The sequence below is a fragment of the Stenotrophomonas oahuensis genome (assembly GCF_031834595.1).
GTDB lineage: Bacteria > Pseudomonadota > Gammaproteobacteria > Xanthomonadales > Xanthomonadaceae > Stenotrophomonas > Stenotrophomonas oahuensis.
Window position 1 is genome coordinate 4,149,391 of record NZ_CP115541.1, and the last position, 57,671, is coordinate 4,207,061.

Below are 57,671 nucleotides of genomic sequence, written 5' to 3' on the forward strand. Positions count from 1 at the left end.
GCAGGACGGCGTGGCGCAGAGCGCGCGTGCCGTCGGCGAAGCGCTGCAGCCGCTGATGGCGCAGACCCTGGCGGGGCTGAGCGAGCAGAGCACGCAGCTGCAGCACAGCGTGCGCGATGCGGTGCAGGCGCAGCTGGGCGCACTCAGCAGCGGTTTCGAACAGAGCCAGACCCACACCCGCGAGACCTGGAGCAGCGCCCTTCGCGACCAGCAGCAGGCCCATGCCCAGCTCGCCGGCGACCTGCGCAGCACGCTGGAAGGCTTCAGCACTGCCCAGGGCGAGCACAGCCGCCAGCTTCTCGACGCGGTGGCCGCGCGCCTGGACGACACCGCCGCGCAGTGGAACAACGCGCAGCAGGTCCAGCAGCAGACCCATGCCGCGCTGATCGAACAACTGCGCGAGGCACTGCACACCACACAGTCCGAGCAGAACGCTCACGCCACCGCGCTGGTGGATGCCCTGGCCGCGCACATGCAGTCCAGCGCCGACACCTCGGCACAGGCGTGGCGTGACACCCTGGCCAGCCAGCAGAGCGTCAACGCCGAACTGGCCGAGCGCAACCAGCAGGCCCTGGTCAGCGCCACCGCCAGCTTCGACAGCCACGCCCGCGCCCTGGTGGATGGCCTGCAATCGGCCCACACCGGCCTGCAGGACACCCTGGAAGCGCGCGATGCGCAGCGTCTGGACACCTGGCGCGACGCATTCGCCCGCCTGTCCGAACAGCTGGGCCAGCAGTGGGAAACCAATGGTGCGCAGGTCGCGGCCAGCCAGCAGGCGGTCTGCGAGACGCTGGCCAGCACCGCGCACCAGATAGGCACCCAGGCGCAGGATCACGCGCGCGAAACCATTGCCGAGATCTCGCGTCTGGTGACCCTGGCATCGGAAGCACCGAAGGCCGCCGCCGACGTGGTCGCCGAACTGCGCCAGAAGCTGTCCGACAGCATGGTCCGCGACACCGCCATGCTGGAAGAACGCACGCGCCTGCTGGGCACGCTGGAAACCCTGCTGGACGCGGTCAATCACGCCAGCACCGAACAGCGCACCGCCGTGGACGCGCTGGTCAGCACCTCGGCCGAGCTGCTGGAACGCGTCGGCACCCGCTTTGGCGAACAGATCAGCAGCGAAGCCGGCAAGCTGGAGCACGCGGCGGCGCAGGTCAGCGGCAGCGTGGTCGAAGTGGCCAGCCTGGCCGAAGCCTTCGGCAGCGCCATGCACAGCTTCGGCAGCGCCAGCACGGGGCTGGGCGAACAGCTGCAGCAGGTGGCCGGCGCGCTCGACGCATCGATGACGCGCAGTGATGAGCAGCTGGCCTACTACGTCGCCCAGGCACGTGAAGTGGTCGACCTGAGCGTGCTGTCGCAGCAGCAGATCATTGAAGAACTGCAGCAGCTGGCCGGACGTTGCCGCAACGCCGGGGCCGCCACCGCATGAGCGAGGAGATCGAACTCGACGGCGAAACCAGCACCCCGGTGTGGGCCGCGTTCGGCGACCTGATGTCGGTGCTGCTCGGCGCGTTCGTGCTGATTCTGGTCGGCGTGGTCGCGATCCAGCTGGAGCTTTCGCAGCGTTTGGACCAGGAAGTGGCCCAGCGCGAGGCCGAAGCCAAGCGCCGCCAGACCCTGGAGCAGGCCCTGGCCGGTCCGCTGGCGGCGGGCCGGGTCACGTTGGTGGATGGCCGCATCGGCATCCGCGGCAGCGTGCTGTTCGCACTGAACTCCGACCAGCTGCAGCCGGAAGGCCGCGAGCTGCTGAAGAGCCTGGCCGCGCCACTGGCCGGTTACCTGGCCTCGCGCGAGGAAATCCTGATGGTCAGCGGCTTTACTGACGACCAGCCGGTGCGCGATACCAACCGCCAGTTCGCCGATAACTGGGAACTGTCCGCGCAGCGCTCGCTGACCGTGACCCGTGCGCTGATCACCGAAGGGGTGCCGGCAGGCTCGGTGTTTGCGGCTGCCTTTGGTGCCGAACAGCCGGTGGACAGCAACAGCAGCGAAGAAGGCCGCTCGCGCAATCGCCGCGTGGAAATGGCCCCGATTCCGCGTCCCAAGGCAACCGACGCCGCGGACCACGGCACCGATGGCCGCTGACGGCCACGCCACGCCAGCGCAGTTGCAGCGCTGGCGCACGCAGGGACACGACCGTATCGACCCGGTGCATTTCGCGTTCCTCGAAGCGTTGCAGCAGCGTGCCCACGCCCACGACGGCGCGCTGCGGCGGGTGCTGGATGCCCGCATGCAGGTGCTGCTGGACGCCTATGCGGCACGCATTGAATCGCAGCCCGCGACGGCTGACGCAACGGCGCGACCGGCCGTTACCCTGAGCGACCTGCCCGCGCCGCGCAACGCCGACTACCCGCAGCTGCCGGCATTGGCCGAATTCCGTTCGATGTGGGCCAGCCTGCGCACCGAAAGCCAGGTTCGCCAGACCCTGGCCCAGGAAGCCCCCAGCGACAGCGGGCCGCTGAATTCCAGCATGCTGGTGCACCGCACGCTGGGCTGGATGGGCGAGGTATCACCCGGTTACCTGCAGCATTTCCTCGCGTACGTGGACAACCTCGCCTGGCTGGACACGCTGCAGCAGCGCGGCACCCTGCCCAGCCGCGACAGCGCCGCGCCGGGCGCGAAACCGCGCCGCCGTACCGCGCGCTAGCCGCGCAGGGTCGCGCCGCCGTCCACGTAAAGGTCGCTCATGGCGATGTGGCCGGCCTGGTCGGACAGCAGGAACATCACCGCCTGCGCCACGTCTTCGGGGTTGGCCAGCTTGCCCAGTGGAATACCCGCCTTGAAGGTCTCCGGCGTGCCGGCAATGACGCGCTGCGCGCCCTGATCATCCGCCCACATGCCGGTCTGCATCGGCGTCAGCGTCGACCCCGGCGCCACGATGTTGCAGCGGATGCCATGCGGTGCCAGTTCCAGTCCCAGGCAGCGGGTGAACATGGTGGCAGCCGCCTTGGAGGCCGCATAGGCCGCCATGCCATGGCGCGGCACGCCGGCCGCATTCGAGCTGACCGTGACGATGGCCCCACGCCGCCGTGGCGTCATCACCCGCGCCAGCGCCCGCCCCAGGTGGAACACGCCATCGGTGTTGACCGCGAACACGCTGCGCCACTGCGCATCGCTGATGCCGGTCACTTCACCCACCTGCAGCACACCGGCCACGTTGACCCCGAAGCCAATGGGGCCGAGCTCGGCCTCCACAGCGTGCACGCGCGCATCGACGGCCGCGGCGTCGCTGACATCCAGCGCATGCAGGTGCAGACGTGGATGGGCCGTCCGCACCGGCGCTTCACGATCGGTCGCCACCACCACCGCACCGCTGTCCAGCAGCAGCTGCACCAGTGCCGCGCCAATGCCGCCTGCCGCACCGGTCACCAGCGTCACGGTGCCGTCGAATCCGGTCAGTTTCATGCCGTGGAATCCTTGTCTGAATCGAAATCGGAAAGATGCCGTGACAACCACGGAGCCAGCTGGGCCACCGCATCGCGTCCGGTCAGTTCGCTGTGCAGGAAGGGCAGCGGCATCGACGCCACGCGTGCCGCGTGCGCCTGCCACAGCGACGACTGCAGCTGCGGACGCTGCACATGGTCACGTGCCGCACGTACATGCGTGAGGGCTCCATCGAAGCGACGATGATGATGCTCGCGGATCAGCCGGTTCGTGCCGGTCACCGCGCGCACCACGCCGTCGAGCACCGCGTCCGGCAGATGGCCAAGCGCACTGTCACCGCGACGCAGGAAGTTCACGATGCGCTCGCGACTGTCCAGCTCCGGATGACCGTCCGGGTCGTAACCGGCAATCGCCAGCAGCGCCCGCAATGCGGCCACCGGGTCGGGTTCGGGCTCTGCCCGCCAGCATTCGCTGGGATAGGCATCCAGCAGAACCAGTGCCCCCACCGCGCGGCCGTGCGTGTGCAGATGCACCGCAATGGCCTGGGCGATGATGCCGCCGACCGACCAGCCAAGCAGATGCACCGGCCCTTCCGGCTGTCGTTCGACGATGCGCGCGGCGTACTGCGCCGCCAGCGCCTCAATGCTGTGCGGCAGTGGCGCGGCGGGATCAAGCGCCGGTGACTGCAGGCCGAAAACCGCGCGTGCGGGCTGAAGCGCATTGGCCAGCTCGCGATAGTTCCAGGCGATGCCGCCGGCCGGATGGATCACGAACAGCGGTGCCGTGTCCGTATCGCCCTGGGCCAGGGTGATCAGCGGCCCCAGACCGTGATTGGTCTCGACCGCCGGCGCATCCAGACGCGCGGCCAGCGCAGCCACCGTGGGGTGCTCGAAAACACTGCCGAGACCCGGGTCCTGCGCCCAGTGCTGCTGGATCTCCAGCAGCAGCCGCACCGCACTCAGCGAATCACCGCCCAGCGCGAAGAAGTCCGCATCGGCATCCACCGGGGCGGACAACGCCAGCACCTGCGCGAACAACCGCGCCAGCACCCGTTCGCTTTCCGTGGCCGGGGCACGCCCTGCCACCGCCTGCATCGGCGGTGCAGGCAGCGCATCACGATCCAGCTTCCCATTCGCGGTGACAGGCCAGTGGTCAACGCTCAAGAAGGCCGACGGCACCATGTAATCCGGCAGGTGCTGCACCGCGTGCTGACGCAGTGTCGTTGCGTCCACCGATGTGCCGGAGACATAGGCCACCAGCATCGTCTCGCGCAGCAATACCGCCACCCGGTCTACCGCCGGAACCGCACGCAGCGCGGCCTCGATTTCTCCCAGCTCGATACGCAGGCCGCGCAGCTTCACCTGGTGGTCGCTGCGCCCCAGGTACTCCACGGCACCGTCGCGACGCCAGCGCGCCCGGTCGCCGGTCCGGTACATCCGCGCACCGGGCACATGCGGGTCGGCGATGAAGCGTTCGGCGGTCAGGTCATCGCGCCCCAGGTAACCGCGGGCCAGCTGCACCCCGCCCAGATACAGGTCCCCGGGCACGCCGTCGGGCACCGCGTGCAGCTGCGCATCCAGCACATACAGGCGCGTGTTCCAGACCGGGTAGCCGATCGGTACCGGCTGCGAAGTGTCCTCGGCACCGGCCGGCCACCAGCTCACATCCACGGCCGCCTCGGTGGGGCCATACAGGTTGTGCAGCTGGGCCTGCATGCGCGCATGGAAACGATCACGCAGCGCCGCGTCCAGCGCTTCGCCACTGGTGAACACCTGACGCAGCGTCAGCCCTTGGGATTCCGGTACCGCCAGAAACGCGTCCAGCATCGACGGCACGAAATGCACCGTGCTGATCCGGGCGGTGCGGATCAGCTGCGCCAGCGCCTGCGGGTCGCGATGGACATCCGGGGCTGCGATCACGAGCGTGCCGCCACTGATCAGCGGCAGGAAGAATTCCCACACCGACACATCGAAGGTCGCCGGCGTCTTCTGCAGCACGCGCTCGGCGGCTCCGAAGCCGTAGTGATGTCGCATCCACTGCAGACGGTTGACGATGGCGCGGTGCTCCACCAGCACGCCCTTGGGTTCACCGGTGGAGCCGGAGGTGAAGATCACATAGGCCGCATCATCAGGCTGCGCGCTGTCATCCAGCACGTCCGACGCCTGCTCCGACCAGTCCGCGGGCGTCAACACCGGCAGGCCGCCGAAGCGCGCTGCGTGTTCTGACTCGGCAAGCACGCAGACCGGCCGGCCGATCTCCAGCACCCGACGCAGCCGCGCATCTGGATGCGCCAGATCCAACGGCAGGTAAGCCGCACCCGCACGCAGCACCGCCACCAATGCCACCAGCAACGACAGCGAACGCGGCAGCGCCACCACCACGCGGCTCTCACGCGCCACACCGCACGCGCGCAGTTGCAGCGCCAGCGCCCGGCTGCGTGCCTCCAGCGCCGCATAGCTGAGCGATTCGCCCTCGAACTCCAGCGCGATGGCGTCCGGCGTGGCGTGCATCTGCGCCAGCAACAACGCCGTCAGCGAAACATCTTCGACCGGATACGCGGTCGCGTTGACCGCATGCAGCCAGTGCTGCTCCTCGTCCGGTGTGGCCAGCGGGATGTCCCCCATGCAGCCACCCTCGCCCAGCACGCGCAGCGCCTGTGCCACGAAATGCGGTAGGCGCGCGGCGTGCGCCGCCATCGCGGTGCGGTCGAACAGGGCCGGGTTCGCTTCGATCTCCAGTTGGAGGCTGTTCACAGCATCACCACGGAAGCCGAAGGTGACCTCGTCCACCGGCCCGGTGCCCAGAATCTCCAACGTCGCCGTGGACCCCTGCCACGGCAACGGCCGATAGAACGGCTGCACGTTCACCAGCGGGCCGTGCAGGCGATGCTGACGACCAACCCAGCCCAGGTCGCGACGCAGCTGCTCTCCCCGGTAGCGGCCATGTCGACGTCCACGCACCAGGTCACGCACGGTCTCGCGCAGGTACGCCTCCACGCTGTCCTCATCGCGTGCGCGCGTGCGCACCGGCAACACGTTCATCACCATGGTCGGCACCCGCGCCGAGGCGCTGCCCAGCCGCCCCATGCTCGGCACGCCCAGCACCGCTTCGTCCTGTGCGGTCATGCGCTGGCAGTAGGCCGCCACCAGTGCGGTCAGCAGGTCCGGCCACGGCTGGCCGATCTGCGCGGCAGCGGTGTGCAGTGCGGTGCACAGGGTCGCCGGCACCGGCCAGACGCCGCGCAACGCATCTGCTGCTGGCGGGGACGCGCTGCCAGCCTCGGCCGGTACCGCACCAGACATGTAGCTGTGCCACCACGCCGCATCGGCGCTGCGACGCTCGCTGCTGCGGTAGGTGATGTCCTCGTCCAGTACCGGTTCCCACGGCTGAAGAGCCGCCTGTGCCGCTTCCCCGGCATACAGCGCGCAGAGCCGCTCCCCCAGCAGCGCCATGCCGTAGCCGTCGGTGGCCAGATGATGCACCCGCAGGTACCAGACGTGCCGTTGCGGCCCGAGCACGAACAGGCGCTGCTGGGCGATGCGGTCACGCTGTGGGTCCACCGGGCTCAGCCGGTCGTGGTCCATGGCGTCGCGTGCTGCCTGCGCCGGATCCGCTGCGCTGGACAGGTCGATGACCTGCAGTCGCGGCACGTGCGCAGGGTCCAACCACTGCTCCGGCAGGCCATCGGCGCTCTCGGCAAAGCGCAGCGCCAGCGCACTGGCTTCCATGGCCATCTGGTCCGCTGCGGACACGAAACGGCCGATATCCAACGCACCGTCGAACCACACTGCGTGGGCGGTATTGAACGCGGCCGGTGCCGTCGCCAGTCGCTGCGCGTACCACAGACCGGTCTGTGCCTCGCTCAAGGCATACCGGCGCAGCACCTCCTCGGCTGCAGCGACCGCATGCCCGCTCATGCCGGGGTGAGGCCCTGCAGGCGCTGCACCACGTTCCACCACGCGCGCAGCGTGGTGTGTTCGGCCAGATGACCGAACTCAAGCGGAATGCCGGTGTTACCCCAGGCCAGCACCAGTCCCAGCACGCGCATGGAATCCAGTCCCAGGTCCATCAGATGCTCATCGTCGCCCACCACATCGGGCGTTTCGCCGAGCATGCCAGCAATGTCGGCGCGCATGCGCTCGAGCGTGAGCGGCGTGGTGTCGGTGGTCATGCCAGCTGCTCCAGCAGGGTATCGGTAGTCAACGGCACGCCGGTGGTGCGGGCGATCCAGTGCAGCGCCAGGTCGTGGTCGGCGCGCGAGAAATCCGCCACCGCATCGGCGGCAATGAACGCTTCGATATCCCGTTGGAACGCTTCGCTCACCGTGGCGGTACAGCCGATGTGCGCATACACCCCGGTCACCAGCAGCTGGTCGCGGCCACGTGCCCGCATCATCGTTTCCAGGTTGCTGCGCTGGAACGCGCTGTAGCGGTGCTTCACCAGCACGTGGTCGCCGGCCGCAGGAGCCAGCGCGTCGATGATGGTTTCGTGCTCGGCAATGGCCTGCATGCCAGGACCCCACAGGTCAGCCTGCAGCCCACGGTCGCGACGGTCCTGGTTGCCGCGCTGCGCGGTGTAGAACACCGGAATGCCGCGCTGGCGGCAGTGCTGCAGCAGGCGTGCGATGTTGGCAATGGCCGGGGCCAGCGGGCTGGCATCGGCGGCGAACGCGGCCAGGAAATACTGCTGCATGTCATGCACCAGCAGTGCAGCGCGGTCGGCCTGCAGTGTCCACGGTCCGCGAGGCGCAGGCAGTTCTGCTGCAACGGGCAGCGGATAGGGAGCAATCTTCGGCAGCGCCATCAGCGCGGTTCTCCAGTCTGTTGCAGATGATGGTCGCGCAGCTGCGCACGCAGCTCGCGACGACTGATCTTGCCGACGGCGGTGGTGCCGAACGCCGGCACGAACACCACCTGGTCGGGCACCTTGAACGCGGCAACGCCCCGCCCGCGTACCCACGCCTTGAGCTGGGCGGCAGTGGGCGCTTCCCCTTGGGCAATCACGAAGGCACAGCTGCGTTCACCCAGATACGGGTCCGGAATCGACACCACCGCCGCATCGAACACAGCACTGTGGGCGAGCAGATGGTCCTCGATTTCCTCGGCGGAAATCTTCTCGCCGGCCCGGTTGATGTGGTCGCCAGCACGCCCCTGCACCACCAGATAGCCACCCGGCAACTGCTGCACGCGGTCGCCGGTGCGGTAGAAGCCGTCTTCGGTGAACGAGCGCGCATTCGCACCGGGGTCGTTGTGATAGGCCCCGATGGTGTATGGCCCGCGCGTGAGCAGATGCCCCACTTCGCCCGGCGCCACCGGGTGGCCGTGGTCGTCCAGCACAAGCACTTCGTCGTCCGGCGAGATCGGCCGACCCTGCGTGCCCAGCACGATGTCTTCGGCATCATGCAGCCGGGTGTAGTTGACCAGCCCCTCCGCCATCCCGAACACCTGCTGCAGCTGGCAGCCCAGGCCATCCACAACGCGACGCGCGGCTTCCGGTACCAGCTTGGCCCCGCCGACCTGCATCACCTTCAGGCTGGACAGGTCGTGTGCACTGGTCGGGGCCGCCTGCGCCCACAGCAGCGCCAGCGGCGGCACCAGCCCCACGCAGGTCACCTGCTCGCGCGCGATAAGCGGGAACGCCACGTCCGGACCCGGCCCCGCGCTCAGCACGACCCGCGCGCCGGCATACAGCGCGCCAAGGAAACCGGGCGAACTCATCGGGAAGTTGTGTGCGGCCGGCAGCGCAACCATGTACACCGTGCTGCGGTTGATCGCGCAGATCTCGTTGCTGGCCCGCACCGAATACAGATAGTCGTCGTGGGTGCGCGGAATCAGCTTGGACAGGCCGGTGCTGCCACCGGACAGCTGCAGGAATGCCACCGACTGCGGGTCCGGGTCGGGCGGCAGCGTGGCCGTGTCGCCATCCAGCGATGCCACACTCGTGAATTCCTCACCGTCACCGCTGATCAGCACGTGCTGCAGCGCAGGACGTGCCGCCTGCAGTTCACGCGCCAGTGTGCGGTAGTCGAAGCCTTCGTACTGCGCACTGGCGATGTAGGCGTTGGCCTGGGCCTTGTCCAGCACATGGCTCACTTCGGTGAAGCGATGCGCTGGCAGCGCATACACCGGAATCAGGCCGGCGCGGAAAAGCCCGAACACCACCGCAATGAAATCGGCCGTGTTGCCCAGCTGCACCACCACCCGGTCGCCCGGGCGCAGCCCCCGCGCCAGCAGACCGGCCCCGATACGCCCGGCGTACTGCCAGAGTTGCGCGTAGGTCAGCCGGACCTCACCGCCGATCACCGCAAGGTCATCGGGGTGGGCCTCGGCGCGCGCGCGCAGCAGGCCCGGCAGGGTTTCGCCCCGCCAGTAGCCGGCCGCGCGATAGCGCGCGACGCGGGCCGCTGGCCAGGTCTGCGCCAATGGCAGGCGCGCATGCGCGTCGTTGGAGTGCATCATCATGAAACGTTTTCCGTTGAAGCCGCATGGCCGACGCCCAGGGCGCTCAGCATTGCGGTGAATTTCGCTGCCGTTTCGGCAACTTCGAACTCAGGCTGCGAGCCGGTCACAATGCCCGCGCCCGCGAACACCTGCGCCTGCGCGCCCTGCACGCGTGCGCAGCGGATTGCCACATACCATTCGCCATCACCGTCAGCATCCATCCAACCCACTGCGCCGGCGTAGAAACCACGTGGATTCGGCTCCAGCCGGCGAATGCTGTACATCGCGTCGTCGCGTGGCGTGCCACACACCGCCGGAGTGGGATGCAGTGCCGCCACCAGCGCGGCCACCGGTGTGGTCGGGTCGCGCAGGGTCGCTTCAATACGCGTGCCCAGATGCCACATGCTGGCGGTGGAATGCAGTTCCGGTGCCTTGGGCGCGCGGATGTCGCTGCACCACGGCGTGAGCGCTTCAACAATGGCCTCGACCACGTAGCGGTGCTCGTCATGGTCCTTGGCGGAGCCCAGCAGCGCTTCGGCCGCCGCCGCATCTTCGACCGGATCAGCACTGCGACGCGCTGAACCGGCCAGCGGATGCGAGCACACGCGTAGCCCCTGCCGCGACACCAGCAGCTCCGGGCTGGCCCCCACCAGCCACGCCGGCGGCCGGCGCGGGTCGCCCGGCAGCGCCGCGACGAACGGAGCCACCCCGGCATCCTGGCCCAGCCGCAACGCCAGGGCATGCGGGTCGATCGGCGCGGTGGCATTCACGTGCAGGCTGCGTGCCAGCACTACTTTTCGCAGCGGCGTATAGGGATTGTTCAACGTGTCCAGCGCGTGTTCCACGGCGCGGGCATACGCGTCGGGTGCCGGCTCGCTGCGGATGTCGCCGACAAACGCCGGCGTGCTGTGGCCGCCTGACGGTAATGCGTTCATCAACGAAACCGGTTGATACAGCACATCCCACCCGGTTGGATCGAACGGCAGCGCGCCTACCAGCAGCGGCAGCCCGGCGGGCGCGGCATTGAAGAAGGCGTTCACCCGCTCGTGCAAGGTCGCGGTGCCACCTGCCGGCAGCATGGCTTGGCAGCCGCGGGCGTCCAGCGTGCGCGTACCGGTGCGCAGCAGGAATCCTGGTGCCGCCTCGTCCAGTGCAATACCGCCGAACATGTCTTCGTTTGCGCTGGAGAAGTACTGGGCCTCGCTCATGGCGCGCGCCTCGCATGCAGTGCCGCAGCGACGGACAGCGTCAGCAACAGCACGCCGACCAACAGGTAAGGTAACGAAGGGATCACCCGATACAGCAGTGTCCCCACCATCGGCCCGATCACCATGCCGAACCCCTGCACGGAGGCCACCGCACCGGCGGCGGCCCCCTGCTCGTGCGCGTCCACCGAATCAGCGGCCAGTGCCTGGAACGACGGAAACACGAAGCCCATCCCAAAAGCGGCCAACGCGTAGGTCGCCAGCAGCTGCCACGGCGCCTGTACCAGGGCCACCGATGCGAAGCCGATGCCGGAAATCAGCGCGCCCACGGCGATCCAGCGCCGCGGCGGCACGCCTTTGAGTTTCATCACCCCGATCTGCGCCAGGATCAAGCCCACCCCGACCGCGGTCAGCGCCAGCCCGGCCATGCGCGCGCCGTCGGCCGGGCTCAGCCGCAGCCGATCGATGGCGAAGAAGCCGACCGTCACCTGCGCGATGGTTACCGAGATCATCGCCAGGAACACCGCCAGCACCGGCAAGCGCAGCCGAGCGTCGTGCCAGGCCAGCGTGCTGCGTGGCCGGTCGGCGGCGGCCGCTGGCGCGGGTGCTGAAGGCAGCCCCCAGGCCACAGCACCCAATGCCAGCAGCGGCAGCAGCGCGGCCACATACAAGGTCAGCGACAGGTTCTGGTACGCCACCCATCCGGCCGCGGCCGGGCCGATCACCATGCCCAGCGCGTTGGCACTGCCCAGCTTGGCCATCACCCCGGCGCGTTCACCCGGCGGGGCCGCGTCGGCGACCAGTGCAGCAGCAGTTGGCGGCACGGCAGCATAGAACAGGCCCACCAGGGCGCGCGTGCCCACCAGCGCCAGCACCGAGAACCAGACCGCCGGCGGCGACCGCAGCGCGGTGTCTACGAACACCGCCATCACGATATAGATCAGGGCGTAGGCCAGCAGCGCGATCAGCAGCACCCGCTTGCGCCCGATGCGGTCGCTGAGACCGCCCCAGCGCCGGGCTGACAGCATCCATAACACCCCCGCCGCAGTCACCGACAAGCCGGCATGCCACTCGGACAACCCCAGCAGGCGCACCACCGGGCCCACCACCGCCACGAACGACATCATCGCCATCGTGCCCGCCAGGGCGGCGAACACCAGCGCAGGCAAGCCGGGAACAGAGGGAGTTGAGCGCATCACACACCACAAGCGAACAATTCGCAAATGATAACAGCTCTCATTTGTCGTCACACCCCAATCTTCCACACATTGACGTCGATCAACCCCTGACAACGCCCGGGGCGGTAGGCTGGACCCACTCCTCCCCCAAGGATGCTGCATGCACTCCACTCCCCTGCCCCCGCAACTGGGCGACGCCCACGCCATCGACCTGCAGATCATCAGCCTGATGGGCGAACTCTGGAGCGGCGAAGTCCGCGAAGTCAGCCTGCCCGGCGCGGAAGGCCGCTTCGGTGTAATGGCCCGCCACGCGCCGCTGCTGAGCACCCTGCGCGAAGGCATGGTTTCGGTGTTCCCCGCCGGCAGCGAACCGCCGCTGCATGTGTATGTCTCTGGCGGCTACGTCGAAGTACAGCCCGGCAAGGTGATCGTGCTGGCCGACCTGGCCCTGCGCGGCGAGGACCTGGACAAGGCCCGTGCCGATGCTGCCCGCGAGGCGGCCAGTTCGCCGATGGCACAGGACTTCACCGATGACGGCTACGCCAAGCTGCACGCCGAACTGATGCTGCAGCGGCTGCAGAACCTGCGCCAGTTACCCCCACGCTGATCCGGGCCCCGCGCCCTCTGGAACCCCCGCCATGCTCGCCTCCCTCAAGGCCCTGTTCCGCTACTTCAACAGCGTTGTACCGTTCCGCCTCGTCCCGGCGCTGATCACCACCGCCGTGCTGGTCACCCTGTTGCTGCTGCCCTGCCCGGAGGGCCTGACGCCCAAGGCGTGGGGGCTGGTGGCGATCTTTCTCACCACCATCGTGGCGATCATCCTGAAGGTGATGCCGATCGGGGTGATGGCGATGATGGCCATCGTCATCGTCTCCCTATCGCAGGTCACCTCCACCTCGTCCAAAGGAGCCATCATCGAAGCGCTGAGCAGCTTCGCCAGCCCGCTGATCTGGCTGATCGTGGTCGCCATTCTGATCTCACGCGGCTTGAAGAAGACCGGGCTGGGCAGCCGCATCGGCCTGATGTTCATCGCCCTGCTCGGCAAGCGCACCGTGGGCATCGGTTACGGGCTGACGGTCTGTGAACTGGTGCTGGCCCCGTTCACGCCCAGCAATACGGCGCGCGGCGGCGGCATCGTGCACCCGATCATGCGCTCGATCGCCAATGCCTTCGAGTCGGACCCGGCCAAGGGCACCCAGGGCAAGGTCGGCACCTATCTGGCGCTGGTGAACTACCACGCCAACCCGATCACCTCCGCAATGTTCCTCACCGCCACCGCACCCAACCCGCTGGTGGTGGACTTCGTGGCCAAGGCGACCAACCAGCAGTTCCACCTGAGCTGGACCACCTGGGCGCTGTGCATGCTGTTGCCTGGCCTGGTCTGCCTGCTGCTGATGCCGCTGGTGGTGTACCTGTTGTCGCCGCCGGAACTGAAGCACACCCCGAACGCTGTGGATTTCGCCAAGGGTGAGCTGCAGCAGATGGGCCCGCTCAGCGGCAAGGAGAAGGTGATGATGGGCACCTTCGGTCTGCTGCTGGTGCTGTGGGCCAACATTCCGGCGATGATCTTCGGGCCCGCATTTACCCTCGACCCCACCGTGGTCGCATTCCTGGGCCTGTTCCTGCTGATCATCACCGGCACCATCGACTGGGATGACGTGCTGTCGGAAAAGAGCGCCTGGGACACGCTGATCTGGTTCGGGGCCCTGGTGATGATGGCCGAGCAGCTGAACAAGCTCGGCGTGATCACCTGGTTCTCGGAGGGTATGAAGAACGCCATCGTCGCCAGTGGCATGGGCTGGCAGGCCATTGCCGCCGTGCTGGTGCTGGCCTTCGTGTTCTCGCATTACCTGTTCGCCAGCACCACCGCGCACATCAGCGCCATGCTGCTGGCCTTCCTGGGCGTGGGCGCACTGCTGATTCCGCCGGATTACGTGATTCCCTTCATGCTGATGATGACCGCCGGCTCGGCGATCATGATGACGCTCACCCACTACGCCACCGGCACCTCGCCGATCATCTTCGGCAGCGGCTACGTCACCCTCGGCACGTGGTGGCGCGTGGGCTTCGTGATGTGCGTGTTCGAGTTGCTGGTGTTCGCGACCGTGGGCGTCGCGTGGTGGAAGGTCCTCGGTCATTGGTGAGATGTACCGACCAACGGTCGGTACCTACCGGATGACACGGTACGTGCCGACCGATTGACGTGGCAGGTGCCGACCGTTGGTCGGCACACCGACGCATCGGGGTGCGGCAACCGGTCACGTTGCCACACCCTCAACACTACATATGATGTTGACGATGAGACGCGTCCACACTATGTTGTGTTTATCGGCTCCCCGCTTCCGCCAGGTCCGGTTCTCTCCGCATGGCACCTGGAAGCCCGCCTCTGGTCACCGCCCCGCTGCGGCCGTGACCTTCCGCCCCCGCCGGGGCCCGCCTCCATGACCGCCGTTTGGACACTCAACGGTTGAAACCTGACGTATCGACCAACGGTCGATACCCACCAGCATGGAACTGCGATGAACAACGAATTCAACACCCTGCCCGCCGACGTCGTGCCGGCAGTGGAACCAAGCACCGTGGCCGGCGAAGCCCCGCTGTGGATCACCAAGGAAGGCGGCAACCGCCGCATGCCGTTCGAGCCAGCGCGCCTGGAGCGCAGCCTGCGCGCGGTGCATGCCGAGTTCCCGGCGCTGGACCTGGCCGACTATCTGCGCGCCGTGCTCGCCCTGATCACCCGCCGCGCCCAGCTCAGCGCCGATGACCTGGTCGACCTGCTGGTGCGCGAGGCCGAATCCCGCATCGACCTGGTTGCGCCGGACTGGGAGCACTTCGCCGCGCGCCTGTACCTGCGCCGCCTGTACAAGCGCGCCAGCAAGAACCGCTTCTATGACGCCACCCTGCGTTACGGCTCCTACGTGGGGCTGCAGGAAAGCCTGGCCGACCGCAATGTGTATTCCATCGACATCCTCAAGGCCTACTCCAAGGAAGAACTGGAAGAAGCCGGGCGCATGATCGACCCGGAACGCGACAAGCTGTTCGCCTACAACGGCCTGTACCTGCTGGCCACGCGCTACCTCGCCACCGACCACTCACGCGGCGTGTTCGAGCTGCCTCAAGAGCGCTGGCTGACCATCGCGCTGTACCTGATGCAGCACGAGCACCTGCACGGCGAGCGCTCGCGCCGCCGGCGCATGCTGCTGGTGCGCGAGGCATACTGGGCACTGTCCAACCTGTACATGACCGTGGCCACACCGACCCTGGCCAACGCCGGCAAGACCGGTGGGCAGCTGTCGTCCTGCTTCATCGACACCGTCGATGACAGCCTGCAGGGCATCTACGACTCCAACACCGACATCGCCCGCGTGTCCAAGCACGGCGGTGGCGTGGGTGCCTACCTGGGCTATGTGCGCTCGGCCGGTGCGCCGATTCGGGGCGTTGCCAACTCGTCCGGCGGCGTGGTGCCGTGGATCAAACAGCTCAACAACACGGCGGTCAGCGTCGATCAGCTGGGCCAGCGCAAGGGCGCGATTGCGGTCTATCTGGACATCTGGCATCGCGACATCGAGGCCTTCCTCGATCTACGCCTGAACAACGGCGACCAGCGCCTGCGTGCGCACGACGTGTTCACCTCGGTGTGCCTGCCCGACCTCTTCATGGAAGCGGTGGAACGACGCGGCGACTGGTACCTGTTCGACCCGCACGAAGTGCACCGGATCAAGGGCTGGTACCTGCAGGACTTCCACGACGAGCAGCGCGGCCAGGGCAGCTTCCGCACCCGCTACGCCGAAGTGGTGGCCGACGAACGGATCAGCCGGCGTACGGTGAAAGCCATCGATCTGTTCAAGCGGATCATGGTCAGCCAGCTGGAAACCGGCAATCCCTTCATGTTCTACCGCGATGAAGTGAACCGGAAGAACCCGAACAAGCACGCCGGCAACATCTATTCCAGCAACCTGTGTACCGAGATCCTGCAGAACATGAGCCCGACCCGGCTGATGCAGGAAATGATCAGCGGCGACCAGATCGTCACCACCCGCCAGGCCGGCGACTTCGTGGTCTGCAATCTGTCCTCAATCAACCTGGGCCGTGCGGTCATCGCCGCGCCGGACCTGCTGGACCACGACGTGCTGGAGCGGCTGGTCAGCGTGCAGGTGCGCATGCTCGACAACGTGATCGACCTCAATCAGCTGCCGGTACCGCAGGCCACCGTCACCAACCGAAAGTACCGCGCCATCGGCCTGGGCACGTTCGGCTGGCATCACCTGCTGGCGCAGCAGCAGATCGCCTGGGATGACCCGCGTGCCGAGGATTACGCCGACGCCCTGTATGAGCGGATCAACTTCCTGGCGATCCGCGCCAGCCTGCAGCTGGCCCAGGAAAAGGGTCGCTACAGCGCCTTCCTTGGCAGCGAGTGGCATAACGGCGAGTACTTCCGTGCGCGCGGCTACACCAGCCCGGCCTGGCAGGAACTTGCCGCGCAGGTCGGCGTGCATGGGCTGCGCAATGGCTGGCTGATGGCGGTGGCCCCGAACATGAGTACCGCGCAGATTGCCGGTTCCACTGCGTCCATTGATCCGGTGTATGGCGCGTTCTATTACGAGGAGAAGAAAGACTTCCGCCGACCGGTGGCCGCACCGGGGTTGTCGCTGGAGACGTACCCGTATTACGAGAAGGGCGCGTACCGGCTGGACCAGTTCGCCAGCATTCGTCAGAACGCACGGAGACAGCGGCATGTGGACCAGGCGATCAGTTTCAATCTGTATGTGCCGAGCACGATCCGGGCGAGCACGTTGTTGGCGTTGCATATGAGCGCGTGGAAGGAAGGGATCAAGACCACGTATTACGTGCGGTCGAACGATATCGATATCGACGAGTGCGAATGGTGCAGTTCATGACCGGTGGGTGACGACCGTTGGTCGTCACGCCCCAACCGCCCCCATACACAACGGAAAGACCCCATGGCCACCCCGCTCGAACGCATCAAAATCCTCGAACCGCGCCACCCCAACCGCTCCACCGGCATCATCAACGGCCGGACCAGCGGCATCCTGAACTGGAACGACATTCCCTACCCGTCCTTCTACCGGGCGTACAAGGAACTCTCGACCAACTTCTGGATTCCCGACGAAGTGGACATGAAGGGCGACGCGCGCCAGTACGGCGAGCTCTCTGCCCGGGAAAAGAACGCCTACGATTCCATCATCGGCCTGCTGGCCACACTGGACTCGCCGCAGACCCGTTTCATCTACAACGTGGCCGAATACATCACCGACCCGGCCGCGCATGCCAATGCGGCGATCATCGGCCAGCAGGAAGTCATCCATAACGAGAGCTACAGCTACGTGCTGGCCTCCATCGCCGGGCTGGCCGACCAGAACCGGGTGTTCGAACTGGCCCGCACGCACCCCACCATTCTGGCCCGCAACGCGCCGATCATGGAATCGTACGACGACTTCATGCGCGAGAAGACCGCCGAGACGTTGATCCGCTCGCTGATCCAGTCGTCCATCCTGGAAGGCATCAACTTCTATTCCGGCTTTGCCTTCTTCTACAACCTGGTGCGCCAGAACCGGATGACCGGCACCGGCAAGATCATCAGCTTCATCAACCGCGACGAACTGGCCCACACCAAGTTCATCAGCGAACTCATCCGCGCCATCATCGGCGAGAACCAGGCACTGCAGGGCGACCAGCTCACCGCCTACGTGCACGACGCGTTCGAGCACGCCATCGCGCTGGAAACGCGCTGGACCGGCGAGGTGCTGGATGGCATCGACGGCATCGATGTGGACGAGATGATCCGCTACGTGAAGTACCGCGCCAACAAGATGGCCGGCATGCTGGGCATCGACAAGCTGTACAGCGACGCCAATGCCAACGTGATGCCGTGGATCAAGGCGTATGCGGACAATTTCACCGAGACCAAGACCGATTTCTTCGAGATGCGCAACGCCAGTTACAAGAAGACCAATTCGGACAACGGATTCGACGACCTGTAGTGCCACGCCATGCGTGGCATCGACGGCCAGCCAACCCCTGTAGTGCCACGCCATGCGTGGCAGACCTCACACCATGCACATCCTGATCGCCTTCGCCTCCCTCAGCGGCAACACCCGTGAGGTCGCGCGCCTGCTCGCCGCGCACTGCCGCGGCCGCGGCCACGCGGTCGACTGGCTGGAAGCCGACGAAGATCCCGAGCAGGCACTGCAAATCCTCGCCCGCCCACACGATCGCTACCTGTTTGGCGCATGGACCGACAACGCCGGGCGCACGCCCGCCGAGATGAAAGACTTCGTCTCCCTCCTACGCGACCACTCCGGCCTGCCACCCGCCGACCGCGTCGCCATCTTCGGCACCGGCGAAACCCAATGGGGCCTGGAGTACTACTGCGGAGCCGCGCACCGGCTGGCCAGCTACTTCCACTCCCCTTACCCGGTGCTGGAGATCGAGCAGATGCCCCACGGCGACGCCGACCGCCACGCCATCCAACAATGGGCCGACCAGGTACTGGCCGCGCCCGGGAGCCTCGCCACATGCTGACCCTGCAGGCGCACAGCGCCGATGACTACCACGCCGCCCTGCGCGACCACCCCACCGTGCTGGTGGACTTCTACAAGGACCAGTGCCCTGGTTGCCGGATGCTGGACATGGCCTTGACCCAGGTGGCCCGCACACCGGCAGCAGCCGACGTGGTGCTGCTCAAGGTGAAGCTGGAAACCGTTGGCGAAACTTTCTTCCGCGACCTCGGCCTGCGCCAGACCCCCACCCTGAGCCTGGTGCGTGACGGAAACGAAGTGCAGCGCATGGCCGGCTACCAGTCTCCCGCGCAGATCGAAGCCGCACTGGCCCCGTAGAGCCGGGCTTGCCCGGCTGCTCTCGCCCGGCTGCTCTTCACGCCAAGCCGACACAGCCTTGCCCATCCTGAACCAGCGGTTACAGGGCACACACCATGCAACTTGTTGCATGGGTCCGCGGCGGCCGCGGCCGGATCATTTGCGACATCGAATGACTTCCGGTTTGAGGTTGTGAACCAACGGGGGTTGTCGTTTCACGATCCACGCTCCGGAGATTTCACAATGCGGCCTCTCTCTCAGTGCAGCCAGCGCTGTGCGCTGTTCAGCGCCATCGCCTTGTCCCTTGCCACCCTGCCCCTGCAGGTCAGTGCCGGTACCGTCACCGGCCCCGGCAACACCCACACCCTCAACCCGGGCGACCCCAACGAGTTATGGGACGTCACCGACCAGGCCGAGCTGATCATTGCCCCGGGCGGTGCCACCAGCGGCATCCAGGTCGACAACGCCACCGTGACCGGCAACGGTGCCCTGCTGGGCGGCCTGTTCGGCATCCGACTGGCCAACACCAGCACCGGCACCCTCACCGGTGGCAGCATCATCATTAGTTCCACCTCCGGCGACGCGGGCGTGGTCGCCTCCGGCAGCACGCTGGACATCGAGGGCATGACCATCACCTCGGCCGGGCGCGGCCTCAGCAGCACCGGCGCGGGCAGCGCGCTCACCCTGCGCAACACCTCGATCAGCGCGGGCGGCGAAGCGCTGGAGCTGGGCGACGGCGCAAGCCTGGTGCTCGACAACGTACAGGCCAGCTCCGACGGCAGCAGCGGCGCGGGCATCGCGCTGGACATCAGCGGCGGCACCGCACAGGTCAGCAACAGCACCTTCAATGGCAGCGCCAACGGCGTTGCCATGACCGGCGGCACGCTGCTGCTGGCCGACTCGCAGGTGCAGGCCACCGGCACCGCGATGGCCCTCGCCGGCAATGCGGCGTCGCAGCCCACCGCTACCGTGACCGGCAGCGGCAGCCTGATCAGCGGTTCGATCGGGGCCAGCGTGACCAACGGCTCCACTTTGAATGTGGTCGGTGCGACCGTGCGCGGCACCGGTACTGGCACCAGTGGCGGCACCGGCGCGGGTGTGGCGCTGATCAACGGCAATCTGGTGCTGAGCCAGGGCGCGCGCGTGGAAGGCACCCGGCACGGCATCTATCTCACTGGTTCAGCGGTGGGCAACAACAGCATCCAGATCGACGCCTCCAGCGTCACCGCCAGCGACGGCCCGGCCATCAACGCGCCGTTGGCCGGCAATGCCGACATCACGGTCAGCAATGGGTCCTCGCTGGTGGGCGGCAATGGCGTCGCGCTGCAGGTTGGCGCGAACGCCGCGGTCAATCTCGACGTCACCGGCTCGTCGATCAGCGGCGACATCGTCGGTGCCACGCTCGGGGCCAACGCCGCCACCGTCAACGTCACCCTGGGCAGCGGCGCGCAGCTGCAAGGGGCCATCATCAACGGCACCAACGTGGCGCTGAGCGATGCCAGTTGGCTGCTCACCGCCGACAGCAACGTGCAGCAGCTCGACGTCGGCAGCGGTGCGGTGGTGCAGTTCGGCGACGGCAGCGCCTTCCACACCCTGCAGGTGGCCGGCAACTACAGCGGCGACGGCGGCACGCTGCGGTTCAACACGGTGCTGGCCGGCGATGACGCGTCCTCGGACCGGCTGGTCATCGACGGTGACAGCAGCGGCCAGACCAACGTGGAAGTGAACAACGTCGGCGGTGCCGGCGCGCTGACCAGCCGCGGCATCCAGCTGGTGCAGGTGGGCGGCGCGTCCAATGGCCAGTTCGATCTGATCGGCCGCGCGGTCGGCGGACAGTATGAGTACTTCCTTTTCAAAGATGCCGGCGACGGCGACTGGTACCTGCGCTCCGAACTACCGGTGCAGCCGGATCCCTGCGACATCGACCCGACCCTGCCCGAATGCGAAGGCCCGGTGGAACCGCCGCCGGAGCCGGAGCCGGTGCTGCGTCCCGAACCCGGTGCCTACCTCGCCAACCTGCAGGCCGCCGGCGGCATGTTCCGACTGGGCTATCACCACCGTCAGGCCGGCCAGAACGGTGGCCGTGCCTGGGCCCGCGTGGACGGTACACGCTCGGGCTTCGGGGCCAACCTGCAGCAGTTGAACGTGCGTGGCAGCAGCCAGGCATTGAGTGTGGGCACCCAGTTGTTCGGCAACGAACGCGGCAGCGGCGTGGGCGTGATGCTCGGCAGCGGCAATGGCAGCAGCACCTCCACCAGCGTGCTCACCGGCTATTACGCGCGCGGCAAAGTGAAAGGCAACGCACTGGGCGTGTATGGCACCTGGCGCGGTGTTGGCGGCGATGACCCGTATGTCGGCCTGTACGTGGACGGGTCGGTGCAGCGGGCGGTGTTCCGCAATGAAGTAGAAGGCAACGCGCTGGCTACCGAACGCTATGACAGCAAGGCATGGCAGGGCGCGGTGGAAGTGGGCTATGCGGTGACGGTGCGCCAGTCCGGCAACAGCCGCGTGTTCCTGGAACCGCAGTTGCAGGTGGGCTACACCCGTTGGGACGACGTGCGCCACGTCGAACGCAACGGCACCCTGGTGCACACCGCGGACGCCAGTGGTGCGTTCGGCCGCGTCGGCGTGCGGCTGTCCGGCGTGACCCGCTGGGATGGCAGCGCCGCCGAGGTGCAGCCGTATCTGGCCGCGAACTGGCTGCGCAACGGCAGCAACCCGTATGTGCGCATGGACGACGAGGCCGTCGATGCGCGCATTCCACGCCAGCGCGGCGAGTTCAGCGCCGGGGCCAGCGTGCGCTTCCCCAGCGGCCTCGGTGCCTGGGCCGGATTGGCACTGGAGCGTGGCTCCGGCTACCACCAGCGCAGTGCACAGCTCGGCCTGAGCTACCGCTGGTAACGGTCAGTTCGAGCGGACGGACAACAGTCCGATCCGCTTGAACCACCACTCGAGCGGCAGCGTGACCAGCGGCGGGATCGCCGCCAGCAGCGCCAGCAGCGTGGCCCACCACGGCCAGCGCTGGCGCAGCGCGGTCAGCACGCTGACCACCACGTAGACCATGAAGGCCAGGCCGTGCACCGGCCCGAAGATACGCACGCCCAGCGTGGTGGGTTCACCGGCGTGATACTTGAAGTACATGCCGACCAGCAGGCCCGCCCAGGTAAAGGCTTCAAACAGCGCCACGATGGCGAACACGCGGCCCATCGGGCTGAGCGGAGCAGAGGTTTTCAAAAGCGAACCCGGTGATCACGGCAAAGGGGCCACCATGATAGCCGGGTTATCGCTAATGCGAACCGTTCGCTTAAATGAACATTCCGCCCGATGCTTCCACACGCTGCGCATTGATCCAGCCGGTCTGCGGCGACAGCAACGCCACCACCACCGGTCCGATGTCGTCCGGAAGACCAGCGCGGCCCAGCGCGGTGTTGCCCGCCACCATCTTGTTTACGTCCTGGTTGTCACGCACGTGGCCGCCACCGAAGTCGGTCTCAATCGCGCCGGGTGCCAGCGTGTTGGCACTGATGCCACGCGCGCCCAGCTCCTTGGCCAGGTAACGGCTGAACACTTCAATGCCGCCCTTCATCATCGCGTAGGCCGAACTGCCCGGCAGCGCGAAACGGGCAAGTCCGCTGGACACATTGAGGATACGGCCACCGTCGCTGATCAGCGGCAGCAGCGCCTGGGTCAGGAAGTACGGGCCCTTCAGATGCACAGCCACCAGGTGGTCGAACTGTGCCGGCGTGGTCTCGGTGAAGCCGGCATACAGGCCCTCGCCGGCATTGTTCAGCAGACCCTGCAGGCCGCTGGCACCCCACTGCTGCAGCTGGGCTTTCACAGCTGCGGCGAAGGCCTCGAAGCCCGCGCTGTCGGCCACATCCAGCGGCAACGCCGCAGCGCGGCGGCCCAGCGCTTCAATCTGTGCCACCACCTGCTGCGCGGCGTCGGCCTGGCTGCGGTAGGTGATGATCACATCGGAGCCGTCGGCGGCCAGGGCCAGCGCGGCGTTGCGGCCCAGGCCGCGGCTGCCGCCGGTGATCAGGGTGATGCGGGAGGTCGTGCTCATGACGTGCTCCTTGGTTGGGGTGCGGCCAGACTATTACCCTTGCCCGGCCCCATAAATCGCGCGATCCTGATTTGACTGTCCAACCACAGCGAACAATCCATGGACCGCCTCGACCAGTTGCGCAGTTTTCTCCGGGTGGCCGAGCTCGGCTCGTTCACCCGTGCCGCCGACAGCCTGGGCCTGCCCAAGGCCAGCGTGTCGCTGGCGGTGCAGCGGCTGGAAGCCGAGGTCGGCGTCCAGCTGCTGCACCGGACCACCCGCCGGGTGCGGCTGACCGCCGACGGCGCGCAGTACCAGCAGCGCGCCCGCGACCTGCTGGACGACATGGAAGACCTGCAGGGCATGTTCCGCCGCGAAACCGGGCAGCTGACCGGACGCCTGCGCGTGGACATGTCCAGCGGGCTGGCCCGGCAACTGGTGGTGCCGCACCTGCCGGATTTCCTCGGCCAGCATCCCGGGCTGGAGATCGAGCTCAGCGGCACCGACCGTCGCGTCGACCTGGTCCGCGAAGGCTTCGACTGCGTGCTGCGGGTCGGCCCGCTGGACGACAACACGCTGGTCGCCCGCCCGCTCGGCGTGATGCATATCGTCAACTGCGCCAGCCCGGCCTACATCGCGGCGCGAGGCATGCCGCAGACCTTGGCTGACCTGGACACGCATGCACTGATCCACTACGTGGGCACGTTGGGCCAGCGCTCGCCGGGCTTTGAGTACTTCGACGGCCAGGCCTATCAAAGCCTGTCGATGGGCGGGCCGATCACCGTCAACAGCGGTGAGGCCTACAGCGCCGCGGCACTGGCCGGGCTCGGCATCATCCAGGTGCCACGGTTGGGGGCGCGCGCAGCGATGGCGCGAGGTGATCTCGTCGAGGTGCTGCCGCAGTGCGTGGCGGAGCCGATGCCGGTGACCCTGCTCTACGCGCAGCGCCGACACCTGCCACGCCGGGTGGCCGCGTTCATGGACTGGGTGGCCGGAGTGATCCAGCCGGAGCTGGCGCGCACGGATTGATGGTTACGCCTGTTTATACGTATTCATCCGCATTCATCGCCACTTCGTGTATCTTTGCGCCATTGAAGTTGCATGGTTATATCCATTTATGCACGAAGACATCGACGCGCTGCCTGGCGAACGTCAGCAGGCCATCCTCGAACAGCTGCGCCAGAATGGCCGCGTGTTCTCAGCCCAGCTCGCTGTCCAACTGGGCGTTTCCGAAGATTCGATCCGCCGCGACCTGCGCGACCTGGCCAGCCAGGGGCTGTGCCGCAAGGTCTACGGGGGTGCCCTGCCGGCCGCCCCGGAAGCGCCGCCGCTGGTTGCGCGTCATGCGCAGCAAACCGTACAGAAGCAGGCATTGGCAGACGCTGCAGCCACCCAGGTGCGTCGTGGCGACGTGGTGCTGTTGGACGCCGGCTCCACCAACAGCGCCATTGCCGCGGCCCTGCCCGGGCACATGGCGCTGCGGGTGATCACCAATGCGCCGGATATCGCAATGGCCTTGATGGCGCGGCGTGGATTCGAGGTCAGCCTGATTGGCGGCCGGCTTGATCCACGATTGGGCGCAGCGGTCGGCGCACAGGCGCTGGAAGCCGTCGCCGCCTTGCGTGCCGACGTGTGTTTCATCGGCACCTGTGCGGTCGACGCCGAAGCCGGCCTGTGGGCGGTGGATGGCGAAGAAGCCGCGCTGAAACGGGCGCTGCTCGCCGCCAGCAGCCGCTGCATCGTGGTCGCTACCAATGACAAGCTGGGCACGCAGGCTTCGCACCGCATCGGCAGCGTCGAGCAGATCGACGTGCTGGTGGTGGAAGCTGACGCGCCCGACATCCACACCGCTGCTTTCGAACGCCGTGGCGTCGACCTGCTGCGCGCCGCCCACGTCTGAGACCTTCTGCATGACCACAACGATGATGGCGCCTGCCCAGGCGCGCGCCGAACAACACGCCACCCGCGCCGCCTTTTTGCTGCCCGGCTTCGCCACCGCCGCATGGGCCCCATTGGTGCCATATGCAAAGAACCGCACCGGGTTGGATGAAGGCACGCTCGGCCTGGTGCTGCTGTGCCTGGGCGCAGGTTCGCTGCTGGCGATGCCCATTGCCGGTGCGTTGGCTGCGCGTTTTGGCTGCCGCGCCATCATGGTGATCACGCTGCTGATGGCGATGGTCGCCCTGCCCTTGCTCGCCATTGCCCCCTCGCCGTGGGCGCTGGGCGCGGCGCTGTTCGTGTTCGGTGCCGGCGTGGGCGCGTGCGACTGCGTGATGAACATGCAGGCGGTGATCGTCGAGCGCGAAAGCGGCCGGCCGATGATGTCCAACTTCCACGCCTTCTACAGCATTGGCGGTGCCATTGGGGCAGCCGCCATCACCACGCTGCTTTCCATGCGCGTGTCGCCGCTGTTGGTGTGTGTGCTGGCCTCGGCGTTGATGATTGCGCTGCTGGCCGTTTCGGTGCGCTGGTGGCGGCGCGACCGTGCGCCGAATGACGCGCCGATGTTCGCGGTGCCGCATGGCGTGGTGCTCGCCATCGGCGTGCTGTGCTTCGTCGCCTTCCTTGCCGAGGGCACCATGCTCGACTGGAGTGCGGTGTTCCTGCACGAAGTGCAGCAGGTACCGCAGGACCGCGCCGGCCTCGGCTTCATGTGCTTTGCCATCGCCATGACCGTCACCCGCCTGCTCGGCGACGGCGTGGTCGCCAGGCTGGGCCGGCACCGCGCGATTCTGCTCGGCGCGCTGGTCGCCGCCGTGGGCTTCGGCCTGATCACCTACGCCCCACCGTTGCTGCCCGCACTGGCCGGGTATGTGCTGATCGGCCTGGGCTGCGCCAACATCGTGCCGGCCCTGTTCTCCATGGCCGGCAACCAGAAGGCCATGCCTGAAAGCCTGGCCATTCCGGCGATCACCACCCTGGGCTACGCCGGCGTGCTGGCCGGCCCGGCGCTGATCGGCTTCGTCGCCCAGGCCAGCAGCCTGGTGTTCGCCTTCACCGCCGTGGCGGTGGTGATGGTGCTGATCGGCATTACCTCCCGCTGGGTGCGGGTGTAATCAGCGGTGCGCCAGCGCGTAGTCGATGGCGGCGCACACCGCCGCGACCTGCGCGTCGTTGCACTGCTGCGGGGTCGCACGCGGGCTGTCCGGATAGACCTCGGTGGTGGTGGTGAACTTCGCGCCGGTAATGCTGGCGCACAAGCCCAGGCGCTTCAGCGGGTATTCGATGACACCCGGAGCCACCACCGGTGAACCGATGATCTCGCCCTTTTCGTCGGCCGGGGCGATGTGGGTCACCTTTTCCACTTCGGCGTTCACCGCCTGCTGGAACGCCGGCTGCGGGTTTTCAGTGTCGTCCACCAGATAGAACCCATCCGGAATGCCACCCGGCTCGAACGGCTTGCCATCGCGCGCGGCCAGTGCCGGGCGGAACTCGGTTTCGTCGGTGTCGGTGGTTTCGTGCAGGTCGATATGCAGCACCATGCGGTCGCGCACCGGTTCCACCAGCGCCATCAATGCGGCCGATTCGGCGGCCGGGCTGTCGGCGACGAACGAGCGGTTCGGGTCAATGGCCAGCGCATTCCAGCGATTGATGCGCTCGAAGCCCCACGGGTTCACTCACGGGGCCACGAGGACGTTCGCCTTGCCAGCGTAGTCCTTGGCGCGCTGCGCCAGGAACTGCAGTGCGCCCTCCACGCCGCTGGTTTCATAGCCGTGCACACCGCCGGTGACCAGCACGCTGGGCAGCGCCGGGTTCCACTCGCGGCTGCGCAGGGCAAACAAGGTGTACTGGTCGGGGGCGTAGTCGAGTTCGCCGTACGGCACGACATCGAAGTCCGTGCCCAGTGCCTGGACCTTGCTCACCACTTCGTCAACATAGCTGCGCTGCTTCGGCTGCCCTGCCCGCCACTGCGCCCTCTCTTCCGCGCCCCAGGCCTGGCCGGGGGTACCGATGGGGTAGAAGCGGGAAAGGGTCATGGCAAGTCTCGCAGGGATTTCAGGAGGGCAGATGATAGCGCGGCGGTGTGGCGGCGACCTATTGGGTGCGCCGCACGCGCGGAGCTTGGGATGGACGAACGCGCGAACGTCCGGACACTCGAAACCTGCTGCACTCGTGATACTTCTGGGTGGTAGGGTCGCTCGCAAGACGACCGCCGTGAAACTGCCAACGTCCGGTAAGGCATTGAAATCAACGAAACGCTGACACTGGCCGCGCGCTGGCCGCCGGGATTGCCCATCGCCCAAACTACCCAGCCGTGATTTTTGCCTCTTCGCTTTCCGGTCATGAGCTAAAGAACGCCCAACGCTTCACTGCAGTCGTCTATCGAACGACTCTACCTACCTTCGTCCGGCATCAACGGATTCGCGGCACGCGCACCATGCGCCACCGCGATCAGAAAACTCTGACCTCAATGTAGGAAAACCACGCGTCGCTCCCCCAATTCCCCACTTTGCCAAATTTGGCGACTTCCACCCATTGACGCCACCCTCACGATTCGTTCATAAACGCACCCTGCACTGCGCACACGCGCTACAGGGGTTCCACACCTGCTGACGTCTGTTCTGGCTGCCAACCGGCGGCCCGGCGAACTGCGGCCGGTTGAAATCACCCCCTGCAGCGATGCGCCGCACCGGACTGCATCCAGGGGATTGAGTAATGCGAATGAACGCTGCCGATCGGACCGCCAGGCAACCTGCCTGGAGCCGCGCCCTTCATCTGCTGACCGCCGTCAGCCTGCTGATGCCGCTGGCGGCACACGCGCAAATCGTGCCCACCTGGCGCGAGGAGTACGACAAGCGGCTGAAGTACGGCGATCTGGTCGAACCGCTGAAGGGCGAGATCTTTGGCGAGAAGGTCAACCTGTATGACGGCTCGGTCAGCCTCAGCGCAACCGATATCACGGTGCCAGGTAACAACGGCCTCGCTGTCTCGCTGGGCCGCAGCCTGGCGGACTTCGCAGGCGACGTGACCGAAAACCAGTTCGCCAACTGGTCGTTGGACGTACCGTCGCTGTCCGGTGTGTATGGCGACCTGCCAGAAACCGCCCAAGTGGGTTACTGGGCACCCGCCGCGCGCTGCTCCACCGTGACCGCGCCACCCACGCTGAAGGTGTGGAACTACCGCAGAACCCAGCAGATCAACTTCGATGCACACACCTACTGGGACGGCGTGCGCCTGAGCTTGCCCGGCGGCAACGGCGAAACCGTGCTCGCGGGCAGCGGCGATGCGCGCCAACCAGTCCCCCAAATGGGTCAGCCGACGCCATGGAACACCAAGGGCGGCTGGTTCTTCTCGTGCTTGGGCGCACTCAAGAGCGGCCAACCGGGCGAAGGCTTCCTTGGCCACGCACCAGACGGCAGCAAGTACTACTTCGACTGGATGGTCGTCCGCAGCAACAAATCCGCGTCGTTGCAACCCTACGACGTCAACACACATGCCACGCTGGACCGGAAGAAGGTCTATCTCTACCCCTCCCAGATCGTGGACCGGTTCGGCAACTGGGTCCGCTACCAGTGGAATGACGGTCGCCTCGAAAGCATCACCTCCAGCGATGGGCGCAGCATCACCCTGACCTTTGATGCACAAGGTCGCATTGCCTCCGCCTCAACTGCCGGCCGCAGCTGGACCTATGGCTACTCCGAATACGGACAATTGCAGTCGGTCACACTGCCGGACGGCACGGCCTGGACCTACAACCTGCCCAGCGTCACGGTGACCCACAAGCGCCCCGAATACACAGGCCAGGATCCGTCTGCGTACATGGACAATCCCGAGGTCTGCGCCAAGGTCAACAAGATCGTAGAGACCGAGGTGGCGGTCAGCATCGGACACCCGTCGGGTGCCAGCGGCACCTTCGCGTTCCGCCCGTTCCGCCACGGCCGCAAGAACGTGCCCTTCGACTGCCAGACCTCCGGTGATGAAGGCCTGATCGCCGACGGCTGGAACATGTCGCCCGTCTATCGCGATGCGATGTCGCTGGTAACCAAGACCATCAGCGGTCCCGGCATGCCCACCGCGCAGTGGACCTACCAGTACGCCAACCTGGGGGGCCGCTACGACCGCGACCTGACCCAGGCCACTGCGCCGCTGTTCCCGGTCGGCCAATCCGAACCCAAGATCACCATCGAAACCCTGCCCGATGGCGTAATCAAAACCTACGAGTTCGGCAAGGAAGTGGCATACAACGACGGCATGCTGCTCGGCACCACCACCAGCAGCGGCGGCACCGTGGTGCGCGTGGACCGCAACAACTACTACCCCGATGCCCAGCTTCCCAGCGCGCCGTTCCCGCAGGCCGCCGGCCGCAACCTGAAGTACGGAGCCACCGAACTGGGCGAGCACCTGAACCGCCCGGTGCAGAGCACCACCATCCAGCAGGATGGCGTGCTGTTCACCCGTCAAGTGCAGACGTTTGATTCGTCGATCCGCGAAGTCGGCGTGGTGGAATCCAACAACGCTGGCTTCAGCCGCAGCAGCAGCACCGATTACTACGACAACCCGCAGTTGTGGGTGCGCGGGCAGACCGCGCGCAGCATCGTCAACGGCATCGAGCAGTCGCGGACGGAGTTCGACGGCAACACCGCCCAGCCGCTACGCGCCTACAGCTTCGGCAAGCTGGCCCAGCAGGTCAGCTACGCCGCCGATGGCACCGTCGCCACGGTCACCGATGGACGCGGCAACACCAGCCACCTCTCCGCCTGGAAGCGCGGCGTTCCGCAGCAGCTGCGACTGCCCCCAACGCCCGAAGCACCCAACGGTGCCACCCGCCAGGTAGAGGTGGACGAAAACGGCTGGATCACCGCGCTCACCAACGAAGTCGGTGCAACCACCCGCTACACCTATGACAGCATGGGCCGGCTGCGCACGCAGCAGTTCCCCACGGGCGACAGCGTGGCCTGGAACGGAGCCACGCTGGACCTGCAGCGCCTGGGCGCTGCCCAGTACGGCGTGCCTGCCGGTGCCTGGAAACACTCGCGCACCTTGGGTGGGCTGCGTACCGATACCTACCTGGACGCCATGTTCCGTCCGGTGCTGGTCACCCAAAACCTCAACAACGCCTTGGACAGCGCCACCGTCACCCGCTACGACAGCAGCGGCAAGACCGTGTTCGCCTCCTACCCAACCCGCCAGCTGAGCGACATCAATCAATCCCTGGCAGGCACAACCACCCAGTACGACGCACTGGGCCGCCCCAGTATCGTGCGCCAGACCTCGGAGCTGGGCGACCTGGTCAGCAGCACCGAGTACCTGGGCAACCTCACGGTGCGCAGCACCAACCCGCGCGGACAGGCCACCACCACCCGCCACCAGACGTACGACCAACCTACCTACGAGATGCCGCTGACCATCCAGCATCCCGAAGGCGTGGTCACCGACATCCAGCGCGACAGCCTGGGCAAGCCGCTGGCCATCACCCGCCGCAGTGGCGACGGCAGCCAATCGCTGACCCGCCGTTACGTGTATGACGGCTACCAGCAGCTGTGCAAAACCATCGAGCCGGAAACCGGGGCCACCCTGCAGGACTACGACGCCGCCGGCAACGTGGTTTGGTCTGCCGCCGGCACCGCCCTGACCAGCACCACCGCCTGCAACCAAGCCGAGGGTCTGGCCAGCGGCCGCGCCGTACAGCGCAGCTACGACGCACTGAACCGCTTGCAGCAGCTGGCCTTCCCGGACAACCGTGGCAACCAGAGCTGGAGCTACACCGCCGACGGCCTGCCGGCGGAGATCAGCACCACCAACGACCCGGCCACCCTTCCGGTGGTGAACCGTTACCAGTACAACCTGCGCCGTCTGCTGACGGCCGAAACCCTGCAGCACAGTCAGCTGGGCACCGTGAGCTTCGGTTACAGCTATGACGGCAACGGAAACCTTGCCGGGCAGACCTACCCCGGCGGTGCCACTGTGGCCTATCAGCCCGACGCGGCCGGCCGCGCCACTACCGTGGGCAGCTACGCCCAGCAGGCCAGCTACTACGCCAACGGGGCGCTGGCCGGCTTCGTGTACGGCAACGGCATAGCGCACACCATGACCCAGAACGCACGTGGCCTGCCCGAGCGCAGCCGCGACGCTGGGGCTGGTGGTGCCGTGCATGACGACAGCTACGACTACGATGCCGCCGGCAATGTGCTGGCGATCTCCGACGGCCTGCCCGGTGCGCCTGGCAACCGCGACATGAGCTATGACGGCCTGGATCGCCTGCGCGCGGTCACTGCGGCCAGCTTTGGCAACGCACTCTACGAGTACGACGCGCTGGACAACCTGCGCCGTGCCAAGGTCGGCAGCCGCGACCGCACCCACTACTTCGACCCGTCCAATCGGCTGGTCAACGTGATGGATACAGGTACCGGGGCCACCGTGACCGGCCTGAACTACGACGTGCAGGGCAATCTGTCCGTGCGCAACGGCCAGACCTTCAGCTTCGACTACGGCAACCGCCTGCGCGAAGTAGCCAGTACCGAGCGTTACGAATATGACGCTCATGGCCGCCGGGTGAGGTCGCTGGGCAACGACGGGGCCATCTATTCGTTCTACGACAACGGCGGCGTGCTGCGCTACCAGCGCAACGAGCGTACGGGCAAGAAGACAAATTACATGTACCTGTCCGGCAGCCTGGTGGCACGCGTCAATGACGCGGCGGCACCCAGCGTGCCGGCCCTCAGCGCACCCGGCTACATCACCCAGGGCAGCGTCACCTTGACCTGGACCGCAGCCGGTGCCGCCAACCGCTATGAACTGCAGCAACTGAGCGGCGGCAACTGGGTTGGGCTGTATAACGGAACCGCCCTCACCTATGTGGCCAGCAATCTGCTCACCGGCAGCTACCAGTTCCGGGTGCGCGGTTGCCGCGAGGTGTGCGGCGACTGGAGCAACATCGCGGCCGTGGCCGTGGAATTGCCGCCCAGCGGCGTGCCGACCGTGACCACCCCGGCCACCGCCTACAACGGCAGCTATACCGTCAGCTGGACGGCCTCCGACGGCGCGGCCACCTATGAACTGCAGGAAAGCGCCAACGGCGGCGGCTGGACGCTCCTGCAGAACACCGCCGCCCGCTCGCTGTCCATCAGCGGCAAGCCCGCCGGCAGCTACGGTTACCGTGTGCGGGTCTGCAATCCGGTGGGCTGCACCGGCTATAGCGCGACCGCCACCACCGCCGTTGTGTACCCGCCAACCGCTGCCCCCAGCCTCAGCGCCCCTGCCCGCGTGGGTCCGGGCAGCATCGGCATCGGCTGGAACGCCATCGCCGGCGCAACCCGGTACACCCTGCAGGAGAGTGCCAATGGCGCGGCTTGGGTGACCCTGTTCGACGGCAACGCCACCTCGTACGCCACACCGGCACGCGGCGTGGGCAGTTACGCCTATCGCGTTGCGGCCTGTAACGGTGCGGGCTGTAGTGGCTGGTCTGGCAATGGCAACGTCACCGTCGTCGGAGCACCGACGCTGGAGCCTGTGATCAGCGCGCCTGGACTGGTAAACGTCACCGACTACGCCTTCAGTTGGAGCACCCCGGCCAACACCGAGTACTTCATCCTGCAGGAAAGCGCGAATGGTGCTGGCTGGGTCACTCTGCTGGCCGATGGCCGCACGTCGGTTGGCCTCGGTCGCGGCAACGGCAGCTACGGCTACCGGGTGCAGGCCTGTAACTTTGTTGGCTGTGGTCCTTGGTCCGGCATTGCCACCGTCACGGTCTCACTGCCACCGCCGGTGCCGACGATCTATGTAGCCAACTGGCTGACTACCACCACTGCGCCGTATCGGGTTTCTTGCGACGTTGGCTGGTACCCGACTGCGACCGCCACGGAATACCACCTTGAGCCCGACACGGGCGGTCGACGCCTGTATACCGGCCCCAAGTCCTATGTTGCGTCAAACACCAATGCGTACTGCTCGGCGCGATTGAGGGTGCGCGCCTGCAACGCAGGGGGGTGCTCTGACTGGTCCCCGATCTACACCGCGACCCGTGGCGTCTACGAGACCAACTGATGAACGCGATCAAGAACATGAGCATGCTGATGCGCGGGTTGCTGGTACTGGTGCTGGCGGCAGGGATGCTGCCGGCGACCCAGGCGGCCGAGACCGTTGAGTACATCCACACCGATGCGCTGGGCTCCCCGGTGGCGGTGACCGATGCCAATGGCGTGGTGATCGAGCGGACCGTCTACGAGCCATATGGCGCGGTGGTGGGTGGGCAGGTTAAGGACGGACCGGGGTATACCGGGCATGTGTCTGACTCGGCTACGGGGTTGAGTTACATGCAGCAGCGGTATATGGATCCGGAGATGGGCGTGTTCCTTTCCGTCGATCCAATTACTGCCCACGGACAACCTGTGGTGAACTTCAATCGCCACAGGTACGGCAACAGCAATCCCTATCGTTTCACCGATCCCGACGGCCGAGACGGTTGGGACAGTTTCGCGACAGGCTACTCACACGGCGTAATGGATGCGCACTATGATCAAGCCAAGCATCCCTTCAAAGCCGGCTTAGAAGAGCAGGCAGGCTATGCAATTGGAGCTGCAATTGTTCGCGGCGGAAAATCTCATGGCGGCATCCGAGTACCGACAGTTCGAATCCAGAAGTCAATCGCACCAATCACCGGAAAGGCACAGTCCACAAAGTCCGGAGGTGTGGAAACTGGTCACGCCGCGACCAGCCAACGAATAGCCAACGCCGAGGCAGAGAGACCAGATGTCGCGCAAGTCAGCATGAATCAGAGAATCAGCACTGTCACTGGTGGCGAGGTAAAATCCTCCCTGCGTCCAGATGTTGCATCAGTTCGCACGGATGGAAAGATTGACGTCACGGAGGTACTATCTGGAAAGCAGGAGGCAGCCGCGACCGCATCCAAGTACAAGAACGCACTGGGCGACAAAGCCGGAAATATCCAGTGCGTTTCACAAGATCACTGTTGAGGGCGATATAATGAGCGAGTTCGACCTAGACAATAAACACCCGATACCAGACTTGGGCGTTATTGATGTGAACTCAGTAAAGAAGGATGCCGGGGCCGAGTTACACATCGTCATTGCCACCCCGCTTCAAGCAGATGAGAGATCATTGGAGCGACTTATTCGGAAGATCGAAGCGTATCTTGGATACATTCAATCTGATGAGTACTCGAGGCAATGCGGCACCCCCTCTGCATCCACCACAAGGATTGTGGTTGACATCCACCCTGAATCTGATCGTATGGCCTTTGAATTGCTGAGCAGGAGTCGAGACTGGGTAACGGATAATGGTGCGACGCTCGTTGTCGCACCTCTCGATCTGACTCCATTGCAATAGTTTTCCCTTGAAGCATCGGTATTTTCTAGGGAATACCTGAACTAATCTGCCCAGAATGAACAGACGAGTTCACCCGGACTTCAAGCAAGCAATCAGACTACTCGACAAAGGTCAGGCGCGCGGCGCACTCGAGCTCGCCGAACGCCTGGTAGCGTCCGCCAACGAGATGGGCCGCCTTGATGGTCATATCTGCCGGGGAATGGTTTACGAGGACGGGGGCATCGATCTGGAGCCCGACTTCGGGAGAGCAATGGACAGCTATCGTAGAGCGTCGCTGATGGCACCTTGTGCCTACACCTTCATACATCTTGCCCGCATGTCCATGAAGATGAAGAACTATCCTGAGGCGCTTCGATTCCTCACCATATCAGAGGACTACGAACAGACTCCCGAGGTACTTCTTGGGTTCGGCCTTTACCATGAAGCACATTTACCTGAAGGCGCATCCGCGGCAAAATCGTATTTCGTCAAGGCAGCACTTAGGGGGCGCTTTGCCGGATTCTTCGGGTATTCAAGAGTCGCACGCAGCATCGACCAGAACTTCAGGGCGCTCGGCATGGACTGCATGAGGATAGCTTCGGGCCCATTTATTGCGCTCGCCATCGGTCTACGAGCACGGTATCAGTTCTAGCACCCTAGCGGCGCGCCATGCGCGTCCCCTGCTGACCTTCAACGACCGCCCCGCCCAGATGCACGGCCAGTACCCCGGCCACATAAGCACGGGTATGATCCAGCCGATATGGGCCTCCGGTCAGATGAAGGGCTGAAGAACGATGATTCCTACGGCGTTGATCTTGTCACTTGCACTACCCGTTATCGGAGCCGCTACACCCAACGCTGCCTCAGCTGACTCCTCCTACCGATACGAAAGTGTCTCGGCCATCTCCCTTGATACATCTGTCATCAGGATAGATATCGCCAACAAGGTTCTTGTCTATCCGGCGACCCTCACGGAGCTCGAAGCATGCCCGGGAAAGCGCAATAGGTGCTTCAAGACCACTCGAATGAGCTTCTGCTCACCAACTGAGCTGGAGATACGCGCGGGGGCGTGGAACTGCGGTGACGACGACCTGGGCTTTCATGTGACGGGCGAGCGCACGCTGCACATAATCGGCAACGACATCCACACCCTGGTCATCTCAAGCCACGGTACCGAGTACTTCTTTAACCGGGAACGCGGGCTGGTGATGTTCAGATTTATCGGCCAGCCCATCACAGAAGTCTACTGGTCTACATCCCCACTGGGGTTCGGATCCATTAATCAAGAAGCTGAACTTCGCCCCGACTGACCCCGCGGCCTGACCCCGTCTCTGCAACGCGCGAACCGGTGGCTCGAAGCAGGCCACGGATTGAGGCAGCAAGTTAGAAGACCCTCTGATTGCAAGAATACCTAGCCCTAGGAAGCTCAGGATGAATAGAAGACCATTACCAGAAGCAGCAGTGAGTGACCCCAACTCCGTCGAGATGTTGACGGTCTGGATTGCTGATGGAGGACTTCACTGCTCGATCAAGATTGGCATGTACACCAGCATGGGGATGAATGAAGTCGGTGCATGGGGGAGGATACTTGCTGACACCGCAAGGCACATCGGCAACGCGCTGGAGGAGCAACAGGGAGTGGACGCTCGGGAAGCCGTCCTTCGCATAAGTCGCTCTTTCGACGACGAGCTTGCGCTGCCCACGACCTCCGCACAAGGCAAGTTTGTTAAGAAGAACTGACACCTCAAGGCGCAACGATGATCCAGATCCCGACCCGCCAGCATTTCACGATCATCGAGTATCGCGGGTTCCACGATGTTCCTCGATTTATTCTGGCGAAAGACGAGTCCGGTGGGTATTGGGTGCTTGCAAGCCCCTTTGACGATGCCACTGACGAGTACTCCGAGAGCTACTCCATCGTTGAAGCTGGGCAAGACGAGGCCTACGCCCGCACCGTCCTATGCCAGCATTGCAGCGGAAAACTGGCTGATCCGACCTGTACTCTTCCAGTTGCAGCCCTTGTGTTTGACAGTACGAAACGCGCTTCGTTCCGCGTGGCTGGACCTACCCCGGACCAATCATTTAAGTGAACAAACGTCCGCCCCTGATCGACCCTACGTTGATCGTTCCTGGCGGACGCCCCACTCAATTGACGTCACGCGCACGCTCCAACAGCTCCAGCTCTGGGCGCGCAAGCTCCCAATCTTCGTCCTTCTCCATCCAGAAGCTCCATTCCCGTGAATTTTCGCCCAACGAAATCAGCCTCTGAAGCGCTGAATTTGCCAGCTCCGGATCAGCGACACGACAGAGAATCACCCTCTCTCCGAGTGCAGTGACGCGCGCGAGAAAGATCGCATTCTGGTCGACTGAGACAGATGCGAGAATCTCATCACCAAGGACGTCAATCACCTGCTGCTCCCCATTGGTGGGCATCTGATTGTCACCAAGGGATGCACACTCAATCGTGACTCGTAGATGCCATGGATACCCCGCCCGTCCCGAGTAGCGCCGCAGCGCAGAATTGACTACCACGACCGCCGGGTTCTCGCCAATGGATGTTTGGACCAAAGTGTAGTACGGCATTGGCGGCGCAGGCGGCATTTCCAATGACCTCTCAATGAGATATAGGTAGTTTACCCTGCTGTAGATTCATTCAGACCATAGGGGATGGCCAGGTGAAGAAGTCGGTTGATCTATTGTTGGACTCGGCGAGGGTGACTTCCACCTTGGCCGCAGTCGCACTGTGTGCGCTGGCGGGTAGTTTTGTCCTGATTGCCATCATTGGTGGCAGCACAACGGTGAAGGAACTGGAATCGCCGTGGCTTGCCTGATGGGCGTGTTCCTGATCGCGTCAATCTCCGCAATGATCGGCGCGACGGTCCGGGTTGTTCGCAATCGGCGTCAACTGGCGGATTGGGGGATGTTCCTGATCTTCATCTGGGCTATTCCGTATATGGGTATCACGCTTTATCTTGGCACTTGCGATGTCTACCGTCGTTTCTCAGTGAGAGGTTGGTCAAGGTGAGCATGAGCGAGGTTGTTGAGCGCTATTCGGCGCTCTTTGCTCTTATCGGGATTGGGATCTGGGTGACCACGATTGCGACAATGAGGGTTCTGCGCAAGCTCAATAGGGAGCGACCTGAGGTACTGAGAGGTGTTGGGGTGACCGAGGTGGATTGGTGGTTCTCTAGCTGGCGTGGGATTTTTCTTCTTCGGTTTTCCCAGCAAGGGATTTGCTTGAGCTCCGGGCAGCGTTGGATGTTGCGCGGGTGCATCTTGAGTTCCGCGGCTTTGGTTGTCTCGCTGGGTGTGATTGCCGCTTTGGGTTGAGGTGGCTTTCGATGCGCTGCGACTTGGGCTTCGCTCTGGGTTCATGCGTTACCGGGTGTTGATGGGTTCACGGCAGTCGTCTTGCGACCGACTCTACCCATCAAGCCATCCAGAGTTCCTAGTGACAGGCCATGCGTGAACCCGCCATCCTCAGCCGACCGATCCACCCCTCAGTGGGGCGTCAGATGCTGCCATCACTTGCAACTGAGAATGGAATCTAGGATGCGACTCTTGAACGCGGCTTTCTTGACCTTGCTCGTTGCAGGGTCCTGCATCGGATGCCAGATTCGGCATTCAGATGAAACTACCTCAGTGAACCAATGCGGACGGCAAGCGCAACCCCCTTGCCGGGTGACCTTCAGAGCTCTTGCTGACAATCCTCAGCGTTTTGAGGGGCTGACGCTTCGCGTCGAAGGCTATCTTGCTGTCTCTCGAGGCTTGTTTGTACTGACCTCGAGCAAAGAACTGTTCGAGGCAGGAGCATCTGATGAGATGGCGATTAGAATCAGGGGCCCAATTGATCTGCAGAGGCAGATCTTCGAGCAGCACGTCTACACTTGGGTTTCGGTGACTGGCACTTACGGCTCAACGGTTGGCATCAAGAATGAACTACTTCTCGGGGAGATTCGTGCTCCGCTCGATGTTCAGCCTTTGCGGATTCCTGGCCCTGCCCAACGCGCAACCTTCGGAGATGTCCTGATTGATCTGGAAGATCTGAAATGAGCTCTAACGATGAAACGCCCTCATGTGAAGACAATCCAGCTCGACGTCGCAGGTCAAGGATCCCCTTGAAGAACTCATTGGTGATGGTAAGAAGCCCGATGTCAGCAGCCCTTCTCTTCTTCCTGAGCGGCTGCGACATGCTTACGCCAACCGTAGTAACGGTGCACAATACCGGGACCAGAAGACTGGAGAACGTCCAGCTTGAGGCGGGAGGGGATACGGTCCAGCTCGGTGCAATGGAACCCGCCAAGTCGAGAACAGTCAGGCCCAAAGTGACACGAGACTCCGCACTTCGCATAGCATACCGGCAGGGATCGATGTCATACGTTTGCGACGGCGACGTGTACTTCACAAACAATATGAAGGTGAAGGTTGAGGCCGAAATCGGATACGGTAAGTGTCGGGTTGTGGATGTTACGCATTAGCGCTTCACGTGATGCTGGTCCAGTTTACCGGCGTCGCGTCGGCGTACTTGAAGACGCCTAAATTGGAAGCTGATGATGAGAACGCTGTTTGGCACAACCACGGCAGCATCCCTGGCTCTGGCGCTTAGCTTCGGGTCCATGTCATCCCAACGGAATGAAAGCACCAGCCAGCCCGACACCTGCCGGTCAATCGTCAAGCGCTACATCGAGGAGACCCGGGGATGGACGGTATCCCAGTACACCGTCAAGGAAGAGGCGGTTGAGGTTGGCCTGCCGGGGTACGAGGTGATGTTTCTGGACGACCTGACGGTGCCGCCACCCGAGGAACTGCTGTCATTTCATGTCGAGCTGGACCCAGCATGCATGCGTGTTGTCCGCGAGCTCGGCTACCAGTAGGGCTGCTCTGGAACTTAGAGGAGGGACATGCGGCACATGAGAAGGCAACAGCATTGGTGTTCCGGGCTCACCCGCACGCGAATCCTGCTTGCCGCTTCGGCAATGGGAATTGCTCTTTCCGTCAGCTCCTGCAAGAGCCCGCCGAACTGCAATTATGATGTCGTCAACCACAGCCCACACAGCGGCTTTGCGCAGCGATTCGAGGTTGACGCAATTCGCGCGCTTGTCGAAGAGGGCGTAACTGACGGCGCAACGGTGGAGCTTCATGTAATGCAGGTATGGGTTGAGCTTCCGAAGCCAGATGTTCGACGATTGAAAGTCTCCTACGCCGTGACCGATTCGGAGAACCGGCAGCTGTCCTCGGGAACCTGCATCGTGGGATTGGAGAAGTGCAGTAAGGCAATGATCGAGGCGGCACGCAGGGAATGCCGTAACCTTTGATGTCGGGTTTAGCGGCTGGGGCGTCGTTCCGGGGTCATGCGTAACCGGGCGTTGAAGGCTTCACTGCAGTCGTCTTGCGACCAACTCTACCCCTCTGGGGCCTATCACCTCCGGATTGACGCGGCCCGTGGACATTCCTGAATCGTAGAGCCACGCAAGGCGTGGCTCTACGGGGGCCGTATCCCGACCCGGTGTCGTTACGGCCGCAGCAGCACCTTGCCGTTGCGACCTGGCTGCAGGCTGGCCTTGGCCGCCTCGGCCACCTGGTCCAGGCCAAACACATCGTCCACCGGCAGGCTTAACCGACCCTCAGCCGCCAGCTTCAACAACTCCCTAACCAGCCGGCGCTTGTTCTCCGGGGCCATGTCCTGGCTGACCTTGCTGCCCCAGAAGCCCTTGATGGTGGCCTGTTTGAAGATCACATCACCTGAGCCAATCTGCATCGGCTCGCCGGTCATCGAGCCGAACGACACCAGGGTGCCACCGTAGCCGAGCAGGCTGACCAGCTCACCACTGGCTTTGCCACCCACCGAGTCAACCGCCGCAGCCGCCCCGCCCTCGCCGAGCGCTGATTTCACTTTATCCAGCCAATCAGCCTGAGCGGTGGAATAGGTGTTCTCAATCCCCAGCGCCTGCATCTCCGCCACGCCATCATCGCGCCGCACCAGATTCAGACAATGCACCCCACGCGCACGCGCCAGCATCGCCAGCGCCTTGCCCACGGCACCATTGGCCGCGTTCTGTACGATCCACTGACCGCACCCCACCTGCAGGAACTCCAGCAGCATCAGCGCGCTGAGCGGCATGGCGATCAACTGCGCGGCGGTCTCATCATCAATGCTGTCCGGCATGGGAATGACCATGCGAGCCGGAGCGATGAAGGCCTCGGCCCAGCTGCCATGCACGGAAGCCGCGCTGACTCGCTGCCCGACCTGCAGCCCGGTCACACCTTCGCCCAGCGCATCAATCACGCCGGTGCCCTCGCTACCACCCACCGCCGGCAACTCCGGCTTGTAACCGTACTGCCCGCGCACAGTCCACAGATCGTGGTTATGGATCGGCGCGAGCACGGTACGGATGCGCACCTCACCTGCGCCAGGCTCAGGCAGGGCGACCTCGCCTGCATGCAGGATCTGGGTCGGGTCACCAAAGGTGTCATGAAGTGCGGCGCGCATCAGCGGCTCCTTACGTAAGCGATGAGTCTGGGTATGGGGGATTGCCTGTTCAAGGCGGAATCAGCGACGGCAGCGATGCTCGGCCACCACCGCGACGCGCGGCGCACGCCACGCACGTGCGCGCAGCAGCAGGGTCTGCACCAGCAGCAGCGCGGCGACGGCCAGTGCCAGCACGGCTACGGTGTCGGCACCGGGCAAGCGCCAGCCGGACTGCTTTACATACACGCCCACCAGCGCCCAGATGACGGCGGCCGGATACGCGTAGTGCCCGCGCAGCAGCAGATTCATGCACCATGCCAGCAAGGTGGCCAAGGCCAGCAACACCAGGCTCCACGGCAGCATGTTGGCGGTATCGAGCCAGCCGTAGGCGACGATCACCTGCGCGGTGTTGAGGAAGGCGGCCATGCTCAGCCAACCGGCGTGCAGCGCCAGCGGATACGCCGCGAAGGCGCGCTGGCCGGCGCTGGCGTTGAGCGGTGCGGCGCGCACGGCGGCGACGGCCATGCAGGCCAGCGCGGCCCAGATGATGGCCAGCGCAGGCAGGAACGCCTGCTGCGAGAACACCGGCATCCAGGCAGCGGTGAGAGCGAAGCCGACGGTGGCCCAGCCGCGCACGCGGGCGTTGAAGTCAGGGGTGCGGCGGCGCAGTTGCCAGAGGCCGAAGACCACGTCCAGCAGGAAGATCAGGCCCCAGATGGAGAAAGCGTAGCCGGCTGCGACCAGCAACGTGGGGTAACGGTCGGAGATGGCTCCGTTGGTGGGGCCGAACTGGCCGGTTTGGGAGAGCCATGCCACTACGGGCATGGCCAGGGCGGCCAGTAGTGCTATCCACCGCATTGGGGTACTCCTGCAAAAAGACGGCGCAGGATAATGGTTGGGGGGTTAAGGCGGTGCCATGGTGATGGCCGCTTGCGTTTCGATGTTTCGCGAAAGGCAGCCGGGCAAGCCCGGCTCTACGGGTTCATGACGATCGGAAACATTGCGGGCGCAGCGCCATGCGTGTCACGCGGCGCTACCCGAGGTCGTGGTGGTGATGGTGCCCCATGTGCTTCAACACGCCGTCTCCGCCCACGAAATGCCGCACTACTGGCGCATGTTCGCCCCGGTGCAGTTCGCGGATGCGCTCCTGATACACACGATCCTCGGCCGTCACCCGCTCATGCTGGCGCAGGTGCTCCACCCAGGAACTGGTCACGAAATACTCCAGGTGGATCCCCGGCGTGGCCACATCCTCCGCCACACCCCACACCACCGCGCCATCACGCCGACGAATCCGACCCAGCTCGCCGATCAGCCCATGGAACGCTGCACGATCCGCCGCCTCAATACGGTACTCCACCGTCACCAGCACCGGGCCGCGATCATGCGACACCGGCTGCGCCAGTTCCGGCGCGGGCCAGGTGCCGGCCGGCCGCAGGTCCAGGGTTTCGGTGCCGGCAATGCGCACACGCCAGACCAGCAGGCCGGCCACTACCGCGCCAATGGCGGCAATCGTCAGCGCCAGCGGAATGGAACTGCGCTGCGCCACGCTGCCCCAGCTCAGACCGCCAGCGGCCATGCCCAGCGAGAACACCATGATGTACAGCGACAGCGCGCGCGCCCGCACCCACGGCGGCACGGCGGTCTGCGCGGCGATCTGCAGCGACGAAAGCACGGTGATCCAGGCGAAGCCGTTCACCAGCATCGCCAACGGCAGCAGCACGGTGCTGCGCACCCAGGCCAGCCCCAGCAGGCTCACCGCCAGCGCCAGCGTCGCCAGCAGCACCAGCAGGTCGCGGTCCAGCTTGGCGCGCAGAATCGGTAGCAGAAGCGCGCCGGCCACGGCACCGATGCCGATGCAGCCGAGCAGGAAGCCATACAGCCCTGCCCCACCCTGCAGCTCACCACGCACCACCAGCGGCAGCAATGCGGTGGCCGCACTGGCAAAGAAGAAGAACCCGGCCGACTTGATCAGCACCGCCTGCAGGCGACCGGCGCGCAAGGCGTAGCGCAGGCCAGCGCGCAAACCTGCACCGAAGCCTTCCGGCGGCAGCGCGGACGCTTCCGGCGCACGCTTCCAGCGCCACAGCACCCACAACATCAGGCTGAAACTCAGTGCATTGGCACCGAACGCCCACGCCGGGCCCAGCTGCGCCACGATCAGGCCACCGATGGCAGGCCCAAGCGAGCGTGCGATGTTGATGCCAATGGAGTTGAGCGCCACCGCCGACGCCAGCATCGGGCGCGGCACCAGTTCAGACACCACCGCAGCCTGCGCAGGCATCGCCATCGCCGCGCCACAGCCCATCGCAAAGGTCAGCACCACCAGCAGCGGCGGCGTCAGCAGGCCCAACCCGCTGAACACGGCGAGCGTGCCCGCCACCAGCAGCATCCAGCCTTGCGTGAGCAGCAGGTAGCGCCGGCGGTCAACGATATCGGCCAGGGTGCCGGCGGCCAGCGCCAGCAGCACCACCGGCACGGTGGTGGCGGACTGCACCAGCGCCACCATCAGCGGCGAACCCGTGCGCTCGGCCATTACCCAGGCGGCCGCCACGTCGTTGATCCAGGTGCCGACGTTGCTGCCCAGAATGGCCAGCCACATCGCGCGGAACAGCTTCACCTTCAGCGGCGACCATGCGCCTTCAGACGGCGCAGCCTCAGCCGCTGCGTGTTGTTTCTCTACCATTGCCATGCTCCTACTACCGAGGCAAACAGGGTGTTGCGGCCACCACTCTGGCGCAGCCCGGGGCCGGCCTCGAACCAGGCCAGCTGGCCCTGCCACTGCCAATGCGGGCTGGCCTTCCAGGTGGTTTCCCACTTGAACTGCTGGCCGATGCGCCGCGCGGTGCCGGCACTGCCGGGTATCGCACTCAGGGGTGTGGGGGTGGTGTAAATGGCGTCATTGCGCCGGTGCTTCCAGGCCAGCTGCCAGCCGAACTCGGTGGTCAGGCCCTGGCGTGGGGTCAGGGTCAGCGTGGGCTGCACGTCCACCAGGTTGGCCGGTGCCAGCAGGCTGGCCTCGCTGAAGTACGCCGCCTTGGGGTACAGCGCGTTGAAGGTCTGCAGACGGCCGTCATTCGGGTTGGCATCGCCACTGGCGATATCCGCCTTGATCCCCAGCCGGGGCTGCAGGCGCACGCCCGGGAAGCGCAGCCCGATGTCGCTGGCCACGGTCCACGCACGGATATCCAGCGAACCCTGAGGGCGCGACAGCGTGCCGTCCTGCACCACCAGTTCCACATTGGCGTCCCAGCGCGGCTGGCGTGCGAACAGCCGGGTGCCCAGCGTGGTCCGCCGCTCATCGCCGCTGGCACTGGCAAAGCGCGCACCGTCACGTCCGTAGCCCAACAGGTACAGATCCACGCCATTGCCTGCAGATGCGCCGCGCCGTGTGGCATACGAACCCACCAGATACTGCCCTTCATCGCTACGGTCATCGAACGCACCCGGCCGGTTGTCAACCGGGCGCAGCGCCAGCGCATCCACCTGCCAACGCGCGCGCTGCCAGCGCCCGCGCACGCCATCGAAGGCCAGCCGGATGTTGGGGCCGTCGCGCACCGACAGAATGCGCGAGCTGCCATACGGAATCTCCTGCCGGCCAATCTGCAGCCCGAACGCCTCGCCCTGCCAGCGCACATAGCCCTGCTGCAGGTCCAGCGCGCCCTGGTCGGTTCCGCCGGGTCCGCCAGCACGACCCTGCTCACCATGCACCCCCAGCTGCGCATAGCCCTGCCACTGCCCGCGACTCAGCTGCACTGAGCCCAGCGCGCGCAATAGTCCGTAGCCGTCTTCCACCCCACCCTGCACGCCAAAGCGCGTGGGGTCGTAATACATCCCGCGCAGGCGCAGCGAGGCATCCCATTGCACGCGGGTGCCATTGGCCAGCATCGTGCATTGGCCGCCTGCCGCACCGACGCAGTCCTGGGCGAACGCGGGGGCCGTCACTGCTGCCAGCGCCAGGCTTAGAACGCGAAGCACGAGCAACCCAGCGCGCCCCAGAAGGCATTCGGCTCCGAGGTGGGCACCGCATGCGCTGCTGCATGGCTGTGCGTATGCGTGCGGCAACCACCTGCGCCGTGTGCATGCATGTGCGCGTGGGCGGCGACCAGACCCGTTGCTGCGCCACCCACGTGATAACCCCCAAAGCGGTTCACCGGCGACCAGTCCGGCATCGCAGGCGGCAGCACCGGAGCCAGCGGGCCAAACTCGCCGTCGCCGTGCACCACCTGCCCACCCAGCACGGTCAACACGCTGGTGATATCGGCAATGGCAGCATCGTCCACCGCGAAGTAGTCCGACGACAGTACGCAGAAGTCCGCCAACTGGCCCACGCCCAGCGTGCCCTTGCGGCCTTCGTCACCGGAGAACCACGCACTGCCCTGGGTCCACAGCCGCAGCGCCTCTTCGCGTTCCAGCAGATTCTCTTCGCCATACAGCGACAGACCACCGACGGTGCGTCCGGTCACCAGCCACGACAGCGCCACCCACGGGTTGTAACTGGCCACACGGGTGGCGTCAGTGCCCGCACCGACCGGCACGCCGGCCTGCAGCATGCGCCGCACCGGCGGGGTGTGGCGGGCGGCGTCGGCCCCGTAACGCTGCACGAAGGCCTCGCCCTGGTAGGCCATCCGGTGCTGGATCGCCAGCCCGCCGCCCAGCGCGCGGATGCGCTCGATGTTGCGCGGGGTAATCGTTTCGGCGTGGTCGATGAACCAGTGCAGGCCATCAAACGGCACCTCCCGGTTCACCTGCTCGTACACGTCCAGAATGCGGGTGATGCTTTCGTCATAGGTGGCGTGGATGCGGAACGGCCAGCGTTTTTCGACCAGTAACCGCACCACGTCGTGCAGCTCCGGCTCCAGGCCGGGCGGAAGTTCCGGGCGCGGCTCGCTGAACAGCTCGAAGTCCGCCGCCGAGAACACCAGCATTTCGCCGGCACCGTTGTGGCGCAGCAGGTCATCGCCCTGGCGAGGCTGCAGCAGTTCGCTCCAGCGCTGGAAGTCCTGCACCTCGCCGCCCTTGTTCTGGGTGAACAGGTTGTAGGCGATGCGCACGCTGAGCTGGTTGTCGCGGTGCAGCTGCTCGATGACCTGGTAGTCCTCGGGGTAGTTCTGGAAACCGCCGCCAGCGTCGATCACCGAAGTGATGCCAAGGCGGTTCAGCTCGCGCATGAAGTGGCGCGTGGAGTTGGCCTGGTACTCTATCGGCAGACGCGGTCCCTTGGCCAGGGTGGCATACAGAATCAGCGCATTCGGCTTGGCCAGCAGCAGGCCGGTGGGGTTGCCGGCACTGTCGCGCACGATCTGCCCGCCCGGCGGGTCCGGGGTATTGCGGTCGTAGCCGCAGGCACGTAGCGCCGCGCCGTTGAGCAGCGCACGGTCGTACAGATGCAGCAGGAACACAGGGGTGTCCGGTGCCAGCGCATTGAGTTCAGCCAGGGTGGGCAGGCGCTTCTCGGTGAACTGCTCGGCGGTGAACCCACCGACCACGCGCACCCACTGCGGCGCGGGCGTCACATCAACCTGCGCCTTGAGCATGGCCATGGCGTCCGCCAGCGAGCGCAGCCCGTCCCAGCGCAGTTCCAGGTTGTAGTTCAGGCCACCCCGGATCAGGTGGGTGTGGCTGTCATTCAAGCCGGGCACCAGGCGGCGGCCACCGGCATCGATCACCTGGCCGGCCTCAAGACCGGCCCGGGACAGCACACCACGCACCTGCCCCTCCTCACCGACGGCAAACACGCGACCGTCGTGCACGGCCAGTGCATCGGCCTGCGGCGTGGTGGGGTCAAGGGTGGTGATGCGGGCATTGCGGATCAGCAAGGTGCTCACGGAATTCTCCGAAGATTGGGCGAACGCACGACCGGCCATGCCCAGGGCCAGTGCAGCACCGGCTCCCAGCAGCAGATCGCGACGGCTCGGCATGACGGGGTCATGGCTCATGTCAGGGCTCCCTCGCCAAACGCGTGAAGCGACCAGGCACCGGGCCCGGCCAGGGCGATCGCCAGCAGCGCCAGCGACCAGAACAGGGGGTATTCCATGCCGCCGTGCATCCAGAACCAGCCCTTGGGCCGGGCCAGCACAGCGGTGGACAACAGGAACAGCGCCGCCACAACGGCGGTAATGCGGGTCTGCCACCCCAGCAGCACGGCCACCCCGCAGCTCACCTGCAGCAGCGCCAGCAGCAACGGCAGCGGCGAAACCGCCGGCAGGCCGTAACCCCGCAGCTCGTCGGCGAACCCGGTCAAACCGGGTCCACCAAACCAGCCGAACAACTTGCCCAACGCATGCGGCAGCAGGAAGCCGCCGGCGGCCACACGCAGCAGCAACAACGCTGCGTCCAACCCGGCGGCTGTGCTCATGCTCAGTGCCCGCCTTCCTGCGCGCCGAACATGGTCTTGGCGTACTGAATGCCGATGCCGTAACCGCCAGCATGGTCGCGGGCGATACCGGTGGTCAGGCCATAGGTTTCGGCACGGCCCCAGTCGCGCTGCAGTTCCAGCAGGTACTGCACCGAAGTCACCGGCACCGCGCCGGCCTGCACCATGCGGGTCACCGCACGCTCGTGCGCTTCATCGGTGACATCGCCGCAGGCGTCGGTGATCACGTACACCTCGAAGCCCTGTTCCAGTGCCGACAGTGCCGGCCCGACGATGCACACGCTGGTCCACAGCCCACCCAGCACGATGCGCGTGCGGCCGATGCGGTTCACTTCGTCGATCACCGCCGTGTCTTCCCAGCAGTTCATGGTGGTGCGGTCGAACGCCTTCTGGCCCGGGAAGATCTGGGTCAGCTCCGGGAACAGCGGGCCCGAGAACGAGGCTTCGGCCACCGTGGTCAGCAACACCGGCACCTGGAAGCCGGCAGCACCTTTGCCGATCAGCGCCACGTTGTTGCGCAGGGTGGCGATATCGATCGAATGGGTGGCGAAGGCCATCTGCGACTGGTGGTCGATCAGGATCAGCGCGTGGTTGGTCGGCGACAGCAGGGTGCTGCCGGGAACGGCGGTGGCGGTGGTCATGGGAAGTCCTTGGAAGTGCGGCGAGGGAATCACGCGGCGGGCGCTACACCCGGTGAACGCACCGCGTGATGCATGGCGGACATCGTCGCCTTGATGGGTGCGGCACCCTACCCTCGTTCGGCGGTGGAGCCGGCTACTCTTTCGGGGGAGTGCGCCCACGTCGACGCGTCGAACCCCATTGCCGAACGCGTCGCCCGAAGCGGCCGCCATCCAGTGAATACGCGCCGGGGCCCAGCAGCAGCAACGCCAGCGCCACGGCAATCCACGGCCAGTGGATGGCGGGCCCGGCTCCCAGCAGCACTCCCGCCAGCACCGTCGCCATGGGGGTCAGCCAGCCCAGCAGCAGCAAGCCGATGACCACCGCCAAGGCCGTGCTGCGCAGCGTCCACGGCGCATTCCACTGCAGCAGCAGCGGCGCGCACAGGCCCACGCGCAGCAGCACCAAGCCCACGCCCGGGGCACGGTCGGGGAACATCACGAAGAGTCGTTGCACCGCCGCACTCCATTCGGGTGCGTTATCGATAGCGCACCGCTGCCCGCAGCGCCTGCCCCGAAAGGGTAGTCAGCGCCTGCCCCCTGACTGACACAATGGTGGCATGTCGCCCCGCGCTCCGTTCCGTCTGCTGATCTGGCTGGCCTGCCTGTGCCTGTTGCCAGCGCTAGCCGGTGCCCAGGGACTGAACGCGTTCCAGCACACGGGGTGGGTGGTCGGCCAGGGCGCACCCGGTGATATCTGGGACATGGCCGAAACCCCGCAGAACGGCCTGCTGCTGGCCACCGGCTCGGGGCTGTACCGCTTCGACGGCCGTCAGTTCACCCGCCAGGATGCACCGGACGGCGCGCGCTTCCCCTCTTCCAACATGACCACGCTGCGCCGCGATGACGACGGCACGTTGTGGATCGCGTACTACAACGCCGGCATCACCGAGTGGACGCGCGACGGAACGCTGCGCCATTACCAGGCCGCCGAAGGCCTGCCACCGGGCCTGGTGCCGAAGCTGGAACGCGATGCCAGCGGTCGCCTGTGGGCGGCTGCCGATGGCGGGCTGCGCTGGTTCGACGGCACCCGCTGGCAGGTGCCCACCTCCGCCATGGGCATTGGCGACGTGCCCGCGCACTGGGCGCTGCGCGACCGCATGGGCACGCTGTGGTTGCTGGCCGGTGGCCAGCTGTGGCGGTTGCCCGCGCACGCCACCCGCTTCGAAGCGCTGCCCCTGCCGGTATCCCGATTGTCCGTGCTGGCCCTGCGTGCCGATGGGCAGCTGTGGCTGGGTGACCGCCAGCACGGGGTGATGCCGGTGGCGGATCGGAATGGCCTGTTGCCGGAAGCGCAGCGTCGCGCCGGCGCGCTGCCGGAACTGCGCGCCGCGCGTCTGCGCTTTGCCAGCGATGGCAGCCTGTGGGGCAGTTTCATCGCCAATGGCGGTGTCTTCCGGGTCAGCTTTGAGCGCGGCCACGCGCCCCGCGTGGAGCGCTTCGATGCGGCGCAGGGGCTGACCTCCACCACCGCATCGCCGTTGCTGGAAGACCGCGAACACAATCTGTGGGTGGGCACCAACCTCGGGTTGAACCGCTTCCGCGAACACGACGTGCGTGCCCTGCCTCTGCCCGGCCCGGCCGACCCGTTGCGCACGCTGTACCGCGCGCAGGACGGCGGCGTGTTCGGGTACGGCGAAGACCTGCAGCCGCTGGCACTGCAGCGCGACCTGCTGGTCGCCCCGATGAGCGCGTGGCGTCAGGCCGCCAGCCGCACCACCCAACCGCTCTGGCTGCTGGGCGCGGACTTCGTCCGCCTGCGTCATGCGGGTGCGAACACAGACCTGCAGCCCGGCACTGCTTCCGCGCGCGACCTGCGCGCAATGGTCGCGCTATCAAACGATGAGGCATGGTTCTGCTACGGGGCCGATCGCATCGTGCACTACCGGCAGGGTCAATGGCTGACCGATGCGCGGCTGCCCGCCCGGGCCTGCTCCAGCCTGTCCAGCGGTCCGCAGCAGCAGTTGCTGATGGGCTTCCCGGATGGTCGCCTGCAGGTACTCCAAAACGGGACCTGGCGGCACTACGGGGCGGCGCAGGGACTCGATGTGGGTCCGATCTCCGCCACCGCGATGATCGGCACCCGGCTGTGGGTGGCCGGCGAGAACGGTCTCGCCCTGCTCGGACCCGACGGATACTTCCACACCGCACGCACCGCCACGCCCGGCCTGTTCGAAGGCATAACCGGCATCGTTGAAGACAGCAACGGGCAGTACTGGCTCAATGGTGCGCGCGGGCTGGTGCGGATCGAGGGTGACACCCTGGCCGCCGCCACACTCGAGGGTCGCGCAGTGGACCCGCGTCTGTTCGACACCGTGGATGGCATGCCCGGCATCGCCGCGCAGTCCTCACCGGTGCCCAGTGCGGTGCTGGCCCCGGACGGGCTGCTGTGGCTGGCCACCAACCAGGGGCTGGCCTGGCTCGATACCCTGCACGCCGCGCCGCGCACGCCGGCCCCGCAGCCGCGCATCAGCCAGGTATCGTGGACCAACCAGCAGCGCCCGCTGCGCGATGGCGACGTGCTGCCGGCCGGCACCACCCAGCTGCAGATCGATTACACCGCCGTGTCGCTGGCCCGGCCCGAGCGCACCCGCTACCGTTACCGCCTGATCGGCCTGGATGAGCAGTGGCAGGAAGCCGGCACATTGACCCGTGCCTTGTTCACCAACCTGCCGCCGGGGCCGTATCGTTTCGAGGTGATGGCCGCCAACCAGGACAGCGTGTGGAGCGAGCATCCGGCACAGCGCACCTTCCGCATCGCGCCGATGTGGTACCAGACCGTGTGGTTCAAGGCACTGTGTGTGCTGCTGGTGCTGGCCGCCATCGTGCTGGCAGTGCGCCTGCGCAGCCGCCGCCTCACCCAGCTGGTGCGTGCGCGACTGAAGGAACGCCACGCCGAGCGCGAACGCATCGCCCGCGAACTGCACGACACTCTGCTGCAGGGCACGCAGGGGCTGATTCTGCGCCTGCATGCGGTGAGCCATTCCAAACATGCACATCCTGCCGTGCGCGAGGCATTGGAGGCCGCCATGCAGCAGGCCGAACAGGCACTGGCCGAGGGCCGCGAGCGGGTCAACCTGCTGCGCGACGGTTCCACCGGCGATCAGGACCTGGGCGCGGCGCTGGTGCAGGTGTATGGCGAGCGCGCTGAAGGCACCGACAGCCCCGCACTGCGATTGAACGTCGAAGGCACCCCGCGCAGCCTGCGCCAGGACGTTGCCGAAGAGGTGTTCCTGATCGGCCGCGAGGCGTTGCTCAACGCCCTGCAGCACGCCAATGCCGGCGCGGTGGAAGTGGAGCTGGCCTACACCCGTCGCGGCCTGCGTCTGCATATCCGCGACGACGGCGACGGCCTGCCTGATACGCTGCCCGAAGGCCGCTGGGGGCTGGTGGGCATGCGCGAGCGTGCCGAGCGTTTGGGCGCGCGCCTGCGGCTATGGTCACTCGCCGGGGCCGGCACCGAGGTGGAACTGTTCCTGCCCCGCGACCGCATCTACCTGCCACGCCGTCCATGGCGCTGGCGACCCGCTTCTGGAGACACTGCATGACCGGCTCTTCCTCCTACGCCACCGACTCGATTGGCATCCTGGTGGTGGATGACCACCCGCTGCTGCGCGACGGGCTGGCCGCCCTGCTCGGGCTGCAGCCGGACATGCGCCTGCTGGGCGAGGCCAGCGACGGCGAAGAAGCCGTGGCCCAGTACATGGCGCTGCGCCCCGACGTGGTGCTGATGGACCTGCAGCTGCCGCGCGTGGACGGCGTGGAGGCGATTACCCGCATCCGCCACCACGACCCGCGTGCCCGCATCATCGTGCTGACCACCTATCGCGGCGACGTGCGCGCGGTGAAGGCGCTGCAGGCCGGGGCCAGTGGCTACCTGCTCAAGGACATGCTGCGGCATGAACTGGTGGACACCATCCGCACCGTGCACAGCGGCCGCCGCGCCGGCGTGCCGGCGGCGCTGGCCGCCAGCATTGCCGCGCATGTGGTGGAAGACAGCCTGTCACCGCGTGAGACCGAAGTGCTGGGTCATGTGGCGGCCGGTCGCTCGAACAAGGCCATCGGTGAGCAGATGGGCATTTCCGAGCAGACCGTGAAAGCGCACATGAAGAACATCATGGAGAAGCTGGGCGCGCGGGATCGCACGCATGCAGTGACGCTGGCATTGAAGCGCGGCATCATCAGTCTGGATGATGCTGCGGGTGACGGCGACGCCTGATCATGGACCGCGATGACGCGCATGGCGCGTCACTAGAGAGTGTCCGTATTTTTGTGTTCGGGCGACGTGGGCTGCCCTGTGACAGCCCGGCTTCTTAGTACGGGCTCCGGATAAATCGGTCCCCGTAAAGTACGGCAAATTGGTTCATCGCGTTCTTCCAGCCGTGGCTGGTGCCTCCCCAGTTGGCCGTGATGTTGCGCAGCCCCAGCCAGATCAGCTTGATCGCCGCCTCGTCAGTTGGAAAATGCCCTCGGGTTTTGATGACCTTCCGCAGCTGCGCATTAACGCTCTCGATGGCGTTGGTGGTGTAGATGACACGACGGATCTCAGGTGGAAACGCGAAGAAGGGTATGACGCGGTCCCATGACCGTCGCCATGCCTGGGGCGCCGAGGGGTAGCGTTTGCCCAGCGGCGAGGCCTCCAGCGCTTCCAGGGCCTGTTCGGCGGACTCTGCATTGATGGCCTGGTAGATGGGCTTCAGCTCGGCTGCGAGAGCCCTTCGATCCTTCCAGCCGGCGTAGTCCAAGCTGTTGCGGATGAGATGCACGATGCAGGTCTGGAGAGTGGTCGCTGGGTAGACCGCCGCCAGCGCCTCGGGCATGCCTTTAAGGCCATCGGTCACCGCTATCAGTACGTCCTCCACGCCGCGCGTCTTGAGGTCGTTGAAGACCTTCATCCAGAACTTGGCCCCTTCTGTGTTCTCGATCCAGATGCCCAGGATGTCGCGACTTCCATCAGGTAGAACGCCTAATGCCAGATAGATCGCTTTGTTGCGCACTACGCCCTCGTCACGCACCTTGACGCGCAGGGCATCAAAGAACACCACCGGATACATCAGCTCCAGCGGACGCGTCTGCCACGCCGAAATCTCTTCCAGAACCTCGTCGGTCACCGAGCTGATGAAGTCCGCCGACACGTCTGTTCCATACTGTTCAGACAGAAACGCGCGGATGTCGCGGACGCTCATTCCGCGCGCGTACATCGCGACGATCTTGTCGTCAAAACCAGTGAAACGCCGCTCGTGCTTGGGAATCAGGATGGGCTGGAAGCTGCCATCCCGGTCCCGGGGAACGTCCAGTCGCAGGGGGCCATCCTCAGTCAGAACGGTTTTGCTGGACGTTCCATTTCGCTGATTGCCGGTCGATTCCGGTCGCTCGCTTCCGGGTGGGTACCCCAGGTGATGGCCCAGCTCGCCCTTCAGTGCCCGCTCAATCAAGGCCTTTTTCAGGGCTGTGGTGATGTCCAGGATCTCGCCCGCGGTCGTCGCTCCGTTGGCAAGCTGCTCAACGAGCTCGGCAGGCAGGGTAGGCAGCTGACGGGCAGCGGCCTTGGCGGTCATTTTCTTGGGTGGCATACATGATCCTTTTCAACATGTTATGCCCGAACACAAAATTCCTGACAGTCCCCGTCACTACGCCACGTGGGGACACGCCATGCGCGTCCAACGGATTCCTTCAACGCAACCGCTGCAACAAACTCGCCGTCGCGGCCACCACGGCCAACCCGGCCACGCCCATCCACCCCCACTGCGCCAGCGCCACCGCGCCCAACGCCCCACCACTGGCCATGCCCAAAAACACGCCGGTAAACAACAGCGCATTCAACCGGCTGCGCGCCTCCGGTGCCAATCCATAGACCAGTGTCTGGTGCGAAACCAACGCCGACTGGAACCCAAAATCAAACACCACCGCGCTCACCGCCAGCAGCGGCAGAATCGCCACCCGCGGCAGCAACGGATCCAACAGCAACAACCCAAACCCACCCAGCGCAATCAAGATGGCGATCCGCGCCACCGCATGACTGCCCAGCTTGTCCGCCCAACGCCCCGCCAGCGGCGCGGCCAGCGCACCCGCCGCACCGGCAATACCAAACGCACCGGCCACCGCGCTGCCCAGCCCATAACGGGTATGCAGCATCACCGCCAGGGTCGACCAGAACGCACTGAAGCCCACCGCCAGCAAGCCCTGCGCATACACCGCACGACGCAGCTGCGGCTGGCCCTTCCACAGGCCATACAGCGAACGCAGCAACGCCGGATAGGCCAGCTTGGTGGTCGGTGCCATATGCGGCAGCTCTCGTGCCAACGCCAGCGCCATCAACACCACGGATCCCGCCGCCAGCCCGAACATCGCGCGCCAGCCCAGCCACTCCGCGACAAGCCCGCTGGCCACGCGCGACAGCAGGATGCCGAGCAGCAGGCCGGTCATCACCTTGCCCACCACCGCGCCACGATGCGCTTCCGGGGCCAGCACCGCGGCGGCCGGCACCACGTCCTGGGCGACGGTTGCCATCAGCCCGACCAGCAGGCTGGCCAGCAGCAGCGTCGGCAGGTTGCCGGACACCGCCGCAAAGGTCAGCGCCGCCGCCAGCACCAGCGACTTCACCAGAATCAGCCGCCGGCGGTCGAAGCGGTCGCCCAGCGGGGCCAGCAGCAGAATGCCGAGTGCATACCCCAGCTGGGTCAGCGTCGGCACCATGCCGGTGGCCTGCTCGCTGCTGCCCAGCCCGCCGCTGATGACGCCCAGCATCGGCTGGCTGTAGTAGATGGACGCGACCGAAAAGCCGGCCCCGGCCGCCAGTGAGACGATCAGCCGGGTCGGCAGGCCGTGCGCGGGGCGTACCGCCGCGTTGATATGCGTTGTGGACATGAGCCACTCCTGGGGGAGGAAGATGGCGGCAAGCATCCGCCCCCCAGCTCTAGCCGTGTAGTAGGCTTGGGTACATATCCATCATACGAAGGTTGTATGAGCACCCCTGCCAGCGCCGCCGGCGCGGACCGGATCGACCTGCTGCGGACCTTCGTGCGCATTGTCGATACCGGCAGCCTGTCGGCCGCCGCCGCCCAGCTCGGCACCACCCAGCCCACCATCAGCCGCCGCCTGCAGGCGCTGGAGCGACTGTTCGGGCTGCACCTGCTGCAGCGTTCCACCCATCAGATGATGCTCACCGAGGACGGCCAGCGCTGCTACGCACATGCGCGCAGCCTGGTCGAGGAATGGGATGCCATCCAGGCCGACCTGCGCGGCGAAGCGGACGAACCCCAGGGACGGCTGCGGGTGGTGGTGCCGCATGCGTTCGGCCAGGCCCAGCTGCTGGAGCCCATGCTGCAGTTCCTGGCCCGCTACCCCAAGCTATCGGTGGAATGGATGCTGGACGACGAGCCGCCGAACTTCATTGCCGACGCCATCGACTGCGCGATCCGGGTCGGGCCGGTGACCGAGCCGCAGCTGGTGGCCGTGCATCTGGCCGATGTGCCGCGCATCGTGATTGCCGCGCCTGCGGTGGTGGGCGATGGCGATCCGGCGGATCCGGACCAGCTGCCTACCCTGCCGTGGATCGCGCTGACCAAGTACTACCGGGAGCACCTGACCCTGCTGCCCGCCGACCAGGGTCCCGCGCTGCGCGTGGACATCCAGCCGCGCCTGCTGACCGGCAATCTGTTCGTCGCCCGGCAGGCCGCGGTGGCCGGCCTGGGCGCGGCGGTGGTGTCATCGTGGCTGGTGGAAGCGGATCTGCGCGAAGGACGATTGGTGCAGCTGGTGCCCGGCTGGGAAGCGCCCGCGCTGCCGGTGTACCTGGTGTTTCCGTCCAGCCGGCAGATGCCCAGCCGGCTGCGGGCGTTTGTGGATGCCATGAAGCAGCAGCTGCCGGCCACCCATGGCATGCGCCGGGTCATGTTTGCACCACCTTCATAACATAGCCTTTGCTATATTCGGGCCATGAACCCGCCCCCACCCCCTTCTGCCACCTCGCCAAGCCTCGGCGAAATGAACGCGAGCGTCGCCGTCCCCCAGGGCGGCCATTGGTGGTTCCGCCTGCTCGCCTTCCTCGGCCCGGGCTACATGGTTTCGGTCGGCTACATGGACCCGGGCAACTGGGCCACCGACATCGCCGGCGGCGCACAGTTCGGCTACCTGCTGCTTTCCGTCATTCTTGTCTCCAACCTGATGGCCATCGTGCTACAGGGGCTCTCCGCCCGTCTCGGCATCGCCACCGGGCGTGATCTCGCCCAGGCCTGCCGCGACCACTTCAGCAAACCGGTCAACCTGTGCCTGTGGCTGCTTTGCGAAGTAGCCATCATCGCCTGCGATCTGGCCGAGGTGATCGGCACCGCCATCGCGCTGAAGCTGCTGTTCGGAATACCGTTGGTGGTCGGTGCGATCATCACCGCCATCGACGTGGTCCTGGTGCTGTGGCTGATGCATCGCGGCTTCCGTGCGCTCGAAGCCTTCGTCATCGCCCTGCTGCTGGTGATCTTCGGCTGCTTCGCCGTCCAGATCGTGCTCGCCGCACCCCCGGTGCACGACGTACTGGCCGGTTTCATTCCGCGTGCCGAGGTCGTCACCAACCCGCATGCGCTGTACCTGGCCATCGGCATCATCGGGGCCACGGTGATGCCGCATAACCTGTACCTGCATTCGTCCATCGTGCAGACCCGCGCCTACCCACGCACCGACATTGGCCGCCGGGGCGCATTGCGCTGGGCGGTCACCGACAGCACACTGGCACTGATGCTGGCGCTGTTCATCAACGCCTCGATCCTGATCCTGGCCGCCGCCGTGTTCCATGCCAACGGGCGGACTGATGTGCAGGAGATCGAGCAGGCCTACGAGCTGCTGGCCCCGATGCTGGGTGTGGGGCTGGCCTCCACGTTGTTCGCGGTGGCGCTGCTGGCCTCGGGCATCAATTCCACGGTCACTGCCACCCTGGCCGGGCAGATCGTGATGGAGGGTTTCCTGCGTTTACGCATGGCTCCGTGGATGCGGCGATTGGTGACGCGAGGCATCGCCATCGTGCCGGTGGTCGCTGTCACCGCGCTGTATGGCGAGCAGGGCACGGCCACGCTGCTGGTGCTGAGCCAGGTGGTGTTGTCGATGCAGTTGCCGTTCGCGGTGATACCGCTGGTGATGTTCGTCGGCAACAAGGCCAAGATGGGCGCGCTGGTTGCCCCGCGCTGGTTGTTGACGCTGGCGTGGGGGATTGCCGGGGTGATTGTGGTGTTGAACGTGAAACTGCTGATGGAATGGATGGGCGCTTGACCTCAACCAAGGTTAAGGCCGTAACGTTGCCGGCAACCCCCAACCGGATCACACGCATGGCTGACACCCCCACCCAGACAGAACTCTGGAACGGCCCCGCCGGCCACGCCTGGGTCACCGCGCAACGCATCCTCGATGAAATGTTCAACGGCTTCGCCACCCACCTGGCGCAGACCGTGCCAACAAACGCCAACTGGCGGGTACTGGACGTCGGCTGCGGCACCGGCGACACCACCCTCACCCTCGCCCGCCGCCTCGGCCCCGGCGGCCGCGCCACCGGCATCGATCTCTCTGCCCCGATGATCGAGGTGGCCCGCCAACGCGCTGTCGATGCCGCACTGCCGGTCGAGTTCATCGCCGCCGATGCCGGTCAACCACCGCTGCCCGCCGCTTCCATCGACCACATTGTGTCGCGCTTCGGGGTGATGTTCTTCGACAATCCGGTGCAGGCGTTCACCCGCCTGCGCGAAACCACCCGGCAAGGCGGCACACTGCACGCCGTGGTCTGGCGCAGCGCGGCTGACAATCCGTTCAT

50 protein-coding genes and 1 pseudogene (2 of these 51 only partly in view) are annotated in these 57,671 nt (G+C 65.8%); 30 read left to right on the forward strand and 21 right to left on the reverse strand.

What is annotated here, in order from left to right:
• The 3 genes in view from PDM29_RS18370 to PDM29_RS18380 are tightly spaced (each overlapping or abutting the next) and all read left to right on the forward strand, a layout consistent with a single transcriptional unit that may run on beyond the window.
• Positions 1-1,432 carry the 3' portion of a DUF802 domain-containing protein gene (locus PDM29_RS18370; protein ID WP_311191481.1) on the forward strand. The gene continues 818 nt to the left of window position 1, outside the view, so only the last 1,432 of its 2,250 coding nucleotides appear in the window; its start codon lies beyond the left edge, outside the window; its stop codon occupies positions 1,430-1,432.
• The gene (locus PDM29_RS18375; protein WP_311191482.1) at positions 1,429-2,088 is read left to right on the forward strand and encodes an OmpA family protein; all 660 of its coding nucleotides are present in this window, start codon (positions 1,429-1,431) and stop codon (positions 2,086-2,088) included. Before PDM29_RS18370 ends, PDM29_RS18375 begins: the two co-directional genes overlap by 4 nt.
• On the forward strand, positions 2,078-2,650 hold the full coding sequence (locus PDM29_RS18380) for a DUF2894 domain-containing protein (RefSeq protein WP_311191483.1): 573 nt from the start codon (positions 2,078-2,080) through the stop codon (positions 2,648-2,650). Before PDM29_RS18375 ends, PDM29_RS18380 begins: the two co-directional genes overlap by 11 nt.
• On the opposite strand, the gene PDM29_RS18385 is transcribed toward PDM29_RS18380, so the two are convergent.
• The 7 genes from PDM29_RS18385 to PDM29_RS18415 are packed head-to-tail and all read right to left on the reverse strand — an operon-like array spanning position 2,647 to position 12,228.
• Positions 2,647-3,408: a 2,3-dihydro-2,3-dihydroxybenzoate dehydrogenase gene (locus tag PDM29_RS18385; RefSeq protein WP_311191484.1), complete on the reverse strand. Its 762-nt coding sequence runs from the start codon at positions 3,406-3,408 to the stop codon at positions 2,647-2,649. The genes PDM29_RS18380 and PDM29_RS18385 overlap by 4 nt on opposite strands.
• Entirely contained in the window at positions 3,405-7,304 is a 3,900-nt protein-coding gene (locus PDM29_RS18390) for an amino acid adenylation domain-containing protein (RefSeq protein ID WP_311191485.1), read from the reverse strand. The genes PDM29_RS18385 and PDM29_RS18390 overlap by 4 nt, the downstream gene beginning before the upstream one ends.
• On the reverse strand, positions 7,301-7,558 hold the full coding sequence (locus PDM29_RS18395; protein ID WP_311191486.1) for a phosphopantetheine-binding protein: 258 nt from the start codon (positions 7,556-7,558) through the stop codon (positions 7,301-7,303). Before PDM29_RS18395 ends, PDM29_RS18390 begins: the two co-directional genes overlap by 4 nt.
• Entirely contained in the window at positions 7,555-8,190 is a 636-nt protein-coding gene (locus PDM29_RS18400; RefSeq protein WP_311191487.1) for an isochorismatase family protein, read from the reverse strand. The genes PDM29_RS18395 and PDM29_RS18400 overlap by 4 nt, the downstream gene beginning before the upstream one ends.
• Entirely contained in the window at positions 8,190-9,845 is a 1,656-nt protein-coding gene (locus tag PDM29_RS18405) for a (2,3-dihydroxybenzoyl)adenylate synthase (RefSeq protein WP_425508764.1), read from the reverse strand. The genes PDM29_RS18400 and PDM29_RS18405 overlap by 1 nt, the downstream gene beginning before the upstream one ends.
• Positions 9,845-11,035, reverse strand: coding sequence for an isochorismate synthase (locus tag PDM29_RS18410; RefSeq protein ID WP_311191488.1), 1,191 nt, complete (start codon positions 11,033-11,035; stop codon positions 9,845-9,847). The genes PDM29_RS18405 and PDM29_RS18410 overlap by 1 nt, the downstream gene beginning before the upstream one ends.
• Entirely contained in the window at positions 11,032-12,228 is a 1,197-nt protein-coding gene (locus tag PDM29_RS18415; RefSeq protein ID WP_311191489.1) for an MFS transporter, read from the reverse strand. Before PDM29_RS18415 ends, PDM29_RS18410 begins: the two co-directional genes overlap by 4 nt.
• A gap of 142 nt (positions 12,229-12,370) precedes the next feature.
• Here PDM29_RS18415 and atpC point away from each other — a divergent pair, with 142 nt between their 5' ends.
• From atpC to PDM29_RS18450, 7 genes are all read left to right on the forward strand, one after another.
• On the forward strand, positions 12,371-12,817 hold the full coding sequence (atpC, locus tag PDM29_RS18420) for an ATP synthase F1 subunit epsilon (RefSeq protein WP_311191490.1): 447 nt from the start codon (positions 12,371-12,373) through the stop codon (positions 12,815-12,817).
• 31 nt (positions 12,818-12,848) lie between these two features.
• Entirely contained in the window at positions 12,849-14,354 is a 1,506-nt protein-coding gene (locus PDM29_RS18425) for a DASS family sodium-coupled anion symporter (protein WP_311191491.1), read from the forward strand.
• A 375-nt stretch (positions 14,355-14,729) separates the two neighbouring features.
• Complete coding sequence (locus PDM29_RS18430; RefSeq protein ID WP_311191492.1) at positions 14,730-17,108, forward strand: ribonucleoside-diphosphate reductase subunit alpha; 2,379 nt, start codon at positions 14,730-14,732, stop codon at positions 17,106-17,108.
• A 63-nt stretch (positions 17,109-17,171) separates the two neighbouring features.
• Positions 17,172-18,212 (forward strand): ribonucleotide-diphosphate reductase subunit beta, encoded by a 1,041-nt coding sequence (locus tag PDM29_RS18435; protein ID WP_311191493.1) that lies wholly within the window; start codon positions 17,172-17,174, stop codon positions 18,210-18,212.
• Between the two features lie 73 nt (positions 18,213-18,285).
• Complete coding sequence (locus PDM29_RS18440; RefSeq protein WP_311193833.1) at positions 18,286-18,753, forward strand: flavodoxin; 468 nt, start codon at positions 18,286-18,288, stop codon at positions 18,751-18,753.
• On the forward strand, positions 18,747-19,067 hold the full coding sequence (locus PDM29_RS18445; RefSeq protein WP_311191494.1) for a thioredoxin family protein: 321 nt from the start codon (positions 18,747-18,749) through the stop codon (positions 19,065-19,067). Before PDM29_RS18440 ends, PDM29_RS18445 begins: the two co-directional genes overlap by 7 nt.
• Positions 19,068-19,289: 222 nt before the next feature.
• Positions 19,290-21,947 (forward strand): autotransporter family protein, encoded by a 2,658-nt coding sequence (locus PDM29_RS18450; RefSeq protein ID WP_311191495.1) that lies wholly within the window; start codon positions 19,290-19,292, stop codon positions 21,945-21,947.
• Positions 21,948-21,950: 3 nt separating this feature from the next.
• Here PDM29_RS18450 and PDM29_RS18455 read toward each other — a convergent pair whose 3' ends face one another.
• Together PDM29_RS18455 and PDM29_RS18460 are read right to left on the reverse strand one after the other, a co-directional pair.
• Positions 21,951-22,280, reverse strand: coding sequence for a DUF3817 domain-containing protein (locus PDM29_RS18455; RefSeq protein WP_185750215.1), 330 nt, complete (start codon positions 22,278-22,280; stop codon positions 21,951-21,953).
• 70 nt (positions 22,281-22,350) lie between these two features.
• A complete protein-coding gene (locus PDM29_RS18460) occupies positions 22,351-23,112 on the reverse strand; it encodes an SDR family NAD(P)-dependent oxidoreductase (RefSeq protein WP_311191496.1) in 762 nt (253 codons plus the stop codon).
• Positions 23,113-23,211: 99 nt separating this feature from the next.
• Between PDM29_RS18460 and PDM29_RS18465 the strand changes: the two genes are divergently transcribed.
• From PDM29_RS18465 to PDM29_RS18475, 3 genes are all read left to right on the forward strand, one after another.
• On the forward strand, positions 23,212-24,120 hold the full coding sequence (locus PDM29_RS18465; RefSeq protein ID WP_311191497.1) for a LysR family transcriptional regulator: 909 nt from the start codon (positions 23,212-23,214) through the stop codon (positions 24,118-24,120).
• Positions 24,121-24,208: 88 nt separating this feature from the next.
• Positions 24,209-24,991 carry a DeoR/GlpR family DNA-binding transcription regulator gene (locus PDM29_RS18470; protein WP_311191498.1) on the forward strand — a complete coding sequence of 261 codons (783 nt, stop codon included), beginning with the start codon at positions 24,209-24,211 and terminating at the stop codon, positions 24,989-24,991.
• A 25-nt stretch (positions 24,992-25,016) separates the two neighbouring features.
• Positions 25,017-26,147: an MFS transporter gene (locus PDM29_RS18475; RefSeq protein ID WP_311193834.1), complete on the forward strand. Its 1,131-nt coding sequence runs from the start codon at positions 25,017-25,019 to the stop codon at positions 26,145-26,147.
• Here PDM29_RS18475 and PDM29_RS18480 read toward each other — a convergent pair.
• Positions 26,148-27,068: pseudogene (locus PDM29_RS18480) on the reverse strand (M14 family metallopeptidase).
• Positions 27,069-27,753: 685 nt separating this feature from the next.
• On the opposite strand from PDM29_RS18480, the gene PDM29_RS18485 reads away from it, so the two are divergent.
• From PDM29_RS18485 to PDM29_RS18515, 7 genes are all read left to right on the forward strand, one after another.
• The gene (locus PDM29_RS18485) at positions 27,754-33,075 is read left to right on the forward strand and encodes a wall-associated protein (RefSeq protein ID WP_311191499.1); all 5,322 of its coding nucleotides are present in this window, start codon (positions 27,754-27,756) and stop codon (positions 33,073-33,075) included.
• The gene (locus tag PDM29_RS18490; RefSeq protein WP_311191500.1) at positions 33,075-34,004 is read left to right on the forward strand and encodes an RHS repeat domain-containing protein; all 930 of its coding nucleotides are present in this window, start codon (positions 33,075-33,077) and stop codon (positions 34,002-34,004) included. Before PDM29_RS18485 ends, PDM29_RS18490 begins: the two co-directional genes overlap by 1 nt.
• A 10-nt stretch (positions 34,005-34,014) precedes the next feature.
• On the forward strand, positions 34,015-34,377 hold the full coding sequence (locus tag PDM29_RS18495; protein WP_311191501.1) for a DUF6572 domain-containing protein: 363 nt from the start codon (positions 34,015-34,017) through the stop codon (positions 34,375-34,377).
• A 55-nt stretch (positions 34,378-34,432) separates the two neighbouring features.
• On the forward strand, positions 34,433-35,008 hold the full coding sequence (locus PDM29_RS18500) for a hypothetical protein (RefSeq protein WP_311191502.1): 576 nt from the start codon (positions 34,433-34,435) through the stop codon (positions 35,006-35,008).
• Between the two features lie 163 nt (positions 35,009-35,171).
• Entirely contained in the window at positions 35,172-35,666 is a 495-nt protein-coding gene (locus PDM29_RS18505; protein WP_311191503.1) for a hypothetical protein, read from the forward strand.
• Between the two features lie 121 nt (positions 35,667-35,787).
• Complete coding sequence (locus PDM29_RS18510; RefSeq protein WP_311191504.1) at positions 35,788-36,096, forward strand: DUF5076 domain-containing protein; 309 nt, start codon at positions 35,788-35,790, stop codon at positions 36,094-36,096.
• 17 nt (positions 36,097-36,113) lie between these two features.
• Positions 36,114-36,446 carry a hypothetical protein gene (locus PDM29_RS18515; RefSeq protein WP_311191505.1) on the forward strand — a complete coding sequence of 111 codons (333 nt, stop codon included), beginning with the start codon at positions 36,114-36,116 and terminating at the stop codon, positions 36,444-36,446.
• A gap of 55 nt (positions 36,447-36,501) precedes the next feature.
• Here PDM29_RS18515 and PDM29_RS18520 read toward each other — a convergent pair whose 3' ends face one another.
• Entirely contained in the window at positions 36,502-36,957 is a 456-nt protein-coding gene (locus PDM29_RS18520; protein ID WP_311193835.1) for a DUF695 domain-containing protein, read from the reverse strand.
• 426 nt (positions 36,958-37,383) lie between these two features.
• Here PDM29_RS18520 and PDM29_RS18525 point away from each other — a divergent pair, with 426 nt between their 5' ends.
• The 5 genes from PDM29_RS18525 to PDM29_RS18545 all read left to right on the forward strand — a co-directional run bounded on the left by PDM29_RS18525 (position 37,384) and on the right by PDM29_RS18545 (position 39,671).
• Complete coding sequence (locus PDM29_RS18525; protein ID WP_311191506.1) at positions 37,384-37,686, forward strand: hypothetical protein; 303 nt, start codon at positions 37,384-37,386, stop codon at positions 37,684-37,686.
• Between the two features lie 231 nt (positions 37,687-37,917).
• Positions 37,918-38,409: a hypothetical protein gene (locus tag PDM29_RS18530; RefSeq protein ID WP_311191507.1), complete on the forward strand. Its 492-nt coding sequence runs from the start codon at positions 37,918-37,920 to the stop codon at positions 38,407-38,409.
• Between the two features lie 65 nt (positions 38,410-38,474).
• Complete coding sequence (locus tag PDM29_RS18535; RefSeq protein WP_311191508.1) at positions 38,475-38,834, forward strand: hypothetical protein; 360 nt, start codon at positions 38,475-38,477, stop codon at positions 38,832-38,834.
• 75 nt (positions 38,835-38,909) lie between these two features.
• A complete protein-coding gene (locus PDM29_RS18540) occupies positions 38,910-39,230 on the forward strand; it encodes a hypothetical protein (RefSeq protein WP_311191509.1) in 321 nt (106 codons plus the stop codon).
• Between the two features lie 36 nt (positions 39,231-39,266).
• Positions 39,267-39,671: a hypothetical protein gene (locus PDM29_RS18545; protein ID WP_311191510.1), complete on the forward strand. Its 405-nt coding sequence runs from the start codon at positions 39,267-39,269 to the stop codon at positions 39,669-39,671.
• A gap of 197 nt (positions 39,672-39,868) precedes the next feature.
• Here PDM29_RS18545 and PDM29_RS18550 read toward each other — a convergent pair whose 3' ends face one another.
• From PDM29_RS18550 to PDM29_RS18585, 8 genes are all read right to left on the reverse strand, one after another.
• On the reverse strand, positions 39,869-40,846 hold the full coding sequence (locus PDM29_RS18550) for a zinc-binding dehydrogenase (protein ID WP_311191511.1): 978 nt from the start codon (positions 40,844-40,846) through the stop codon (positions 39,869-39,871).
• A gap of 60 nt (positions 40,847-40,906) precedes the next feature.
• The gene (locus PDM29_RS18555) at positions 40,907-41,683 is read right to left on the reverse strand and encodes a hypothetical protein (RefSeq protein WP_311191512.1); all 777 of its coding nucleotides are present in this window, start codon (positions 41,681-41,683) and stop codon (positions 40,907-40,909) included.
• 175 nt (positions 41,684-41,858) lie between these two features.
• The gene (locus PDM29_RS18560; RefSeq protein ID WP_311191513.1) at positions 41,859-43,511 is read right to left on the reverse strand and encodes an MFS transporter; all 1,653 of its coding nucleotides are present in this window, start codon (positions 43,509-43,511) and stop codon (positions 41,859-41,861) included.
• Complete coding sequence (locus tag PDM29_RS18565) at positions 43,505-44,803, reverse strand: alginate export family protein (RefSeq protein ID WP_311191514.1); 1,299 nt, start codon at positions 44,801-44,803, stop codon at positions 43,505-43,507. Before PDM29_RS18565 ends, PDM29_RS18560 begins: the two co-directional genes overlap by 7 nt.
• Complete coding sequence (locus tag PDM29_RS18570) at positions 44,788-46,692, reverse strand: amidohydrolase (RefSeq protein ID WP_425508765.1); 1,905 nt, start codon at positions 46,690-46,692, stop codon at positions 44,788-44,790. The genes PDM29_RS18565 and PDM29_RS18570 overlap by 16 nt, the downstream gene beginning before the upstream one ends.
• A 68-nt stretch (positions 46,693-46,760) precedes the next feature.
• Positions 46,761-47,183, reverse strand: coding sequence for a DoxX family protein (locus PDM29_RS18575; RefSeq protein WP_311191515.1), 423 nt, complete (start codon positions 47,181-47,183; stop codon positions 46,761-46,763).
• A gap of 2 nt (positions 47,184-47,185) precedes the next feature.
• Positions 47,186-47,842: a hydrolase gene (locus tag PDM29_RS18580; protein WP_311191516.1), complete on the reverse strand. Its 657-nt coding sequence runs from the start codon at positions 47,840-47,842 to the stop codon at positions 47,186-47,188.
• Between the two features lie 133 nt (positions 47,843-47,975).
• Positions 47,976-48,335, reverse strand: coding sequence for a hypothetical protein (locus PDM29_RS18585; protein WP_311191517.1), 360 nt, complete (start codon positions 48,333-48,335; stop codon positions 47,976-47,978).
• Positions 48,336-48,438: 103 nt separating this feature from the next.
• On the opposite strand from PDM29_RS18585, the gene PDM29_RS18590 reads away from it, so the two are divergent.
• Both PDM29_RS18590 and PDM29_RS18595 read left to right on the forward strand, forming a co-directional pair.
• Positions 48,439-51,426 carry a sensor histidine kinase gene (locus PDM29_RS18590; protein WP_311191518.1) on the forward strand — a complete coding sequence of 996 codons (2,988 nt, stop codon included), beginning with the start codon at positions 48,439-48,441 and terminating at the stop codon, positions 51,424-51,426.
• A complete protein-coding gene (locus PDM29_RS18595; protein ID WP_311191519.1) occupies positions 51,423-52,097 on the forward strand; it encodes a response regulator in 675 nt (224 codons plus the stop codon). The genes PDM29_RS18590 and PDM29_RS18595 overlap by 4 nt, the downstream gene beginning before the upstream one ends.
• Before the next feature lie 94 nt (positions 52,098-52,191).
• On the opposite strand, the gene PDM29_RS18600 is transcribed toward PDM29_RS18595, so the two are convergent.
• Both PDM29_RS18600 and PDM29_RS18605 read right to left on the reverse strand, forming a co-directional pair.
• Positions 52,192-53,451, reverse strand: a complete 1,260-nt coding sequence (locus PDM29_RS18600) for an IS256 family transposase (RefSeq protein ID WP_311190592.1) — start codon at positions 53,449-53,451, stop codon at positions 52,192-52,194.
• A 100-nt stretch (positions 53,452-53,551) separates the two neighbouring features.
• The gene (locus PDM29_RS18605; RefSeq protein ID WP_311191520.1) at positions 53,552-54,745 is read right to left on the reverse strand and encodes an MFS transporter; all 1,194 of its coding nucleotides are present in this window, start codon (positions 54,743-54,745) and stop codon (positions 53,552-53,554) included.
• Between the two features lie 96 nt (positions 54,746-54,841).
• On the opposite strand from PDM29_RS18605, the gene PDM29_RS18610 reads away from it, so the two are divergent.
• The 3 genes in view from PDM29_RS18610 to PDM29_RS18620 are tightly spaced (at most 56 nt apart) and all read left to right on the forward strand, a layout consistent with a single transcriptional unit that may run on beyond the window.
• The gene (locus tag PDM29_RS18610) at positions 54,842-55,792 is read left to right on the forward strand and encodes a LysR family transcriptional regulator (protein ID WP_311191521.1); all 951 of its coding nucleotides are present in this window, start codon (positions 54,842-54,844) and stop codon (positions 55,790-55,792) included.
• Between the two features lie 24 nt (positions 55,793-55,816).
• The gene (locus tag PDM29_RS18615; protein WP_311191522.1) at positions 55,817-57,136 is read left to right on the forward strand and encodes an Nramp family divalent metal transporter; all 1,320 of its coding nucleotides are present in this window, start codon (positions 55,817-55,819) and stop codon (positions 57,134-57,136) included.
• A 56-nt stretch (positions 57,137-57,192) separates the two neighbouring features.
• Positions 57,193-57,671, forward strand: partial view of a class I SAM-dependent methyltransferase gene (locus tag PDM29_RS18620; protein WP_311191523.1) — the 5' portion only. 358 nt of this gene lie beyond the right edge of the window; only the first 479 of its 837 coding nucleotides appear in the window; the start codon lies at positions 57,193-57,195; the stop codon falls past the right edge of the window.

Excerpts from the sequence above, each read along its gene's own strand:
- PDM29_RS18375 (WP_311191482.1), top strand. The coding sequence starts at position 1,429 with ATGAGCGAGGAGATCGAACTCGACGGCGAAACCAGCACCCCGGTGTGG.
- PDM29_RS18380 (WP_311191483.1), top strand. The coding sequence starts at position 2,078 with ATGGCCGCTGACGGCCACGCCACGCCAGCGCAGTTGCAGCGCTGGCGC.
- PDM29_RS18385 (WP_311191484.1), bottom strand. The coding sequence starts at position 3,408 with ATGAAACTGACCGGATTCGACGGCACCGTGACGCTGGTGACCGGTGCG.
- PDM29_RS18390 (WP_311191485.1), bottom strand. The coding sequence starts at position 7,304 with ATGAGCGGGCATGCGGTCGCTGCAGCCGAGGAGGTGCTGCGCCGGTAT.
- PDM29_RS18395 (WP_311191486.1), bottom strand. The coding sequence starts at position 7,558 with ATGACCACCGACACCACGCCGCTCACGCTCGAGCGCATGCGCGCCGAC.
- PDM29_RS18400 (WP_311191487.1), bottom strand. The coding sequence starts at position 8,190 with ATGGCGCTGCCGAAGATTGCTCCCTATCCGCTGCCCGTTGCAGCAGAA.
- PDM29_RS18405 (WP_425508764.1), bottom strand. The coding sequence starts at position 9,845 with ATGATGCACTCCAACGACGCGCATGCGCGCCTGCCATTGGCGCAGACC.
- PDM29_RS18410 (WP_311191488.1), bottom strand. The coding sequence starts at position 11,035 with ATGAGCGAGGCCCAGTACTTCTCCAGCGCAAACGAAGACATGTTCGGC.
- PDM29_RS18415 (WP_311191489.1), bottom strand. The coding sequence starts at position 12,228 with ATGCGCTCAACTCCCTCTGTTCCCGGCTTGCCTGCGCTGGTGTTCGCC.
- atpC (WP_311191490.1), top strand. The coding sequence starts at position 12,371 with ATGCACTCCACTCCCCTGCCCCCGCAACTGGGCGACGCCCACGCCATC.
- PDM29_RS18425 (WP_311191491.1), top strand. The coding sequence starts at position 12,849 with ATGCTCGCCTCCCTCAAGGCCCTGTTCCGCTACTTCAACAGCGTTGTA.
- PDM29_RS18430 (WP_311191492.1), top strand. The coding sequence starts at position 14,730 with ATGAACAACGAATTCAACACCCTGCCCGCCGACGTCGTGCCGGCAGTG.
- PDM29_RS18435 (WP_311191493.1), top strand. The coding sequence starts at position 17,172 with ATGGCCACCCCGCTCGAACGCATCAAAATCCTCGAACCGCGCCACCCC.
- PDM29_RS18440 (WP_311193833.1), top strand. The coding sequence starts at position 18,286 with ATGCACATCCTGATCGCCTTCGCCTCCCTCAGCGGCAACACCCGTGAG.
- PDM29_RS18445 (WP_311191494.1), top strand. The coding sequence starts at position 18,747 with ATGCTGACCCTGCAGGCGCACAGCGCCGATGACTACCACGCCGCCCTG.
- PDM29_RS18450 (WP_311191495.1), top strand. The coding sequence starts at position 19,290 with ATGCGGCCTCTCTCTCAGTGCAGCCAGCGCTGTGCGCTGTTCAGCGCC.
- PDM29_RS18460 (WP_311191496.1), bottom strand. The coding sequence starts at position 23,112 with ATGAGCACGACCTCCCGCATCACCCTGATCACCGGCGGCAGCCGCGGC.
- PDM29_RS18465 (WP_311191497.1), top strand. The coding sequence starts at position 23,212 with ATGGACCGCCTCGACCAGTTGCGCAGTTTTCTCCGGGTGGCCGAGCTC.
- PDM29_RS18470 (WP_311191498.1), top strand. The coding sequence starts at position 24,209 with ATGCACGAAGACATCGACGCGCTGCCTGGCGAACGTCAGCAGGCCATC.
- PDM29_RS18475 (WP_311193834.1), top strand. The coding sequence starts at position 25,017 with ATGGCGCCTGCCCAGGCGCGCGCCGAACAACACGCCACCCGCGCCGCC.
- PDM29_RS18485 (WP_311191499.1), top strand. The coding sequence starts at position 27,754 with ATGAACGCTGCCGATCGGACCGCCAGGCAACCTGCCTGGAGCCGCGCC.
- PDM29_RS18490 (WP_311191500.1), top strand. The coding sequence starts at position 33,075 with ATGAACGCGATCAAGAACATGAGCATGCTGATGCGCGGGTTGCTGGTA.
- PDM29_RS18495 (WP_311191501.1), top strand. The coding sequence starts at position 34,015 with ATGAGCGAGTTCGACCTAGACAATAAACACCCGATACCAGACTTGGGC.
- PDM29_RS18500 (WP_311191502.1), top strand. The coding sequence starts at position 34,433 with ATGAACAGACGAGTTCACCCGGACTTCAAGCAAGCAATCAGACTACTC.
- PDM29_RS18510 (WP_311191504.1), top strand. The coding sequence starts at position 35,788 with ATGAATAGAAGACCATTACCAGAAGCAGCAGTGAGTGACCCCAACTCC.
- PDM29_RS18515 (WP_311191505.1), top strand. The coding sequence starts at position 36,114 with ATGATCCAGATCCCGACCCGCCAGCATTTCACGATCATCGAGTATCGC.
- PDM29_RS18520 (WP_311193835.1), bottom strand. The coding sequence starts at position 36,957 with ATGCCGCCTGCGCCGCCAATGCCGTACTACACTTTGGTCCAAACATCC.
- PDM29_RS18525 (WP_311191506.1), top strand. The coding sequence starts at position 37,384 with ATGAGCGAGGTTGTTGAGCGCTATTCGGCGCTCTTTGCTCTTATCGGG.
- PDM29_RS18540 (WP_311191509.1), top strand. The coding sequence starts at position 38,910 with ATGAGAACGCTGTTTGGCACAACCACGGCAGCATCCCTGGCTCTGGCG.
- PDM29_RS18545 (WP_311191510.1), top strand. The coding sequence starts at position 39,267 with ATGAGAAGGCAACAGCATTGGTGTTCCGGGCTCACCCGCACGCGAATC.
- PDM29_RS18550 (WP_311191511.1), bottom strand. The coding sequence starts at position 40,846 with ATGCGCGCCGCACTTCATGACACCTTTGGTGACCCGACCCAGATCCTG.
- PDM29_RS18555 (WP_311191512.1), bottom strand. The coding sequence starts at position 41,683 with ATGCGGTGGATAGCACTACTGGCCGCCCTGGCCATGCCCGTAGTGGCA.
- PDM29_RS18560 (WP_311191513.1), bottom strand. The coding sequence starts at position 43,511 with ATGGTAGAGAAACAACACGCAGCGGCTGAGGCTGCGCCGTCTGAAGGC.
- PDM29_RS18570 (WP_425508765.1), bottom strand. The coding sequence starts at position 46,692 with ATGGCCGGTCGTGCGTTCGCCCAATCTTCGGAGAATTCCGTGAGCACC.
- PDM29_RS18575 (WP_311191515.1), bottom strand. The coding sequence starts at position 47,183 with ATGAGCACAGCCGCCGGGTTGGACGCAGCGTTGTTGCTGCTGCGTGTG.
- PDM29_RS18580 (WP_311191516.1), bottom strand. The coding sequence starts at position 47,842 with ATGACCACCGCCACCGCCGTTCCCGGCAGCACCCTGCTGTCGCCGACC.
- PDM29_RS18590 (WP_311191518.1), top strand. The coding sequence starts at position 48,439 with ATGTCGCCCCGCGCTCCGTTCCGTCTGCTGATCTGGCTGGCCTGCCTG.
- PDM29_RS18595 (WP_311191519.1), top strand. The coding sequence starts at position 51,423 with ATGACCGGCTCTTCCTCCTACGCCACCGACTCGATTGGCATCCTGGTG.
- PDM29_RS18600 (WP_311190592.1), bottom strand. The coding sequence starts at position 53,451 with ATGCCACCCAAGAAAATGACCGCCAAGGCCGCTGCCCGTCAGCTGCCT.
- PDM29_RS18605 (WP_311191520.1), bottom strand. The coding sequence starts at position 54,745 with ATGTCCACAACGCATATCAACGCGGCGGTACGCCCCGCGCACGGCCTG.
- PDM29_RS18610 (WP_311191521.1), top strand. The coding sequence starts at position 54,842 with ATGAGCACCCCTGCCAGCGCCGCCGGCGCGGACCGGATCGACCTGCTG.
- PDM29_RS18615 (WP_311191522.1), top strand. The coding sequence starts at position 55,817 with ATGAACCCGCCCCCACCCCCTTCTGCCACCTCGCCAAGCCTCGGCGAA.